At 59.2% G+C, this 57,671-nt stretch carries 44 protein-coding genes and 1 pseudogene (1 of these 45 running past the window's edge); 21 read left to right on the top strand and 24 right to left on the bottom strand.

The features are described from left to right. From AC1DUP_RS04130 to AC1DUP_RS04100, 7 genes are all read right to left on the bottom strand, one after another. Positions 1 to 1,608, bottom strand: the 5' portion of a protein-coding gene (locus tag AC1DUP_RS04130) for a glycerol-3-phosphate dehydrogenase/oxidase (RefSeq protein ID WP_477832147.1). The gene continues 141 nt to the left of window position 1, outside the view; only the first 1,608 of its 1,749 coding nucleotides appear in the window; it begins with the start codon at positions 1,606 to 1,608; the stop codon falls past the left edge of the window. A gap of 12 nt (positions 1,609 to 1,620) precedes the next feature. After that, positions 1,621 to 2,616 (bottom strand): aldo/keto reductase, encoded by a 996-nt coding sequence (locus AC1DUP_RS04125; RefSeq protein ID WP_115037934.1) that lies wholly within the window; start codon positions 2,614 to 2,616, stop codon positions 1,621 to 1,623. Next, positions 2,613 to 3,617, bottom strand: a complete 1,005-nt coding sequence (locus AC1DUP_RS04120) for a sugar-binding transcriptional regulator (protein WP_113297278.1) — start codon at positions 3,615 to 3,617, stop codon at positions 2,613 to 2,615. Before AC1DUP_RS04120 ends, AC1DUP_RS04125 begins: the two co-directional genes overlap by 4 nt. 1 nt (position 3,618) lies before the next feature. Then, positions 3,619 to 4,608, bottom strand: a complete 990-nt coding sequence (locus AC1DUP_RS04115; protein WP_115037938.1) for an ABC transporter permease — start codon at positions 4,606 to 4,608, stop codon at positions 3,619 to 3,621. Positions 4,609 to 4,636: 28 nt separating this feature from the next. After that, a complete protein-coding gene (locus AC1DUP_RS04110; RefSeq protein ID WP_477832146.1) occupies positions 4,637 to 6,181 on the bottom strand; it encodes a sugar ABC transporter ATP-binding protein in 1,545 nt (514 codons plus the stop codon). Positions 6,182 to 6,243: 62 nt separating this feature from the next. Then, positions 6,244 to 7,272: a substrate-binding domain-containing protein gene (locus AC1DUP_RS04105; RefSeq protein WP_113312105.1), complete on the bottom strand. Its 1,029-nt coding sequence runs from the start codon at positions 7,270 to 7,272 to the stop codon at positions 6,244 to 6,246. Positions 7,273 to 7,638: 366 nt separating this feature from the next. Beyond that, positions 7,639 to 9,645: a putative bifunctional diguanylate cyclase/phosphodiesterase gene (locus AC1DUP_RS04100; protein WP_477832145.1), complete on the bottom strand. Its 2,007-nt coding sequence runs from the start codon at positions 9,643 to 9,645 to the stop codon at positions 7,639 to 7,641. Positions 9,646 to 9,902: 257 nt separating this feature from the next. Here AC1DUP_RS04100 and AC1DUP_RS04095 point away from each other — a divergent pair, with 257 nt between their 5' ends. Continuing rightward, on the top strand, positions 9,903 to 10,946 hold the full coding sequence (locus AC1DUP_RS04095) for a class I SAM-dependent methyltransferase (RefSeq protein ID WP_115037942.1): 1,044 nt from the start codon (positions 9,903 to 9,905) through the stop codon (positions 10,944 to 10,946). A 548-nt stretch (positions 10,947 to 11,494) separates the two neighbouring features. Continuing rightward, positions 11,495 to 12,127 (top strand): hypothetical protein, encoded by a 633-nt coding sequence (locus tag AC1DUP_RS04090; RefSeq protein WP_115037943.1) that lies wholly within the window; start codon positions 11,495 to 11,497, stop codon positions 12,125 to 12,127. Between the two features lie 212 nt (positions 12,128 to 12,339). On the opposite strand, the gene AC1DUP_RS04085 is transcribed toward AC1DUP_RS04090, so the two are convergent. From AC1DUP_RS04085 to AC1DUP_RS04070, 4 genes are all read right to left on the bottom strand, one after another. Next, positions 12,340 to 13,662 (bottom strand): HlyD family type I secretion periplasmic adaptor subunit, encoded by a 1,323-nt coding sequence (locus AC1DUP_RS04085; RefSeq protein ID WP_477832144.1) that lies wholly within the window; start codon positions 13,660 to 13,662, stop codon positions 12,340 to 12,342. Positions 13,663 to 13,680: 18 nt separating this feature from the next. After that, complete coding sequence (locus tag AC1DUP_RS04080; RefSeq protein WP_115037947.1) at positions 13,681 to 16,209, bottom strand: cadherin-like domain-containing protein; 2,529 nt, start codon at positions 16,207 to 16,209, stop codon at positions 13,681 to 13,683. Next, positions 16,206 to 17,969 (bottom strand): type I secretion system permease/ATPase, encoded by a 1,764-nt coding sequence (locus AC1DUP_RS04075; protein ID WP_113312127.1) that lies wholly within the window; start codon positions 17,967 to 17,969, stop codon positions 16,206 to 16,208. The genes AC1DUP_RS04080 and AC1DUP_RS04075 overlap by 4 nt, the downstream gene beginning before the upstream one ends. Before the next feature lie 72 nt (positions 17,970 to 18,041). Continuing rightward, the gene (locus AC1DUP_RS04070; RefSeq protein WP_113312100.1) at positions 18,042 to 26,120 is read right to left on the bottom strand and encodes a peroxidase family protein; all 8,079 of its coding nucleotides are present in this window, start codon (positions 26,118 to 26,120) and stop codon (positions 18,042 to 18,044) included. Positions 26,121 to 26,591: 471 nt separating this feature from the next. Between AC1DUP_RS04070 and AC1DUP_RS04065 the strand changes: the two genes are divergently transcribed. Continuing rightward, on the top strand, positions 26,592 to 27,842 hold the full coding sequence (locus AC1DUP_RS04065; RefSeq protein ID WP_162805111.1) for an ATP-binding protein: 1,251 nt from the start codon (positions 26,592 to 26,594) through the stop codon (positions 27,840 to 27,842). On the opposite strand, the gene AC1DUP_RS04060 is transcribed toward AC1DUP_RS04065, so the two are convergent. Then, a complete protein-coding gene (locus AC1DUP_RS04060; RefSeq protein ID WP_113297288.1) occupies positions 27,839 to 28,498 on the bottom strand; it encodes a response regulator transcription factor in 660 nt (219 codons plus the stop codon). The genes AC1DUP_RS04065 and AC1DUP_RS04060 overlap by 4 nt on opposite strands. Before the next feature lie 370 nt (positions 28,499 to 28,868). Next, positions 28,869 to 29,780 carry a LysR family transcriptional regulator gene (locus tag AC1DUP_RS04055; protein ID WP_113297289.1) on the bottom strand — a complete coding sequence of 304 codons (912 nt, stop codon included), beginning with the start codon at positions 29,778 to 29,780 and terminating at the stop codon, positions 28,869 to 28,871. Positions 29,781 to 29,916: 136 nt separating this feature from the next. Between AC1DUP_RS04055 and AC1DUP_RS04050 the strand changes: the two genes are divergently transcribed. The 5 genes from AC1DUP_RS04050 to AC1DUP_RS04030 all read left to right on the top strand — a co-directional run bounded on the left by AC1DUP_RS04050 (position 29,917) and on the right by AC1DUP_RS04030 (position 34,546). Further along, positions 29,917 to 30,588: a glutathione S-transferase family protein gene (locus tag AC1DUP_RS04050; RefSeq protein WP_113312098.1), complete on the top strand. Its 672-nt coding sequence runs from the start codon at positions 29,917 to 29,919 to the stop codon at positions 30,586 to 30,588. Between the two features lie 135 nt (positions 30,589 to 30,723). After that, positions 30,724 to 31,170 (top strand): hypothetical protein, encoded by a 447-nt coding sequence (locus AC1DUP_RS04045; RefSeq protein WP_113312097.1) that lies wholly within the window; start codon positions 30,724 to 30,726, stop codon positions 31,168 to 31,170. A gap of 183 nt (positions 31,171 to 31,353) precedes the next feature. Then, positions 31,354 to 31,533, top strand: a complete 180-nt coding sequence (locus AC1DUP_RS04040; RefSeq protein ID WP_113297292.1) for a hypothetical protein — start codon at positions 31,354 to 31,356, stop codon at positions 31,531 to 31,533. A 1,015-nt stretch (positions 31,534 to 32,548) separates the two neighbouring features. Further along, complete coding sequence (locus tag AC1DUP_RS04035; RefSeq protein WP_113312096.1) at positions 32,549 to 33,154, top strand: L,D-transpeptidase; 606 nt, start codon at positions 32,549 to 32,551, stop codon at positions 33,152 to 33,154. Between the two features lie 600 nt (positions 33,155 to 33,754). Next, complete coding sequence (locus tag AC1DUP_RS04030) at positions 33,755 to 34,546, top strand: SDR family oxidoreductase (RefSeq protein WP_113312095.1); 792 nt, start codon at positions 33,755 to 33,757, stop codon at positions 34,544 to 34,546. Positions 34,547 to 34,808: 262 nt separating this feature from the next. Here AC1DUP_RS04030 and AC1DUP_RS04025 read toward each other — a convergent pair whose 3' ends face one another. The 3 genes and pseudogenes from AC1DUP_RS04025 to AC1DUP_RS04015 form a co-directional block, all read right to left on the bottom strand. Further along, positions 34,809 to 35,141: a hypothetical protein gene (locus AC1DUP_RS04025; RefSeq protein WP_113312094.1), complete on the bottom strand. Its 333-nt coding sequence runs from the start codon at positions 35,139 to 35,141 to the stop codon at positions 34,809 to 34,811. Between the two features lie 230 nt (positions 35,142 to 35,371). Next, positions 35,372 to 35,576 (bottom strand): annotated as a pseudogene (locus tag AC1DUP_RS04020) (LysR family transcriptional regulator); the annotation flags it as partial. Positions 35,577 to 35,846: 270 nt separating this feature from the next. Further along, the gene (locus AC1DUP_RS04015) at positions 35,847 to 36,308 is read right to left on the bottom strand and encodes a nuclear transport factor 2 family protein (protein WP_113312093.1); all 462 of its coding nucleotides are present in this window, start codon (positions 36,306 to 36,308) and stop codon (positions 35,847 to 35,849) included. 496 nt (positions 36,309 to 36,804) lie between these two features. On the opposite strand from AC1DUP_RS04015, the gene AC1DUP_RS04010 reads away from it, so the two are divergent. The 5 genes from AC1DUP_RS04010 to AC1DUP_RS03990 all read left to right on the top strand — a co-directional run bounded on the left by AC1DUP_RS04010 (position 36,805) and on the right by AC1DUP_RS03990 (position 40,379). Continuing rightward, the gene (locus AC1DUP_RS04010; protein WP_113312091.1) at positions 36,805 to 37,530 is read left to right on the top strand and encodes an SDR family oxidoreductase; all 726 of its coding nucleotides are present in this window, start codon (positions 36,805 to 36,807) and stop codon (positions 37,528 to 37,530) included. Beyond that, a complete protein-coding gene (locus tag AC1DUP_RS04005; RefSeq protein ID WP_113312090.1) occupies positions 37,524 to 37,994 on the top strand; it encodes a RidA family protein in 471 nt (156 codons plus the stop codon). Before AC1DUP_RS04010 ends, AC1DUP_RS04005 begins: the two co-directional genes overlap by 7 nt. Before the next feature lie 48 nt (positions 37,995 to 38,042). Beyond that, on the top strand, positions 38,043 to 39,035 hold the full coding sequence (locus tag AC1DUP_RS04000) for an enoyl-CoA hydratase/isomerase family protein (RefSeq protein ID WP_162748651.1): 993 nt from the start codon (positions 38,043 to 38,045) through the stop codon (positions 39,033 to 39,035). 142 nt (positions 39,036 to 39,177) lie between these two features. Next, on the top strand, positions 39,178 to 39,726 hold the full coding sequence (locus tag AC1DUP_RS03995) for a hypothetical protein (protein ID WP_113297301.1): 549 nt from the start codon (positions 39,178 to 39,180) through the stop codon (positions 39,724 to 39,726). 17 nt (positions 39,727 to 39,743) lie between these two features. Continuing rightward, positions 39,744 to 40,379, top strand: coding sequence for a cysteine hydrolase family protein (locus AC1DUP_RS03990; protein ID WP_113297302.1), 636 nt, complete (start codon positions 39,744 to 39,746; stop codon positions 40,377 to 40,379). Between the two features lie 485 nt (positions 40,380 to 40,864). Here the strand turns inward: AC1DUP_RS03990 and AC1DUP_RS03985 are convergent, their stop codons facing one another. From AC1DUP_RS03985 to AC1DUP_RS03975, 3 genes are read right to left on the bottom strand one after another with little or no spacing between them, the layout of a single operon-like run. Then, on the bottom strand, positions 40,865 to 41,458 hold the full coding sequence (locus AC1DUP_RS03985) for an NADPH-dependent FMN reductase (RefSeq protein ID WP_113312088.1): 594 nt from the start codon (positions 41,456 to 41,458) through the stop codon (positions 40,865 to 40,867). 50 nt (positions 41,459 to 41,508) lie between these two features. Next, positions 41,509 to 42,537: a D-cysteine desulfhydrase family protein gene (locus AC1DUP_RS03980; RefSeq protein WP_113312087.1), complete on the bottom strand. Its 1,029-nt coding sequence runs from the start codon at positions 42,535 to 42,537 to the stop codon at positions 41,509 to 41,511. A gap of 60 nt (positions 42,538 to 42,597) precedes the next feature. Further along, a complete protein-coding gene (locus AC1DUP_RS03975) occupies positions 42,598 to 43,398 on the bottom strand; it encodes an SDR family NAD(P)-dependent oxidoreductase (protein WP_113312086.1) in 801 nt (266 codons plus the stop codon). A gap of 442 nt (positions 43,399 to 43,840) precedes the next feature. Here AC1DUP_RS03975 and AC1DUP_RS03970 point away from each other — a divergent pair, with 442 nt between their 5' ends. Both AC1DUP_RS03970 and AC1DUP_RS03965 read left to right on the top strand, forming a co-directional pair. Beyond that, positions 43,841 to 44,509 (top strand): VOC family protein, encoded by a 669-nt coding sequence (locus AC1DUP_RS03970; protein WP_113312085.1) that lies wholly within the window; start codon positions 43,841 to 43,843, stop codon positions 44,507 to 44,509. Between the two features lie 500 nt (positions 44,510 to 45,009). Continuing rightward, the gene (locus tag AC1DUP_RS03965; RefSeq protein ID WP_113297308.1) at positions 45,010 to 46,308 is read left to right on the top strand and encodes an epoxide hydrolase family protein; all 1,299 of its coding nucleotides are present in this window, start codon (positions 45,010 to 45,012) and stop codon (positions 46,306 to 46,308) included. A 218-nt stretch (positions 46,309 to 46,526) separates the two neighbouring features. Here AC1DUP_RS03965 and AC1DUP_RS03960 read toward each other — a convergent pair whose 3' ends face one another. Beyond that, positions 46,527 to 47,204: a GNAT family N-acetyltransferase gene (locus AC1DUP_RS03960; RefSeq protein ID WP_113312084.1), complete on the bottom strand. Its 678-nt coding sequence runs from the start codon at positions 47,202 to 47,204 to the stop codon at positions 46,527 to 46,529. A 178-nt stretch (positions 47,205 to 47,382) separates the two neighbouring features. Continuing rightward, positions 47,383 to 50,223 carry a helix-turn-helix transcriptional regulator gene (locus tag AC1DUP_RS03955; protein WP_113312083.1) on the bottom strand — a complete coding sequence of 947 codons (2,841 nt, stop codon included), beginning with the start codon at positions 50,221 to 50,223 and terminating at the stop codon, positions 47,383 to 47,385. A 234-nt stretch (positions 50,224 to 50,457) separates the two neighbouring features. On the opposite strand from AC1DUP_RS03955, the gene AC1DUP_RS03950 reads away from it, so the two are divergent. Next, positions 50,458 to 51,126: a LuxR C-terminal-related transcriptional regulator gene (locus tag AC1DUP_RS03950; RefSeq protein WP_113312082.1), complete on the top strand. Its 669-nt coding sequence runs from the start codon at positions 50,458 to 50,460 to the stop codon at positions 51,124 to 51,126. Positions 51,127 to 51,345: 219 nt separating this feature from the next. Here AC1DUP_RS03950 and AC1DUP_RS03945 read toward each other — a convergent pair whose 3' ends face one another. Continuing rightward, the gene (locus AC1DUP_RS03945; protein ID WP_113312081.1) at positions 51,346 to 51,546 is read right to left on the bottom strand and encodes a hypothetical protein; all 201 of its coding nucleotides are present in this window, start codon (positions 51,544 to 51,546) and stop codon (positions 51,346 to 51,348) included. Between the two features lie 234 nt (positions 51,547 to 51,780). Between AC1DUP_RS03945 and AC1DUP_RS03940 the strand changes: the two genes are divergently transcribed. Next, a complete protein-coding gene (locus AC1DUP_RS03940; protein WP_113312126.1) occupies positions 51,781 to 53,289 on the top strand; it encodes a phospholipase D-like domain-containing protein in 1,509 nt (502 codons plus the stop codon). On the opposite strand, the gene AC1DUP_RS03935 is transcribed toward AC1DUP_RS03940, so the two are convergent. Further along, positions 53,227 to 54,198 (bottom strand): lysylphosphatidylglycerol synthase domain-containing protein, encoded by a 972-nt coding sequence (locus AC1DUP_RS03935; RefSeq protein ID WP_113312080.1) that lies wholly within the window; start codon positions 54,196 to 54,198, stop codon positions 53,227 to 53,229. The two genes, AC1DUP_RS03940 and AC1DUP_RS03935, sit on opposite strands and share 63 nt — an antisense overlap. Before the next feature lie 98 nt (positions 54,199 to 54,296). Between AC1DUP_RS03935 and AC1DUP_RS03930 the strand changes: the two genes are divergently transcribed. The 3 genes from AC1DUP_RS03930 to AC1DUP_RS03920 all read left to right on the top strand — a co-directional run bounded on the left by AC1DUP_RS03930 (position 54,297) and on the right by AC1DUP_RS03920 (position 56,672). After that, the gene (locus tag AC1DUP_RS03930) at positions 54,297 to 55,025 is read left to right on the top strand and encodes an endonuclease/exonuclease/phosphatase family protein (RefSeq protein WP_477832143.1); all 729 of its coding nucleotides are present in this window, start codon (positions 54,297 to 54,299) and stop codon (positions 55,023 to 55,025) included. A 459-nt stretch (positions 55,026 to 55,484) separates the two neighbouring features. After that, complete coding sequence (locus AC1DUP_RS03925; protein WP_113297315.1) at positions 55,485 to 55,985, top strand: YciE/YciF ferroxidase family protein; 501 nt, start codon at positions 55,485 to 55,487, stop codon at positions 55,983 to 55,985. 366 nt (positions 55,986 to 56,351) lie between these two features. Then, positions 56,352 to 56,672, top strand: coding sequence for a hypothetical protein (locus AC1DUP_RS03920; RefSeq protein WP_113312079.1), 321 nt, complete (start codon positions 56,352 to 56,354; stop codon positions 56,670 to 56,672). Positions 56,673 to 56,914: 242 nt separating this feature from the next. On the opposite strand, the gene AC1DUP_RS03915 is transcribed toward AC1DUP_RS03920, so the two are convergent. Beyond that, entirely contained in the window at positions 56,915 to 57,163 is a 249-nt protein-coding gene (locus AC1DUP_RS03915) for a hypothetical protein (protein ID WP_113312078.1), read from the bottom strand. Positions 57,164 to 57,414: 251 nt separating this feature from the next. Between AC1DUP_RS03915 and AC1DUP_RS03910 the strand changes: the two genes are divergently transcribed. Beyond that, entirely contained in the window at positions 57,415 to 57,618 is a 204-nt protein-coding gene (locus AC1DUP_RS03910; protein ID WP_113310792.1) for a cold-shock protein, read from the top strand. The last annotated feature ends 53 nt before the right edge of the window (positions 57,619 to 57,671 follow it).

Genomic DNA, 57,671 nt, shown 5'->3' with positions numbered 1-57,671 from the left:
GGCCTTTTCCGTCGCAAGAAGATCGAGAACCGCATCCATCATGTGCAGCGAGAGATTGCCGGTTATGGCCAGTGTCGTGCGGCGCAGGAGCACGTCGTCCAGTCGCTCGACCGCTTCGTTGCGGATGAGGAAAAGCAGTTCACGCGCCGAATAGTCGGGGTGCGGCATGGCCATGTCCGGCGCGGCGACGATGAAATCGGCGATCGCCTCCGCCTCCGTGCCGTAACGGGCAAAGAGCGCAGCCATTCGGATGGCTGGAATTGATTTTTTCGCGGCCATTTCGGCAATCCAGACCGCACGATCGAGCGGAAACCGGCGTCCGCCTCCGATCGCCCGGTCCGTGGTCGAAACTTTTCTCTCTTTGTCGAGCCGCTCGAGCGCGAGATCGGCAGCGAGTTCGCCGAACGAACGGAAGGTCGTCCATTTGCCGCCGATCATGCACAGCACCGCCGGCCCGCCGTCTCCGGCGTCCACGATCGTGCAAAAATGGTCGCGCGGGATACGACCGGTAAAACTGTCGGTGCTGGCCGGCAAAGGCCGCACGCCGGAGAACTGGAAGCCAATGTCTTCCGGTCGGATTTCGATATCAGGCAGAACGAACGACAGCGATTGCAGTATGTAATCGCGCTCGTCGGTTTCGCAGCGTACTGTTTCCGGGTTTTCGACGCGGATATCGGTGGAGCCGACGAGGACTTTCCCCAGATAGGGAAACAGGATGCAGATACGGCCATCCTCGTTTTCGTAGTAGATCATGTGACCGGCTAACGCATCGTAGAGTTTCGCATTGTCGATGATGAGATGCGAGCCCTTGGTTCCGCCCATTAGGGGTGCCGGTCGTGCCTCCGGCGTAAACAGCGTTTTGTTCGTAATGTCGATCCATCCGCCGGTTGCGTTGATGATCAGCGTCGGTTCCATCGCTATCGAACTGCCCCCGATCGTGTCGCGGACCACGTATCGACCGTTCTCGTCGGCAGCGATTTCGGCATAATTCAGCGCCAGCGCCTGTGGTCCGGACGACAGGGCGTCGCCGATGAGTTCGATGCCGAGACGTTCGGGGTGACTGACCCAGGCGTCGTAGTAGGTTGCCGAACTCTTGATGTCGGGGTTGAGCGCTGGCCAGTTGGCGAGCGTCTTACGCCGTCCGCGGAACTGGTGATGCGGCATTATTGCCCGACTGCGTGTCAGAAAATCGTAGATGCTGAGTCCGGCCTTGATCGCAATGGCGCCGCGCCGGCTTGGACGGCGCGTCAGTCCGAGGAAGCGGATGACACCATTGCCGAGCCCCGAGACGATATCGAAGACGGGAACGGTCGTCGGCAGCGGCGCAACGTAGTGGGGGGCGTTGCGCAACAACCTGTCTCGCTCGGCCAGAGATTCCTGGACGAGCTTGAACTCGCCATTTTCAAGATAACGAAGCCCGCCGTGTACCATGCGCGACAATGCCGCGCTCGCTCCGGAGCAATAATCGTGTTTCTCGACGAGGAGCACACGCACGCCCTGAAGCGCCAGCTCCCGGAAGACGCTGATGCCGTTGATACCGCCGCCGATGACACACACGTCTACCTTCGGGCTCCGGCGAAGCCCGTCCAACATCTCTTCACGATTCATGATGGCGATCCGTTACCTGTCCATGTCAGTCATTATCGCTGAAATGGCTGTATCGATGGCTGTCTGGTCGTCCGCATCCAGCCGAATGGTTCCGGCTCGAGCATTGTCAAGCGCCTGCGCGGCATTTCGCGCACCGCAAAGCGCGAAAGTGACCCCGGGTTGAGCAAGGGTCCAGGCGATGACGGTCTGCGCGATGCTCGCGCTGTGCCTGTCGGCCACCGGCCGGATGGCGTCCGCAAAGGCCAGCGTCTTCTCGCGATTGGCGGCTGAAAAGCGCGGATTGTCCCGCCGCTGGTCGTCACCTGAAAAGACCCGGCCGGGGCCGATTGCACCAGACAGAAGGCCGAGTGCCAGGGAGGAATAACTCAACGTCGCGATGCCGTTTGCCCGGGTCAAGGGCAGCAGATCGGCCTCGATATCCCGGTCGATCATGCTGAAGCGCTCCTGAATGGCATCCAGACCGCCGACCGAAATGTAATCCCGAAGTTCATCAGTCCCCACATTGCTGGCGCCGATCGCCCGGATCTTGCCCGAAGTCTTCAGATCTTCCAGTGCCCGCATCGTCTCCCCGATGGGGGTCGTGGGATCCTGCCAATGGGTGATGTAGAGATCGATATAATCGGTGCGCAGACGCCGCAGGCTTTCTTCGATTTCGTGGAAGATCGCATCACGGCCCAGATAGCGGTGAACCGGCTTTCCGTCCTGGTCGAAGAAATGCCTGCCCTTGTTCGTATGCCAGACAAGGCCGCATTTGGTGGCGATGACAGCCTTGTCGCGCCGGCCCGCAAGCGCCTTGCCGACGATCTCCTCCGATCGGCCAAGGCCATAGGCAGGTGCCGTGTCGATCAACGTGACGCCGGCGTCGAGCGAGGCGTGGATCGCGGAGATCGATTCCGCTTCGTCCGTGCCGCCCCACATCCAGCCGCCGATTGCCCAGGTGCCCAGGCCAACCGCCGAAGCGGCGACGCCGGACCCGCCAATGTCACGCATCAATTGCTGCCCGCTCATATACGCTCTCCCTTGCCATTCGCCAAAGCAAGAACCCGGGCACCGGTCGCCTCGTCGGTCACGAGCGTATCGAGGTGATTGCCGCGCATGACGCTGAGGATCGGACCTGCCTTGTTCGGCCCGCTTGCCACGCCGATCTTCGTCGGGATGGAGGCGAACTCGGAAAGGGTCAGGGAGACCAGCGATCGGTTGAGGCTGTAGTCGCAGACGTTGCCCCGATCATCGAGCAGATGCGCGAGCAGTTCGCACGAGGCGCCGGAGCGCTCGATCGCCGCTCGGTCGGTGCTGGAGGACGGATGCAGGTCGTAATAGCTGGAATCATCAGAGAGGATCGAGCCGATGCCGACGATCGCCACCTTCGCCTCTCGTGCCCGTTTGAAGACGTCGGCGACCGAACGCATGTTGATGAGCATTCCGCGCTCGGTGGCGCTGTCTGCAAAGAGCGGCGCATGGATCTGGAACGAGCGTCCGCCCAACCGGTCCGCCATCATTGTCGAAACGTGGTTGACGTCGGTGTAGTGCTTGCCCTGGACACAGCCCGTTGCCGGAATGACCTCGACATCCAAGCGGTGCTGTGGCTGGAGGCCTGCAACCACCGCGCTGACGCCCTTGCCGCCCGTGATGCAGATCGTATCCCCATCGGCAATTTCCTCGAGCAGTAGGCGAGCGGCCGCCTCGCCGACTGCCTGGAGGGCTGTCTGCGGATTGTCGGAGACGGTCGGCACTACTACGGCACGGCCGATGCCGCCGAGCGCCAATAACTGTTCTTCCATATCGACGAGTGGCTCGACGGGCGACTTGATCTTGATCTCGACAAGGCCCAGCTGGCGGCCGCGCTTGATCAGCCGGTTGACGGTTGCATGTGAAATGCCGAGCCGGTCGGCGATCTGCGCCTGGGTCAGTCCTTCCAGGAAGTGCAGGACGAGGGCCTGATGCATCTGCCGGGCAATGACGATTTCTTCGCGTGGGGCAGAGACGGCTTTCGGTTTTGCAATCGGCATGTCAGACGGCCTTCCGCTTGTGCAGGAAATGGTCGATGGAAACGGCAGCGAGAAGGATACAGCCCTTGATCATGTCCTGCCAGTAGACGGAGATGTCGAGCAGGATCAGCGAGCTTGTCACCACCGACAGAAGGGCAATGCCGAGAATGGCGCCGAGGATCGTACCAGAGCCTCCGCTCAAGGACGCACCGCCGATGACGGCGGCTGCGATGATGTTGAGCTCCATTCCGACGCCGAAGGTCGGGGTCGCTGCGCCGAAGCGCGACATGTAGATGACACCGGCGACACCCGACAGCGTTGCGCAGAGGACGGTCACCCAGAATTTGACCTGGTTGGTCTTGATCCCGGAATAGAGCGCCGCCTTCTCATTGCTGCCGGTATAGAAGACCTTGCGGAAGGCCGTCGCGCGGCGCAACAGGAAATCGAAGACCGCAACGATCGCGACGAAGATCAGGATCACGTAAGGGACGCCATGGAACGTGCCCTGCCCGACGGCCTTGAACGACGGCGGCAGCGTGAACAGCGAAAGCGGCGTCCCCTTTGTGATGATCAGACACACACCGCGCACGATGACCATCGCTGCAAGTGATGTGATGAAATGATTGAGCCCGATCACCGTGACGAAGAAACCCATGGCGCAGCCGATCAGCGCGCTGGCGAGAATGCCGACGAGCGACGCGCTCCACGGATCCAGTCCCATCAGAAAAAGCGATCCGGACAGAACCATCGAGAAGCAGACGACCGACCCGACCGAGAGATCGATACCGCCGACGATCAGAAGGATGGTCATTCCGACGACGACGATGCCCTCAACGGAAAACGACATCAGCATGGCCCGGAAATTACCAAGCGTCAAAAAATGCGGAGAGGCAAAACTCATGAGGACGCAGAGGGCGAGAATGATCGCGATAAGCCCTGCTTCCCGCATCGTCGCGAGCCGTCTCCATGAGGAGGGACGCTCCCTCGTCACTGCCAATGCGTGATCTGTCATTGAAAGGTCTCCCGTCCCCGATTCTTCTTCAGATGGCATGTTCTGATGCCTTCGATGGATTGTGTTGAGGCGCAGCGACCCCGGATGCGAGCCGCATGATCGCTTCTTCGGTCATCGCCTCGCTTTCGAGTTCGCCGGCCACCGTACCGTCGCGAATGACGATGGCCCGGTCGCAGAGGCCGAGCAGTTCGGGCAGTTCCGATGTGATGACCAGGATGCCGATGCCGGAGCGCGCAAGCTCGCGCAGCAGGCGATGAATCTCGGATTTTGCACCGACATCGATGCCGCGCGTCGGTTCGTCCATCAGGATGACCTTCGGATCGACCGCCAGTTGCTTGGCGATGGCGACCTTCTGCTGATTGCCTCCAGACAGCGACGAGACCGGCATGCCGATGCCGCCCATGCGAATACCAAGGCGCCGTGCAAGGTTTTGTGCCAGCTCCGCCTCGGTTTTCGTGTTCAACAGCCCGAACCGTCCGGTCAGTGCCTTCAGATCGAGGGCGGCAACGTTCTGCGCGATTGACAGATCGAGGAACACGCCGGACCCCTTGCGATCCTCCGACAGGTAGACGACCCCTGCCCGCACTGCATCTGCATAGGAAGCCATACGAAGCGGGCTGCCCGCGAGGACAACCTCGCCTTGCGTTGCGTGACGCAACCCACAGATACCCTCCGCGATTTCGGTGCGGCCGGAGCCGATCAAACCGCCGATGCCGAGGATCTCTCCCTTGCGCAATTCGAAGCTGACGTTACGAAAACGCCTGCCGTCGCCAAGATTTCGGACCGCAAGAATGGCCTCGCGGGTTCGCTCTGCCACGGGCTGCTTTTCCGGATAGAGCTGCGTGATCTCGCGCCCGACCATGCTGCGAACCACGCCCTCCGCTGTTATGTCGGATGTCTTTTCGGTCGAGACATAGCGTCCGTCGCGGAAGACGGTGACGCGATCACAAAGGCTGAAGATCTCCGCCATGCGATGGCTGATGTAAATGATCGATATGCCATGCGCCTTCAAATCCCTGATGATGCCGAAGAGCACCTGCGCTTCGGCTTCGGTCAGCGCGGCAGTCGGCTCGTCGAAGATGAGGACGCGGCAGTCGAGCGTCAGCGCCTTGGCGATCTCGACCAGCTGCTGGCTCGAGATCGGCAGCTCGCCGACCTTCCGGCGGACATCGATGAGAGCAAGACGGTTCATCACCGCCTGCGCCTCCCCCTCGAGCCTCGCGAAATTCATCAAGGGCGAACGACGCCGGTTCGTCGCCGCCATGAACATGTTCTCGGCAACCGTGGCATCCGGGCAAAGTGCAATTTCCTGGTGGACGAGGCCTATTCCCAGGGATTGGGCAGAGGCCGGAGACGCAATCTCCACGCGTGCGCCATCAACGAGGATTTCCCCTTCGTTCGGCTGCAGCACGCCAGCGATGATATTCATGAGCGTCGACTTGCCCGCGCCGTTTTCGCCACAGAGCGCGTGCACCTCGCCCTTCTCGAGGCTGAAGGTCACATCCGTCAGCGCCTTGATCGCACCGAAGCGTTTGCTGACATTGCGTATCTCCAAAACCGGCGCCGGCATCATCGCATCCTCCCCTTGCATCGGCTGTCCGCGATTTCCCGATCCCGGACAGCCGTTTTGCAGCCCTATTCCTCGATACCCTTCGTACCGCGACGCTTCAGATACTTGTCCCAGTAGAAATCGTCGGCATTGGCGGCCGTGACGATGGACAAGCCGTTGTCGACGAAGGGAATGCTCATCGGATTGAAACCCGAGCGCTTGGCATCGTTCATCGGGTCGATCAGCTCCGGATGCTTGGCAAGCCACAGCATCATGAAACCCATGTAGCCCTGCATGCCCTGGTTCGGATTGATCGAGCCGAACACTTCTCCGGCCTTGATCATGTCGAGGATATTGGCATTAACGTCGGCGCACATGACGAGAATCTTGCCGCCGCTTTCCTTGTTGGCCTGTGCAGCCCCGATCGCCGAGTTTGCCTCCGGCATGAACACGGCGTTGAGGTTTGGATGCGCCTGCACCAGGCTCATGAGACCCTGATAGGCCTTGTTCGGATCCTGGTTCGACGCCGCGCGCCCGACGAGCTTCATGTCGGGATATTTTTCCTCCATGCGAGCGATGAAGGCCGCGATGCGCTTGTCGTGGTTATCCTGCCCCGGATTTTCCAGAACCGCGTATTCGCCCTTGCCACCGAGCTTTTCGGCAATCGCGTCGGCCGCATAGGTACCTTCGCGCGTATTATCCGACGTGATGAAGGATATGCGCTTGGAGAGCGGCGAGTCCGCGGCAAAGGTGACGACCGCCGTGCCCTGGTCGATCGCTCGGTTGATCGGCTCGATGAAGGGATCCGAATTCATCGGATGTACGAGAATGCCGGCCGGGTTCTGGGCAAGCGCCTGGTCGAAGGTCGCGATCTGCTTGTTGACGTCATATTCCGGCGTACCGGTATAAGCGGTCTCGCAGCCGAGCTGCTGACCTGCCTGCTTGAACATTTCATAGACCGGGAACCAGTATTCTACACCCGAAACCATGACGTTCATCACGTATTTTTCACCCGGCTTGCAGCGGAACGGATTTTCCGTTTCCGCGCTGGCTGCACCGGCCAAAAGTGTTGATGCAAGGACCGCCATCGCGGTCGTGCTTAAAAAATTGCGCAAGATTCCTCCTCGAGGCCGAAGCCCCTCCCGATATCCGTTGGCGCCGTTAGCGGGCGACCTGTGATCCCATGAAGTCCGGAATTCCTCCTCGAATTCCGGTGAGTGGAGATAATCGTAACGCCAGATGCATGTCAATATAATTCATGATGTGAAATATATTTCACACCACCGCTGCGGCTCTCAATGCGGCCATGTCAATCGCATGCCGCTCGTTCGGTCGTCGGTGTCTGCGACGTCGGGTTGATTTTCAACCGGCAGTCGGAGCCATAGTCCTGTTTACGCTCCAAGACTAAGCCCGATCGCACTGCGGGAATGAAACCACCCAGCCGCTATCGCGCAATCGACGCTCTTAAAAGAGACCTGAACCTATGGCCCATTCCGAAACAGACGTTTGGAATCGAGGTTCCTGACCATGCTGAACGGCAGCACGTTATCAGCTTCAAGCTGAGCTGCCGGCGCGGGTCGCCCAATGAAATATCCCTGGATCTGGTTGATTCCGTACTGCTGCATCAGCCTCTGATGTTCGATGGTCTCGACCCCTTCAATGAGGATCCTCACGCCGCGATTGCGTAACAGGCCGATGATGTCGAGCAACATCCGCTTGCCTCTCTCCGTGTTGCAGTCATGGAGGAAGGATCGATCGATCTTGACGGTGTCGAATTCTATGAGGCGAAGCCACGAGAGCCCCGCGAAGCCCGTGCCGAAGTCGTCGAGCCAGACTTGAGCACCCAGTTCTCTCAGGTCGCTAATGCAGCGAACCACATCCTGGTCGATTTCAAGCTCCATGCCTTCGGTAATTTCGAAAGCAAGCCGAGCGCCCGTCACGCCGAATTCTGCGAGTGTTGCTGCCACATAGGTAGCGAAACCCGGCATCTTAAGTTCAATCGGCGAAACGTTGACACTAGCAACCTGTATGAGGTCGGTTGCCAAAAGGTCTCGGCAAACAGTGCGAATTGCCCACCGGCCGAGTTCAATGATCGAACCTGTCCTTTCCGCAACCGGGATAAATTTGACAGGCGATACGGGCGTTCCGTCCAACATGTTCAAACGCATCAAAGCTTCAACAGCGTCCGTCTTGCCGGTCTGAACGTTGCGGATCGGTTGATAGACGAGGGAGACAAGGCCGTGTTCAAGCGCGATCTTCAGGGTCGCGGCAATATCCTCACTGTCATCGCTACTCTGCGGGTCTTCAGGATCGAAGACGACGAGGGTGTTGCGACCCGTTGCTTTGGCGGCGTAAAGCGCCCGATCAGCTTCATGAATGACCTTGTCGACCTGCTTGGTCTGGCCCCTCGTATGAGATACGCCGACACTCACGGTGATAATAGTGGTTCCGTCTCGCCTGTGCTCGTGTGGCCAAGCCAACGCCCGCACGGCAGCGCACATTGCTTCTGCGAGTTCGGTCGCTTTTTCCGAATACGACATTGGTGTGATGACGATGAATTCCTCACCCCCGTATCGCCCGATGATCGAGTCCCAGGACGAGGCCACGCTTTGGAGAAGCTCGGATACAGCGATAAGGCACCGGTCACCTTCTTGATGGCCGTAGCAGTCGTTATAGCGTTTGAAATAATCCACATCGATAAGCAGGACGGCAAAGGGCACCCTGTTGCCCTGCCAGCGTTGCCAATGATCACGCAGACGTTGATCGATTGCCCGTCGATTTTCCAGGCCGGTCAACGAGTCCGTGTTTGAGAGGTGCAAGAGAGCCTTGCCCCTTTCGTCGGCAGCAGCTTGCTGCAAACTAGCTTCGAGAGCATTTAGGAAGACTTTGTAGCGCTCTCTGTTGAGCTGAAGATTCACGTAAGACGTAAAAATAAAGCAAGAAATGCAGAACGCAGCGAGGATCAGCTTGTGGAGAAGCAACATTGGCGCGAACAGATAGAGGGCGCCGATGAAGATGAGCACGTTTGTCGCGGAGGCCGCAAGAGCAACCGGAAACCGGAAACTGAAGAACAAGTTGACGCTCATCATGAAGATCGCGCCAAAAACCATATAATATGAGAACGCGTCCCTGACCGTGGTCATCTGTGCGGTGAGAAGCCAGACAAAATAAGCTGCTAGCACGGACACCGCCGCGGCTATGTCGACTGTATCGGCTCTTGCTTTGCGGTAGAGCAAGAATTCCAGCATGCATAGCGCACTCACGCTAACCGCCAACCGGCCAGCGATCGTGTACTGGACTACATCGCCAATAAAAAGATAGTCCGTGAAAGAATACGCAAGGTAAACAGCGACCGCTATCCAGAGGCCGTTGCGGGTAGCGCTCTTTCGGACGCTCTCGCTCTTCTGCTTATAAAGGCAACGCAACTGTTCTGGCGACAGCGTCGGCTGCACGGTAGCGGCTGCGGTCTCGGCAAACACGTGCATCATGCCCCTGCCACCAAACTTCTTGCAGCAGGTGCCCTCCGCAGACTGCTAGCTGACGCTGGATAGCCCTACGCAGACTCCACATCAACCGATAACGCTCGAACAATCCCCAAGCCGGCGGAGTATCTCTCGGGTTCACTAATAATTTCTAAAGCCAAGACGTGCATTTGCCCGCTGGCGCCAACCTTAACGCTTGACCTTCGTCAGACTGTTGAGGATTTTACACGATGTTTTAAATCTTTATTCACCAGTGAGGTTCCGTGGCTCAGCCCCTTTTCTCCCTTGATGGCCAAAGCTTGATCACACCGCAGTCCGTCAGCAATAACTTCCCTTCACCTAACCAGGATAATGAACCAGACCTCCTGAGAACTGCGGAGGCTGAGTTTGCGATTGTCGTCAGCATTGCAATGCAGCGGCTTGCCGCGGGCAAAAACCTGTTTGATGCAGTCAGGTGGTTGATTGGTCAGCTCCATGACGTCCGTCAAAAATTCGGCGCTGCAGTGTGGCAGAGGCTCATCCCGATTATTCAGGCCCATCCCTCGGCAGAGATTCTGCAGCAGTGCCCGTTCACTCGCTGGTCTTTTGAAAAACCTCGCGGCTATTCCGGTGATGCCAGTCTTATAGACTTTATTTATGGGCATCCGGCGGTGGCCGAAGAAGTGGCCAGGTCCACCCCTCTTGGTCTGGATATCTTCGAATACACGATAAACGCTCCCGGCCCGGTAGCCGTGAGGGAACGTCGCGACATCCTGACCCGCTATGTTGATGAGACCGCTGCGCGAACGGGTTCGGATACCGAAGTCCTGGCCGTCGCCGCCGGTCACCTTCGCGAAGCGGAGGCATCAAACGCACTTGCAGAAGGCCGCCTTAAACGCTGGGTTGCTCTTGATCAGGACCCTGAAAGTATCGACTCGATCTCGCGCCAATTCCATGGGACTTCCGTCGAGCCTATCAATGGATCCGTACGCGCCTTGCTCGCGCGAAAGCATCAGATTGGCACCTTCGATCTAATCTACGCAGCAGGATTGTATGATTACCTCACCGATAAAGTAGCAATCCGACTAACGCAGATTTGCATGGAAATGCTGAAACCGGGTGGCGTCTTCCTATTTGCCAACTTCTCCGATGAGATGGCCGATGACGGATACATGGAATCCTATATGAACTGGGAACTCCTCCAGCGGTCCGAGGCCGACATGTGGCGTATTGCCAATGGCAGTGCGCCGGAAAACACCGTTGAGAAGACGGTCTGGTTCGGTGCCAACCGCAACATCATTTACAGCACCATCAGGAAGCTGTCGTAAGCCTCGACGGGTCGGGCGCTTCACCAAATCCGATGCGCCCCGTCCGGCGATGTCGCAGCTTGCGTGTTGGACGTCGATCTTGATGAAAGAAATCGCCATGAACGACCTGACGATGAGCGAAGCTTAGAAGGACCCGCTGATCCGTCTGCTCCAGCGTGCGGACAAGGTGAGCATGGGCGAATTCGCACGGATCCTCAAAACCCGGCACGCAGCAATCGCGATATCGCGAATGTCTCTCCTGCAAACCGGCAGCAGGTGGCCGCCTAGCCCGCAATAACTTCACGCCGTGGACTTGAATCGAACACGATCAAGGGCCATATGGGGCATATCGGTATCGCTGGTGAGTGCTCCACAGGAGCGTTCGCGATAGCCGAAGTCGCTAATCTGCTTTTGACCACGGATGTACTGGCACTGGTGTGAAGAGCGATGTTGAGAAGGTCGGTGCGATTTCGCCCCGGCCTTTTTTATTGCTCGGAGTTCGCGGGGATAGAGAACGATGACCTTCCCTCGTTGTTGACGCTGAACAACGCGAAACCCATCTAGACGAGATGCCGAAACAGAAAATCACTGACACACCCGCACTTACCGAAACGTGGACGCTCTCGCCTGCGGCCACGTTCGGATCGGCCGTTCGCGCCAAGGGCGTCCTTCTGGAAATTCGAGCGGGCCTGCCTTTAGCAGTGCGGAAATCGCTCGATGTGAATGGAATGGCACTGATTTTGGGAATGGCAGAAGACTGCGAAGATGAGTTCTCTTCGACAGCAGCGACCATAACCAAGGCGCTGGAGGGCATCGAAAGCCTGCCGGTCATTCCGCGCGAAATCCAGGACATCCTGGCTATTTCTGCGAGTGAGAGGCATCGCTGGCTGAAGGACGGCCGTCTACCGAGCGCAGGAACGCGCACGGTGAGGCTGAGTGGCCGCGCCAGGCAGATTACTTTCCACGTCTTCGATCCGCGTGTCGTGGAGGACCTGCTGGACCGCGCCGTCGTCGATGAATGGCGCGAAAAAGACGCGACCGCGGCTGCGGAGAACCGGCGACAGGCTGCCTACAAGGCGAAGCTGACCCGGTCACTGAAGAAGGCGGCCAAGGCGTCTAGGGCGTCCAAAGAAAACTCTGACGATCCCGCCGCGAAGCTTCGCGGCTGGGACGAGTTCGATATCGACGGGCTCCTCCGGTGAGGTCTTCGCCGTCCGGTCTCAGCTCCGGGTGTGCCGAAGTTCAGGGCATCCGTTTGCGGAACGCTTTAGTGGGTTGGCCAAGTGAGCCTTCCCGCCAACACACCACTCAGATGACTTCTCATCAACTGGAATTGCCGCTCACTTTCGGCGGCAATCAACCGGAAAAATCTAGACACTACTCGGGCAAATTCAGCTCGAAGATCATAGCAAAATTACTCTTCGCGGAAAGCACGGTTGAATTGATCCGAGAGCGGCTTGGCGAAAAACGATATCGCGGTCCGCTCTTGCGTCGAAACGAAGACTTCGACAGGCATGCCCGGAAGAAGTCTGTTGTTGCCGAGTTTGGCAAGCTCGCTCGCAGGCACGGCGACGTCCGCAAGATAGAAGATCTGGCCCGTCGCCGGGTCGGTGCTTGTCGCCGCGGAGACATAGGCGATGCTACCGTCAAGCTCGGGTGTTGCGCGCTGGTTGAAGGCGGTGAAACGCATCCTTGCATCCTGACCGATGAATACCTGGTCGATATCGGTGGGAGACAGTCTGGCCTCTATCTTCAATGCGGCATCGGCCGGCACGAGCGTCACCAGTTTCTCCGCAGGCGTAATGACTCCGCCGAGCGTATGGACGAAAAGCTCGTTCACTGTTCCCGATAGTGGCGCCCGGATATCGGTTCGCGCCAGCCGATCCTCGACAGCGATGCGCCGTTCACGCAATTCAGACAATTTCGGCTCGACAATGCTGAGTTCACGCTGAGCCTCGGTGCGGGCGGCTTCATCGATGGCGATGATCTGAACCCGGATTTCGCTCATCCGGGCTCTCGACCGTGCAATATTGGCCTGGATCTCCCCACTTTCACCCGTCAGCTTCGCGAGTTCGCGGTCGATGAAGTATTTGCGGGACGTATCGATGAGCTTCTTGTCTGCAAGGCCTTTGATCTTGCCATGTTCGGTTCGCACCAGTTCGAGTTCGTCGTCCTTTGCATCATACTGGGCGATCAGGCCTTTCAGTTCCTCTTCGAGCTGAGATATTCCGTATTGGAGCTGTTGTTTCTGGTTTTGCCTGTTGCGGCGGTTCCCATCGAACAGGCGGCGCTCGCCAGTTGAGATCAATGGAAACTCGGCGACGAAGGCCGGCGCTAAGTCGACTTCGTCCTGATTGTCTCGCTCGGCGATCAGCCGCGCCTGGCGTCCCGTCAATTCGACGAGTTGCGTCTTGACGATCGAGAGTTCGGCGCGCGTCTGGGCGTCGTCGAGGCGCAGCATGATCTGCCCTTTGGTGACGATGTCACCCTCCTTGACGGCGATTTCGCTGACGATGCCGCCATCCCGATGCTGGATCGACTTCAGATTTCGATCGACTTTGATGATACCCGATGCGATGACCGCGCCGCGCAACTGTGTCGTCGCCGCCCATCCGCCGGCGCCTGCGAAGAGTAGGAAGCCAAGCGCTACGCCGGCAAGAACACGCGTTGTGACAGGGAACATGTTGTTCGTCTCGGGCGAGTGCCGAGGCTGGGTGTTTGGCTGTTTTTGAAGCATGTCTCTTCTCCCCGCCCATCAGGTGTTTTCGACGATAACGAGGAGATGGTGCCCCGTCAGATTGATCGTCATTTCGTAATGTTGATCCTTGTCCATATCGACTTCGATGAAGGTTCGGCTCATATCGTCCGTTCCCTCATGACGAACGCGGATCGGCAAAGGTTCGGCATCGGCCTTGTCGCCGTAGATTTCCTCGAAGCGGTCCTCCAGACCGTCCATGACCTCGTCGAAGATCTTGTACTTGGACACGTCGATGCGGTCGCCCACCATGAAATCCAGAATCTGGTGGACGACAGCGGCGCTGTTCTCGCCGGCAGGAATGCAGAACTCGAACGTGTCCTCGCCCGCACCGCCTTCGACGACAGCGGCCATCGGACCAGCGCGGATAATGTCGTCGCCGGCACCACCGACGGCCTTTTCAAAGCCCTCGATCGCATCATGACCCACATCGAAGCCGGTGGCCGTGCCCGTGTTCAAGTCGATGAGCACAGCATGGGCGGCCTGCGAGTAGTCGATCGCGTCGAAGCCATCGCCCCCGCGGAAATCGTCATCCGACGCATCGGCCGCCGCGACGACGATATCATCGCCGCCTCCGGCCGAGAGGCATTCGGCGGAATCTCCGTCGCGCAGCACATCGTCACCATCGCCAGTCTTGATGATTTCGAAGTTGCTGATCCCGTCAACGCCGATCTCCTGACCGGTTGCATTCGCAGCATTGAGATCGACGACAACGGACATGACAGCGGCAGAATAATCGAGCGTGTCTATGCCGCTTCCGCCGTCATAGCTGTCTGCGGCACAATCGAGGTCGCCTGTAACGACGTCGTCACCATCACCGGCGTTCACAAGGTCCGCTCCCTCACCACCGCGGAGACAATCATCCCCGGCGTTGCCATGCATTTCCTCGGCTTCTGCACTGCCGGTCACCGAGTCATCGCTCGCACCGGCGCGAACGATTTCGAAATTGGAGATCGTGTCGTTGCCGATCTCGATGCCGGACGCACTGCCATCAGCCAGATTGATCGCCACCGCCTCGGCAAGTGCCGAATAATCGAGTGTGTCAGTCCCGGTTCCTCCGTCATAGCTGTCGTCAACACCATCAGCATCACCGGCAACGGTGTCGTCGCCGTCATCTCCCTTGACGGTGTCCTGGTCGCTGCCCCCGCTGAGGAAGTCGTTCCCCGTGCCGCCATTGAGGGTGTCGATGCCTGTTTGACCGAGAAGGATATCGTCACCATCGCCGCCGAACAGGCTGTCGTTGCCCCCTTCACCCTGCAGAACGTCGTTCCCAGCGTCCCCGTTCAGGGTGTCATTGCCGTCGCCACCATGAAGGATGTCGCTATCGCCGCCGCCACTCAGCAGATCGTCGCCGGCGTCCCCGAAGATGCTGTCGCGGCCCTCTTCGCCGTACAGGCGGTCGTTGCCGGCACCTCCAAAGATGTGGTCGTCGCCCAGGCCGCCGAGAACGATGTCATTGCCGTCGCCCGCAAAGACCGTGTCATTGCCACTGCCCGCGACAATGTTGTCATTTCCATCGCCGGCGTTGACAGTATCGTTGCCGTCTTTGGCGTCGATATTGTCATTGCCGGCCAGTCCGTCGATGTCGTCGCCGCAACTGGTGCCGACCAACAGGTCGTCGCCAGTCGTGCCGGTAACGGGCGCGGGCTTGACGACGGAGAAACTGGCGGTTTGCACGATGGAGGCCATGCCGTCGGTAATCTGATAATTGATGGTCACTGGGCCGAGGGCCTCGGCCTGATATGTCCATCCGCCCGCGGTCTGTACGAGTTTGCCGGAAGAGACAGTAATATCCTTGACGGACAGCACGTCACCATCAGGATCGAGGGTCCCTCGCAGGAGATCGGCAAGACCGATCAACGCGATTGCGCAACCCGAGACATCGGCGAGCGTGACGGGACTGCCGGTACGCGGCGCGCGATTGGGCGCTTTTTCCTGCTGGACAGGCGCGGGCGGAGGCTTGACGTCGTCTGGTTCAGGGGATGCCTCTGAGGCCTGGTTGGGGGCTGTCCAAGCATTGTCTTTGGAAATGCGGAAGGGAGCTGTCGATATCGGCCTCGAAGCCGTCCAGGCATTGTCGTTTGATGCGTGGAAGGACACCGAAACTCCACCCGATGTTTTCAGGAGGCTTAGACTTGGCAGGTTGAGCCTGTTGAATTCGATAGGCGGAGAGTCGTCCAGCGGATGACTTATGGCATTCCTGTAATTGGAGAGTTGCACGCCACCCTTCTTTCCAGTTGGCGCCTTTTCTTGCTCTTCGACGTCTCCCGGCGCGACAGCGCCAGTGGAGATGGGATCGATCGGCAGCAGCCCCTCATGAGGATCCGGGGCCGGTCTCGGTCCCGTCTCTCCCGGCGGAAGGCCCTCCGGCTGGTTTGACAGTGCACTCTTCAAATAGAGCGCGAATCCGGTCAGAAAGAGCGTCATGAACATCGGCACTTTCGAGAGCTTGTCCTCATTCTTGAAGACATAGCGATCGTGCGGATCGTCCTGCTCCTTGGCGGTTTTTGTTCCCTTTACCTCGATCATTCCGACATCCTCGCCATGATGCGCGAGCCGACCTGTGTTGCGGCCGCAGGTTTGCTGCCAGTGTCCGCTACCGATGGTTTGAGGATGTCGTCCTTGGGTCCGAACGCTACCATCTTTCCATTTTGGATAACGGCAACCATGTCGACGGCCGCGAGTGCGCTCGGCCGGTGAGCGATGACGATCGCGATGCCGCCTCTGGCCCGAACCGCTTTGATCGTCTGGGTGAGCGCCATTTCGCCCTCGCCATCGAGGTTCGAATTGGGCTCATCCATGACCACGATGAAGGGATTGCGATAGAGCGCTCTCGCAAGGCCGATGCGCTGCCGCTGCCCGGCCGAAAGCGAGATGCCTTGAGGTCCGAGTGCGGTGCGATAGCCGTCGGTCATACGCACGACCATTTCATGAATGCCCGTCGTCTGAGCGGCTTCGACGATCGCGCGGGGATCGACCTGCGGCTCAAGGCGCGAGATGTTTTCTTCGATCGTCGCATCCAGGAGCGCCACATCCTGTGGCAAGTAGCCGACATGCTGGCCAAGATCGGTGTCCGACCATTGCGTGAGTTCGGCATCGTCAAGCCTGACGCTGCCACGAAGGGTCGGCCAGACGCCCGTCAGGGCGCGTGCGAGCGTCGTCTTGCCGCCGCCGCTCGGACCGATGATGCCAAGCGCCTGTCCCGCTGCGATCTCGAAACTGACTTCGCTGAGCAGAACCCGTCCGGAGCCGGGTGCCGCGACGGTTATCTTTTCGACCTTCAGCGAGTGTCTGGGCGCTGGCAATTGCATTGGCGGGACGGTGCCCGAGAGGGCAATCACCGTCTCCTTCAATCTGTTGAAGGCTGTTCGGGCGGCGACAAAGCCCTTCCAGTTTCCGATTGCCAGATCGACAGGTGCGAGAGCACGTGCCGAGGCAACAGACGCAGCAATAATTGCACCTGCCGATAGCTCGCCCTGCATCGTCAGCCACGCGCCGAGGCCGAGGACAGCCGACTGCAGGATCATGCGAAGCACACGGGATATCGCGCCGAACGTGCCACTGATGTCGTTCGTGCGTGTCTGCAGCTCGAGATGGTCTTGATTGGCGCGGTTGAAACGATCGACCGCACGCTCCGCAAATCCCATCGCTTTGAGGATGTCGGCGTTGCGGGCATTGGAATCGGCGATCGCGTTGCGTTCTATCCCCGACTTGTGGGTAGCGCTTGCCAGCCGGCGGGTCATCAGTTCCGTCATGATCGTCAGCATCGAGAGGATGAAGGCGCCGGCGAAGGTGAGCGCACCGAGATAGGGGTGGAGCATGTAGACGAAGACCAGGTAGAGGGGCACCCAGGGCAGGTCGAACAGGGCGACCGGTCCCTGGCTGCCGAGGAACGAGCGCACCGTATCGACATCGCGCCCGCGCTCGAGCGCTTCGGCTGTCGAGAAGCCGAAGCGGGGCATGTCGATTGCGACCTGATGCGCCATGGGTGCGATCCGGCTATCGAGCCTTGCACCCATGCGCACCAGAATTTGCGACCGGATGATGTCGAAAAAACCCTGGAACAGGTAGAGGCCGATCGCCAGTGCCGATAGCCCAAGCAGGGTCGGAACGCTGCCACTGGTCAGGGCGCGGTCATAAATCTGCAGCATGTAGAAGGAGCCGGTCAGCGCGAGAACGTTGATCACCCCGGACGTGATGAAGAGGAATACAAAAATTCCTCTCAGTCCGTGGGTGAGTTTCTCGATCTGTTTGCGCTTGGTTCCGGTCAACGGAGTTTTAGGGCGCATGTCATTCACCACTTCTTGCTAATATTGGACTATGCGGCGTGCCGGAGAGGCCGGCACGCCGCATTTCGCGCTTTACAGGTTGAAGTCCGTAGTGGTGAGGTTGTGGTTCCCCTTGATGCTGAGGCGAAGTTCGGCGCTGCTGTCACCGTCGACGCTTCCCTGCACCACGGTGTAGTCGCCGTCGTCACGCGTCTCGTGCGTGACGATCAGTTGGGCAGCACCGCTGAGCGTGGAGCCCGCTATCAGCGTGAAGGCCTGATTGCCGGAGACGCCGTTGTTTGCGTCCGAGCCACTCAGGTCGATCTTGTCCCCCGGTTGGAAGCCGAGGATCGTATCGCCGTCGGCATCCTTTTCGGAGAGGAACACGAACTTGTCGTTTCCGGCCCCGCCGTCGATGACATTGACTGACGCATTGGCAGTGATTGTGTCGTTTCCGGAGCCCGTGACGACATTCTCGATGTTCCAGAGTGTATCGTTGCCCGATTGACTGCTGGATGCACTTCCTCTGCCCATGAAGCCGCTTCCGAGGTCGACCGTCAGGTTGGCGGTGATCGCCGCCATATCCAGCGTGTCGCTGCCGGCATCGCCATAGTAGACATCATCGCCGTCGCTGGCTTCGGCGATGAACATATCATTGCCGCTGCCACCATGGGCGGTGTCGTTGCCGGCACCAGTCTGGATCATGTCGTCGCCGGCATCGCCGAAGACTCGGTCTGCTCCAGCGTCGCCATAGAGCATGTCATTGCCGTCGCCGCCAAACAGGTCGTCATTTCCGGCACCCCCGAAGACCATGTCGTTTCCGGCTTCCCCGCTGAGGAGATCGTCACCGTCATCTCCGCGCATGATGTCGCTGCCGGCACCGCCGGTGGCCACGTCATTGCCGGCGAATGCGACGATCATTTCTCCGCTTGCCGTACCAAGAAGCACATCGGCGGCAGCAGTACCGACAATAGTGGTTCCCGTTGCTGTTTCGGGAGTCGGGGGTGCTGGCGGCGGCGTATCAACATCGTCATCGGCAGGGTCGTTGAATTGCGGCAGGCCGCCCTCACTCGTGAAGCGAATGCTGTGCTGGCTGCCTGTCATCGTCGTCACGCCGTTTGCATCGGTCGTGATCTCGTAATCATCGGCGGTCGTGCCCGCTGGCAGTTCGATAACATCCTGCGGCCGCAAGGTGCCGACAATCGTATCATTGCCGCCGTTCGAGCGGAACACGATGCGATGGGCCGAAGTCAGAGCCGAAATATCGATGGTATCATCACCGGCGTTGCCGTCGATGGTGATGGTGTTCAGCCGCAAACTCGTCCCGGCGAAGTTGCCGATCACCTCGAATGTGTCGCCGCCGGAAGAACCAGGTCCGGACGGATCGACCCCGTTGATCCGGATCTCCTCGATTTCGCGTAGCTCGGCGATGACCGAGGTGGCGAAATCGGTATTGGCTCCCCGCGTAATAACGATCTCGGTTGCGGCATTGAGGCTTGCGCCGTTATTGCCGGCGAGAGCATCCCATGCGGCGCGGGTATAGATACGGTAGGTCTCCGCAACGGCGCCATTGCCGGTTATCACGAACGTGTCTCCAGCCTGACCCTCCGTGCCGCCATTGACGATGTCACGGCCATCGGAATTGGCCAGTGATGCTGCCGTCGCATTGTTGGCATTCCAGTTGAAGGTGTCGTCACCGGCGTCGCCATTAACGACGTCGTTGCCAGTGCCACCGTTGACGATGTCGTTGCCTGCCCCGGCATTGACTGTATCGTTACCGCCGAGGGCGTTGATGGTGTCGGCACCGGCAGTGCCGTTATGTGTCTGGCCGGCTGCGCCGCCATTGATCACATTGCCGGCAGTCGCGAGCGTGAAGTCGGAGACATCGATGCCGGCATTGTTGACACCGTTGATCTGGATCGTGCCCTGGATCGCCGAGGCCGGTCCGTTCTCGCGGATGGTGATGATCGTATTGCCGCCGCTCGCGGATTCGAACACCCGGTTGGCAAAGTTCGCCGCCGTTACGCCCAATCCGCTGAGGTCGATGCGATCCTGGGTTGCCGGCGTACCGCCGGTGGCGTCGAAGCTGTTGACGATGTCGGCCCCGAAGCCGGTCGAATTGTAGATGATGGTGTTGACGCCGCCGCCTACGTCGATCGTGTCGTTGCCGGCACCACCGATGATGGTGTCGTTGTCGTCACCGCCATTGAGCGTGTCGTTGCCGTCGCCGCCGTCGAGCAGGTCACTGCCGGCGGCACCATTGAGCGTATCGTTGTTACCGCCACCGAAGAGCTGGTTGGCGGCACCATTGCCGTTGATCGTATTGGCGAGCGTGTTGCCGCGGCCAGTGACCGCCGCGCCAATGAGATTGAGGTATTCCACCTCCGCCCCCAGCGTGTAGTCGACGCTTGCGTCGACACGGTCCGTACCGCCGGCCGCCAGTTCCGTTACCACGTCGCCGACATCGTCGACGGCATAGATGTCGTCCCCGACACCGCCCAGCATGGTGTCAGCGCCGAGACCGCCGTTCAGTGTGTCATTCCCGCCAAGCCCCGTCAGCGTATCGGCGAGATCGCCGCCGGTAATGACGTTGTTGCCGTCGTTGCCGGTACCGACGAATTGGTCGGCGTCGACACCCGTGTAGGTCAGGTTTTCGACATTGGCGAAGGCCGCCATTGTATAAAGCGCTGCCGTCGTCGCGATCGTATCGGTTCCGCCGCCGGCGGCCTCAATGATCAGATCCTCGCCGGTATCGTCGATATAGGTGTCGTTGCCGGCGCCGCCGACCAACGTGTCGATATCGTCGCCGCCGTCGAGCGTGTCGTTGCCGATGCCACCGACCAGCAGATCCTCACCGAGCCCGCCATTGAGCGTATCATTGCCGTCATGGCCGAACAGCAGGTCGAAGCCGGTATTGCCGGTCAGGGTATCGTTAGCCGTCGTGCCTGCGAGCGCCGTGTTGACGCCGACCGCCGCTGTGCGCTCGCCGTTATCATCCGTGCTCAAGGCATAGTCGCCGGTGAGAACATAGCCTTCGAACGTGCTGCCGTTGAAGTTGATGAACTCCACCGCTTCGCCGGCTGTGTCGAAGTGATCGGTAACAGTAGCCTGCTGGCCGTTGAACTGGATCACCAGGTCGTCGTTGCCGCCCCCGGCGGTCACTTCGAACATGTTGAGCCCGGTCAGCGAGGCCGGCAGAGCCGGCGGCACGGTTCCTCCAACCGTGATGCGGTCGGTGCCGGCGGTTTCGTTGATGACGTCGATCCCGTCGCCGAGATTGATGACATAGGTGTCATTGCCGGCGCCGCCGTTCAGAGTCTCGGTGGCACTGGAGAAGGCGATCGACAGGTTTTCGATACCGACGAAGTCGCCGCTATTGTTCGTGCCGGCCACCACGAACCTGATTGCCGAATTGGCACCGAACGGTCCGTTCAAGGGCAAGTTGTTGATCGGTCCTGCGTTGGTCGCGCCGGTTATGGTCTGAATCGTCTGTGTGAAGTTGACGCCGTCGGCGGCAAAGAGAACCGTGACCGTTTCTCCCGCGTCGAAGCCGCTCTCATTATAGTCATAGCTGATGGTGGCGCTCGATGCACCCGACAGACTGAAGGATCGCGTGATCATCGCGGTGCCGTTGCCTGGATCATTGTCATCATCGCGCAGGCGCAACTCATTGGTGCCGTCGTCAATGCGGATCTGGCCTGCCGAAGCGCTATTCGTATTGCCGTTGTCTCCAGTCTCAACCCACGGCGTGGCCCATGCCGCAGTTCCGCTCGACCCATTCAGGACGGTGTTGTTGAAATTATCGGCATACGTGCCCGAGGTGCCGGCCGTGCTGGGGCCGCCGACGAGGATGTCGTTGCCATCGCCGCCGTTCAGGACGTCGTTGCCGCCGAGGCCCAGCATCAGGTCGTCACCGGTGGTGCCGTTGAGAACGTCGTTCCCTTCGGTGCCGACGATGATGCCGACGGTGCCATCGGTGAACTGCAAACGCTCGACGTTTCGCAGCCGGTCGGAGCCATCGAGGTTGAGCTCGGTAACGTCGGTGACGGTCACCTGCCCATCAGCAGTCGCACCAAACGTATAATCGGCCCGCGCGCCCTGGAACGCTGCAGTGTCGACATCACCGGCCGTCGTGTCGGTCCGGATGGTTCGCACGATCGCCAGCTGGCCAGGATTGATCGAGCCGTTGAACATCGCGGCTGCCAATGTCGTCATGCTATTGTGTAGCGCGATCGGCTCGCCCGTATGTTCCGTGTCGGCTGGCGCGAAGACACCGATCTGCACGTCGAGCCACTTGTCGCCATCGATGATGTCGTCGCCGGCAAGGCCCTTCATGGTGTCGCTGCCATCACCGCCGAGAATGATGTCGCCGGCACTGAATGCCGTGACGCCGGCGCCCAGAATATCCTGCAGGCCTCTGATAAGGGCGATGCCTTCAGCGTCGAGGGCGCTACCCTGATAGCCTTCGGTACCGCCCTGAAGAGCGGGGAGCCGCTCAGCCGCAAGAGTGTTCGTGCCGGTCAGGACGTCGCCGAACCTTGTCCCCGACAGACCCTCGACCGACTCGTACTCATCGAGTGCGGCATTCTGCGGCAGTGTCGGGGCCTCGTCGAAGACGATCGGGATCGATAGATCGGCGTTCACGAAGTTCGGGTTGTCCTTGTAGGTCGCCCAGTCAAAGCCGGACATGCCCACCATCTTGCCGCGGCCGGCGCTGCCGACGAAGATATCGTCGCCGCCTTCACCGATGAACTCGTCGAAGCCGCCATCACCTAGGAACACGTCATGGCCGTCGATCTCGTCATGCGAGAAGATTTCGTCGAAATTGTCGCCAGGCGCACCGTCGAACGTGCCTGTTTCGATCCAGTCATTGCCCTCGTTGCCGAGGATGCGTTCGGCATTCTTGTTACCGTAAATGAAGTCGTTGCCGGTACCGGCGAAGACTTCCGAGCCCATGTCCGTACCCAGGAAGATGAAGTCCTGGCCGTCATTACCCATCACCAGGTCGAGACCAGGCCCGGCGTGAACCACGTCGTTGCCCTTGCCGGCCTTGATATTGTCGTCGCCGCCGCTGTCGACGATGATGTCGTCGCCGTCGCCACCGTTGATGATGTCGTTGCCGAACCCGCCTTCCAGCCGGTCGTTGCCGCCGTCGCCGAACAGCGTGTCGTCACCGATACCCGCGATTATGGTGTCATTGGCTTCGGTGCCGCCCATGACCACATGGTCGCCGCCGGTATAACGCAGGTAGTTGGTGTCCGGGCCGACGGTCGCCGGATTGTTGCGGATGACAAGCTGCGTGAGGATGCCGTCGCCGAGCGGATCAGTGCTCTCCAGAGTACCGTCGCCATCGAGATCGTTGAACTGCCGGGCCTGGTTGACCTCGAGAATGAGACCGGGGGTCGAGAACACGTCAGACGGCAGATGGGTGGCATCGGTATTGCGCATGATCATGGCGGCGAAGGAGTTGTTCTCCATCTCACCGAACAGGTGCAGGCCATCGAGGCGCTGCAGATAGTAGAAGCGGTCACCGTTCTGCAGCTTTTCCATCTGCATTTCGAAGACGAAGTTGAAGGTCGAGCCGAGCATGCCGCCGAAGGGCATGATCGCTTCCGCCAAGCCGCCGATCCAGAGATCGACATTGTTGAGACCGCCAAGTGTGCCGCCGGCATAGGCTCCGGTCGCGTTGAGGAAATCGAGGCGATCTAGCGGGACTTCAAGTCCGCCGACCGACACGCCGGTTATGATGGTGAGCGCCGCGTTACGCTTGCCTTCAAGTGTCGTCTGGCCGTCAATCAGTGAATGTGTGCCGTAGGCCGCGACGAAGTTGATGATCGAGGCCTCATGCTTCAGATGGCCGGCGAAATCGACCCAGCTCTCGTAGGGCTTGAGCAAGACGTCCTGGTTGGTGGCGTTGTAGAACTGCGTGCGGGCCACGTTCAGTGATGGCACGCCGGTATCACGGCCACGCGCCAGGTTGATGGTCGCAAGATCGAGCGGCAGGCCGAGCAGGTTGTTGCGCAGCGCACTGGTGACAAACTCGTCGATCTCGTTACCGGGTTGGCGTGTCATGCCTCGGACGATGGCGCCGGCTGCGACATTGGCATCGGCGGTCGTTGTGCCGCCATTGTTTTCGAACTGCAGCGGATTGAGGAAGCCTTCGATCAGACCGATGTGGTCAGGGTTGAAGTTCGGATCGAAGCGATCGATCGATTCCGTCAGCATCGAGTGCCCGAAGCGGTAGACCACATGGGCGAACTCGGCGACGATCGAGGGATCGATCGTAACGTCGAACCCGTCCGGAACCAGGAATACGTTGATATTCGGCTGGATCTTACGGGCGAACTCTTCGAAAACGAGGTGCTGATACTGCATCTCGGTACCGAACTTGGCGGCCTGGAAGAGCCGCTCGCCGTCCCAGACAAGGCCTGCTCCGGTAGCGGGAACCGCAGCGACATCATCGATCAGCCATTCGTTCAGGAAGGCCACAGCCTCAGCCTGCGAAGAGCCGTCAGCCAGCATCGCAATGGCGTCCGCAAGCACCACCTCCTGGGTATGCTCGACCAGCCGGTTGTGTTCCGAATGGAACACATGGTGCACCGCCGTCAGGCCGATATTTTCGTTGGCACGGCCGTCGCCGGCGACATAATGCGCATCGAGCAACTCGTTGTCGTAGACACCAGGCTCGTTGCCGGGGTTTTCAAGACCGATCTCGATGTCGCCATCGGCCAGTCCGCCCGGCACGGCATTATGCGCGATGTCGGCCAGGAAGGCATGGCCTGTAAGGATAGCATTCGCCGGAACGAGGACGCCCAATCCACCATTGGCATTCGGGTCGCCTTCGACGAGGCCCGTAGCTGTTACCATCTGAGGATAGCCATTGGCGCCTCGGATGAATTCGCCATAGGGGTCGGTGGCCAGCAATGGAATATTACCGACATTGGCATCGAGAAGCTGGATGCCCAAGAAATCAGCAGCCTGCGCCTTGAGATCAGCCCAGGTCGCCATGCCGCCATTGCCGCCCTCGATGAGCTTGCCCGTCGAGACCGGCTCGCCGGCAGCGTTGAGCGTGTAGGCGCGGAGGAAGACCTGATGAGATGGATGAGACGTATAGGTCTGGTTCTGGTCGACGAACGAGGTCGTCGTGTTTACGGGACGATCGGTATTGTCGGCGGCTTCGTTAACTGCCGTTAGAGGGTCATCATTCATGATGCCGTCGGCGCCCGGGCCGGCAAGGGTAGCGCGGGTCAGCACCATGAAGTTGGTGTTGCTGCCCGGAACAAAAAGCGGATCGTCTTCCATCAGCGGAATGAATACGGTGCCGTTGCCGCCCTTGGCGACGAGGTCGAGACCGTGGTCGAAGAACTGGCCGAACAGGGTGAACCAGGAATTGAACGGTGCCGAGAGGCCTTCATCCGGCGCGGCATTGGTGATGACGACATTGACGCCATCGAGCTCGACGCCGTTGGCATCCAGCAACGCGACCAAAGCATCATCCTGGGCATCGAGAGCCGCCTGCGCGTCAGCGAGGTCCGCAGCAGTTGCTGCCGCGGCATCCTGTAGAGCTTGATTATTGGGGCTGGCAGATGCTGCTGCCTGGGCCTCGGCGTTCAGCCGCTCGGCTGTGCCGACAGCGTTGAACAATGGCTTGAGCGGCTCATAAGCGGCTGAGATCTGAGCGGTGACTGTCATCTGCTGCGCTGCGGGAACGATGCCGGCGCGCTGCAGAGCCGTCAGGATCGCGGAGGGATTTCCGAGCGTCTGATCAACGATCAGGTTTGAGATGGTGCGGACTGTGGGGTCGAAGACGTCGCCCGCGACGGACGGGCCGGGGCCATCGTTGTCGGCCGTCGGGTTGTATGAGACGGGCACCAAAGCGCCACCGGCCCCGGCGGGCACCATGATCGTCTTGAACTGAGTGCCAAGGGGTTCCGGGAACTCATTGTCGGCAGCACCCCATTCCGGATGCAGCGGATTATTGTAGGTACCGTCGACGGTGCGCAGGCCCCAGGAAAGGTTGTAGGTCGGGATAGACCCGCCGGGGCCGAACAACGGCTTTGCGACGTTGTTCGGATCGCCGGTCGATATGCCTTGCCGGAAGGCGGCGTCCGCTTCCGCGATTTTGATCTGTTTCAGGATGAAATCGAGATCCGATCGAATATAGGTGACCATTTTATTCCCCCCTTGGATTGTCCAGAAAACGGTATCGTTCCGGCAATGCTTTTCCCGTCCCTGCATTCGCAGGCATCGTCTGCTCTGCGGCAGATTTTCTACTGGGGTTCCGGAGATGAGATTGCGAAAGCCAATAGAAAATCTTCAGCATTGTCTGCGACGATCAGATAATGTCTTCAGGCAAGGCCAGGGGATAGTTCCAAAGGTCCGCTGACATTCACGGACTTTGGTCTTCGGGAGGTCGGGACTTTAGACCCGGAAATAAATGTGACTTACGTCCCTTTCAGGAAGAGCCCCGGCGGCGAGAAATCCGGCATACTAGGATACTGGCAAGGCATTGATTTAACGAAGCAATTCCTGATTGTGGCGGGGTTGATCATCTGTAGTTCGATGGCCATCCTTGGTGAGTGGCTGACAAGCCAGATTGCCGCAAATCAGCTGAGGAGCCGGGCCGAATCCGGAGCCCTCTACATGGAGGGTTTTCTGGCCCGTCACGTCGAGGGATCGGCAAGCAACCTCCAGGTCGCGGAATCCCGTCGCAAGGAATTGGACGATCTTTTGATCGGGACTGATCTTGCGCGACGAGTAGAAGGCTTCAGGATCTGGCGCAATGATGGGATGGTGATCTACAGCACCGATAAATCTCTTATCGGAAAAGCCTTCCCGTCGGCCGATATCAAGCGGGCTTTCACAGGTCGGGTTGTTGCGCAGCTCGAGACTGGTCACAATGACGGAGAAGGCGAGGAAGAGCCGACGACCGACCGTCCGCTCATTGAAATCTATGCACCCATCTATCGCTCGGGCACGCGCGAAATCATCGCTGTCGGAGAGCTTTATGAGGACGCAGCCGAATTCCTCGTTCAGCGAGGCCGGGTCCAACGTCAGACATGGGCAATCGTCGGCGCAACGACTTTGGCCATCATGGCCCTGCTGTTCCTCATTGTCCGGCGGGCGAGCAATATCATCGCCAATCAGAGGATGACGCTGAAGGCGCAGCTGACGGAGGCTCAGGCGCTCGCGGATCAGAATACCGAGCTTCGCAAGGTTGCCGACAGGGCGCGCATGGATGCGACGAAATCGAACGAGCAACTCCTGAACCGGATCGGTGCCGATCTGCACGACGGTCCCGTCCAACTGCTCAGCCTGTTGATCCTTAAACTGGGGAGGCCTTCAGATGCGCCCGTGCCGGCAAGGACGACCTTCGACAGCGCGGCCGACGTCACGGAGGCTGATCTTGCTCCCTCTCACATCGCGAGCCAGGTCCTGGCAGAGCTGCGAGAGCTTTCGACTGGGCTGGTCATGCCGGAGATCGAAAATATGCCGCTCGAAGCGGCTCTGCGCATGGCAGTCGATCAGCACGAATATGCGACGGGATCGAAAGTGACAGTGGCGTATGACCGCCTGCCCGAGCGTGTTGCCCACCCCTTGAAGATCTGTCTTTACCGTGTCGTGCAGGAGGGGCTCAACAATGCGTTCCGCCATGGCGGCGGCCGTGACCAGCGCGTTTCGGCGTCAGCAGATCAGCAAGCCATTACTGTCGTCATTGCCGACGATGGTCCTGGCCTCGGGGTGAACAATTCCCAAGCCCGTCACAGGCCGCTCGGGCTGCAGGGCATTCGAAACCGGGTTGAGGCTTTTGGCGGCAGCGTTGACATCCGCCGGGGTCCGCGCTCCGGAACGGAGCTTCAGGTCGTGGTGCCGATGGAGGGGAATGGTATCTAGTGGCGTTGGATCGGATCTGTGCCGCCCTCAAGCTTCTGAGCGGCGAGTAATACTTCCAGGCGGTTTCGTGCATTCAACTTCTGCATGAGGATAGTCATGTAGTTTTTGACGGTCTTCTCGCCGATCTGCAGGTCGGCTGCAATCTGCCGATTGGTGAAGCCCCGCAGCAGCATTCTGATGATCTGGCCCTCGCGGATGCTGAGCTTTACTTCCGTGCCGGTCATCTTTTTGAGGGAGGCTATCTTAAGCTCTTCGATGACCTTGCAGGCGAATGCAGGGGTGATGAACATGTCGCCGCGGTGGACGGTCGCGATGGCTTGAAGGAGTTCCTGTGCGCTGCTTCCTTTGAGGACATACCCGCTTGCGCCCGCGTTGAGGGCGCGCACGGCATAATCGCTGCCCGTCATTGCCGTGAAGACCAGGATCTTCGTTCGGATTTTTTCGACAAGCTTCGCGATCACGTCGAAAATGTTTCCCGGCATCATCAGGTCGACGACAAAGACGTCAGGTGCCAACCTCAGGCCAATGTCCAATATATCGTCCGCGCTCGATCCAGTTGCCGCAACAGAAAATGTGGGTTGCTTTCTAAGGATTTCAGTTAGGCCAGCGAGCATCAGCGGGTGGTCGTCAACTAGCGCTACCGAGATTGGACTCATGTTATACACCCTGCATAAAGTAAACGTATAATTGATATTCCGAAATTAATTTCATGTCCATCTAGCCATTTCTAAGTATTTCTGTCGATGCTGAGGTAAACCCAGAGGATGATCTCGGAAGAGCTACGACAAACTGGTCACGCGGCTGATTGAACTCTGAATTGAGGTTCAAACCGTATCACCGCGCTTATAGGCGGTAGGAGCCGGCGAGCCATCCATACTGACTGTAACCACAAGTACTGCCATGCGAGCCCTACCTTGTCGTTGCGCGCAGCGGAATGGTTACCAATGGCCGACTGGACGGACGACAAGGGCCTGTTCAGCGTCCTCCTGTGCAGGGGCAATCCAGAACCGTCCGCACTATGACGGGCTAGCCGTCGCCGACCTTTAATTCCGGCTCCTCGGCGCAAATCGCAGCGAGGAAATCGATGAATTGCCGCACTCGCGAGGGCATTCGCCGTCCGGCAGCGGTAACTGCGTTTATCGGAAAGGGCGGCGGCGCATGCTGGTCCAGAATTTGTACAACCTCGCCGGAGGCCAGCACATCCGTGAACAACCAGCTTGCGTGGTGGGCGATGCCGAGGCCCGCGAGGACCGCGCCGCGGATATGCTCGGCGTCGTTTGTGCGGAACGCTCCCCCACCGTCGACCGTGACCGGCCGGCCGTCTACGTGGAAACCCCACCCGATGATATCGCCCTGGTGGACATAGCTGATACGTTGGTGGGTGCGCAGTTCGACTAGCGTTTGCGGTGTGCCGTGTTGGGCAAGATAGCCGGCGGAGGCTAGGGTTATCATCCGCATGTCGCCGATGCGTCGCGCGACGAGTGCTGAATCCGAAAGCCGACCGATGCGGATCGCGACGTCTATTCCCTCCTCGATAAGGTCAACGTGCCGCCCGGAGACTTCCATCTCGATCGCGACGTCAGGGAAACTCGTCCTAAAATCCGCTAGTCGGGGAATAACGAACATCCTCCCGAATGCTGGCGAGAGGGTCACGCGGACCAGCCCCGAGGGGCGCGACTGCCCTTCAAGGACTCTCTCTTCGACGGAGTCGAGATCCTGAAGAATACGGACGGTGGCCTCATAATAGTCCTGTCCTGCAGGCGTCACGGCAAGGGCACGCGAACTTCTCGCGAGGAGTTGCGTCCCGAGCCGCGCTTCGAGCGCAGCGAGCTGCTTGCTGACCGTCGGTTGGCTGACGTTCAGATCTCGCGCTGCCTGCGAAAAGCTTCCGCTTTCGACGACGCGCACGAACATCCGCATCGCATCTAGCTTATCCATCACCTTTACTCCAAACAATTAAAGAATTCCAATTGGGAATAGATGGCATTCATAAAGCATGGATGCCATTCGTAAAAAGAATATGGGAATTAACGTTCGGCCGCCCTTTCACGGGCCGGAGCCGAAAGGAACAGTTATGACAATCAAGATCTATGGTGATGCGGGCTCGGGCAGCTTGCGTCGCGTGAACACCGCTGCGAAGATCATGGGCATTGAACTCGAACGCGTTACCGTTGACCTCTTCAAAGGCGAGAGCCAGACCGACGAGTTCAAATCCCGTCTCAATCCCCACGGTTTGACGCCGGTTCTGGAGGATGGAGACACCATTCTCTGGGAATCTTCTGCAATCAACTTGTATCTCGCCAACAAGGTGAATTCGCCGCTGGTCGGAACCACGCAGGAGGAGCGCTTTCAGGTCCTTCAGTGGATGTTCTGGTCGGGCGAGCAGTGGCGCACCTTCACCACCACGATCTTCGATGAGCGCGTGGGGAAGACGGTCATGGGTGTCGCGAAGGACGAGTCCCTCATCAAATTTGCTGAGGGTAAGATCCGCGCTGCAGCGAAAGTACTCAACCAGCATCTTGAAGGCCGTAAGTTCATGGTTGGCAATGCGTTGACCTTTGCCGATATCGATATCGCAGCTCCCTTCTCCCAGGCCGATCGTGCAAAGTTTCCGTTCAAGGAATATCCAAACCTCATCGCTTGGCACGACAATCTTCTCCAGTCGTTCCCAGCGTGGGCTGAGACGAAGGCTGAGGTTGACAACCGTATGGAAATCTTCCTGGCGAGCGTTGGCGTGAAACTATAATTTCTGACCCTCCTGTCTGGCCAGCGCGTATGAAGATGGTGCGCGCTGGCCGGAATCGCGACGATCTTTTCAATGGCGCGGTGGGCCGTCGCCAGGTTAGCCTAGGCTTCACGAAAGCAGGTGAATGGGTTTCACATGAAGTCGCGCAAGCCAAAGCGCCATACAGCGTTCGTTTCCAATAATGCGTTCACGCCGGACGCGATCGCGTCGGATGCTTCCTGGCTACCCGATATGGCTGATTGTGATGAACGGCCGGCTTCTGCAGAAGACTTTGTGCAGGCCTACCTCGCTGATCCCGGGGCATGGCATTGGTCGACGGATTTGCTTAATAACTCGAAGGAGGAGACCTTGAAGCGGGCTCTTGCCGTCATCGCCCGAGCCCGACTCCCAGATCATCAACAGGCGCTTGGCCAGCTCGGCGCCGGGCCGATCGAAGACATGATGTCCGAGATGCTTCTTGATAATCTGCGTGCCTGGATGCCATTTAGCGAACCGATGCGCTACGCGCTCCATTGCGTACGAATGAACGTCGAACCGCCCGCCCTGCAGCAGCGTTTAAGAGCGATGCTTGCCGTATGGTGATCGTGACTTTGTTGGGGTCGCTTACCGACCTAGCACTACCATGGATCTAACCAGCCGTACCCGAACCGAGCCTCCGCCCCATGACCTGGAGGAACTTTATCTCCCGGCCGGCGTCGAAATGCCTGAGAATGCCGCCGAACACTTCCTGCAGACAAGATCTAGGGCGGAGGATATCTGGGCGAAGTGGGCAGAGACGAACTTTATTTTCGCGACAAGGAGGCTGTCGCTAATACAGTGGATCATTATAAGAAGCTTACAATCGCCGCCGCCATCGGCCGCGTGCCCAGCGAAATAGTTTATTCCTTTGCCACCGAAGTCAGGGGCGTACAGCAGATCATCGAACAAACTGTTTCGGTAAGTTGATCGTCCAATACCCCGCCAGGGCCGAGCAGTTGACTATCGCTGCGCCGCCAAGCGCCCAGCGGGTGTTGGAGAATTGTTGGGAAGATCTCGTTATTTCATTGCCAGCTAATGTTCGCTTCGCTAGCCTGCGAAGTGGGAGGACTAAAATGCAGCACATCGATTCGATTTCAGCCGAGCCTGTCGTGGTGAAGAAGGTTTGGTGCATCTCCGACTTTTGCTTGAAGCACAGGCTGGACGAGAGGGAGCAAGCCAAGCTGACCGCGCTTTTTGGCGAGTTCGCGACGACAAGTGAGCTTGCGCACAATGTGACACGTAGGTCCAAATCTCGGTAGATAAGCTATTCATCTCCATTGTGCGTTCGGCACTACGAACGCGCACTTCGCCGCTCGCAGAATGCGAATAACAAAATGCTGGATATTCCCTTGCCCACGCTGTGAGGTGGCCGCGCTTTGACGGGAATCGAAGGGCTGCGCCGTATCCGGCGTTATTCGGAATCCCATTCGGCGGTCACATCTGCGCACTATGCCAAATTCGCAGAGTGCTTATCCGGTCAGCTATGATGACATAAACCGCAATGTAAGGCGTGCCTGCGGCGCTCTCGAAATCGTGCTCCCGGGCCATCGTCATCGATATCAGGGCGCGYATCCTCAAGCGCCTTCAAAACCTTTTCCCGAAATCAGGCGTCGTATGCCGCGCCCTCGTTGCTGTTTGCATTAAAAGAATTCGCACAGCATCCGACACTATCAAACCGATGCTCTCGAGAGCCGCTGCGGCGTATTCTTTAACATCTCTATTCGTGTCTGGACGAGTGCATTTGAAGCCATGGTCAATCTCCTTCGCAATTAACGCAATGCATCTGCATGACAAAATCCACGGCTAGCCGACTTTCATTCGGGGCTGACACTTTTTTACCTCGAAAACTCGGGAAGAACCGCGTTCGAGATGGAAAGGCGCGGACATAGTCCCGCCACAGAACTCGTCCTAATAACGCTTGTTTAACAAGCGGATGACGACCATGAGGCTATTTGCTATCCTGGCTGCGGCCCTCTTTCTGACCGCCGTCCAGTCTCATGCCCAGGTCTATGGGCCCTATGATGGTTACGACGAGTATGATGGCTACGGCTACGACAATCCGTATACCCCTTATCCACCAGAGCCCGAATACCAGCCGCTTCCCCGCTATCGCGACCCGCCGCCCAACCGAGCACCAATAACGAGATCAAGCGGAACTATAGTGATCGTGACGAGCGAGCACACCCTCTATTACTCGGCACCGTGGGGAGAGCAGTATGTCTACCCGATCGCCGTTGGTCGTGAAGGCAAACAATGGTTCGGTTCGACGCGAGTGGTCTCGAAGAAAGAACATCCGGAATGGCGCCCAACCGCGAGCATGCGTCAGAAGAACCCGAAGCTTCCAGCCGTAATGAGGCCCGGTCCCAACAACCCGCTCGGAACGCGAGCGATCTATCTGGCCGACGGCTTGCTGCGCATTCACGGTACCAATGACCCGTCTTCGATCGGAACAAATGCATCAAGCGGATGCTTTCGCATGTATCGTCAGGACGTGGAGGAGCTTTACGATATGGTAAAGCCGGGAACGAGGGTCATTGTTCATCGCTGATAGAACTCTGGCAGAACCGATCCACGATCACCAGATTCTGTAGGGAAGATCAGCAGAATGGATCGTACATGCGAGATGCCAAACCTAAGTCGTTGTCCAAAGCAAAGCTTGAAGCGCTGAAAGCTATTGCAAGTTATCGCCGACAGCGACGCGTTGGCAGAGGCTGGATCGTTGGCGATAAGCGCCTTTCGACGCCGCTGGTCGCGAGCCTGGAAGCCGACACCTTGGTGAGAGAGATTACCGTATCCGGCACTCCTGTTCTCGTGGTGACAGAGAGCGGAAGGCATCAGCTGACTTGAAGCACCCTATGTCGCCGACGCACCCACCCCCCTGCATCTCCACCGGTAATCGGCAGGACCTGGATCGTCCCAAAGTCGTCGATCCCAGAACTTGAGCGTCAGCGGTGGTGTGAGGCTCAAGTCGACAACTGAAGCGAAGTGGCTCGCACGGCAGAGGGATAACTGCCTTGAATAAAATCGAACCACAATGGCGATGTTGTGAACCGTGGCGTAGTTAAACGACCGGCGTCTGGTAACCGAGGTGTTGCGACATTGATCGGCAGTTCATACGTTCGGAGATCCAACCCAACAGGAGCACGCAATGCAGATCGATCTCACAGGCAGGACTGCGCTGATTACCGGATCTACAGAAGGCATTGGCTACGCGATAGCCCGCCAGCTCGCAAGCGCAGGCGCGGACGTGGTGCTCAATGGCCGGTCCGATGAGAAAACAGCGAAGGCCGCCGAACGCCTGAAGGGTGAAGGTGTCAAGGGCAGCGTCGACGCCGTCGCGGCCGATCTCGCGACCGCTGCAGGGTGTGGCGCTCTCGTCGCGAGGATTCCGCATGTGGACATCCTGATCAACAATGCGGGCATCTTCCAGCCGATCGACTTCTTCGAGGCTGACGACGAAGTTTGGGATCGCCACTGGCAGGTCAATGTGATGTCTGCCGTCAGGCTCTCCCGTGCCTATCTTCCGGGCATGCAAAAATCGAATTGGGGACGGGTTATCTTCATCGCCTCGGAGTCTGGCTTCAACATTCCTGTCGAGATGATCCACTATGGCGTCAGCAAGACGGCCGACATTGCAGTTGCCCGTGGCCTTGCCAAGCGGATGGCGGGCACGGGCGTCACGGTGAATTCCGTTCTGCCTGGCCCCACGCTGTCCGAGGGCGTGGAGGCTATGCTCGCCGAGGAACGTGCAAAGACCGGGAAGCCGATCGAGGAAATCGCCGCTGCGTTCGTCAAGCAGCATCGCGGCAGCTCGATCATTCAGCGAGCTGCGAGCGTCGAGGAGATCGCAAACCTCGTAACCTATCTGGCATCGCCTTTCGCGTCTGCCACCACTGGGGCTTCCGTTCGCGTCGACGGTGGCGTGATCGACACGCTCTGACGACAGCCCCGGTAATCCGCCTCTGCGCACGAGTTTCGGGAACCGGGACAAGCAGCGGACGCGCGCAGGCGACGCAGCCTGGTGGTTGCGTGGCCTGCGAACTTGAAGCGCGCCGATCAGCCCGCGTTCCGGCGCGGAGAATTTCGGCTGCTTCGACGTCCCGCCGGGTGGGCTTGACCAGACCGTGCGCTGGGACGGAGCCTGAGACATCTTGTATGCCGCCGCTTCCCATGTTGCGAAGAACTGTAGCTGTCGGGTTGCGCTATCTTTGCCCAATTGGGAATAACAACAGCACCATTGCGATCAAACCCAGTCCCGCGCCGACCATCTGTGAGGGAGCGAGCCGCTCGTCAAAAACAAAATATGCAATCACGTTGATGAGCAGCAGCTGAGAAACGGCGGAAACCGATATCGCAAGCCCCATTCCACCCTCTCTCATCAGCCGCACCATGATGAGATTACCCACACAATAAAGCGCGAGTGACAGGACCAGCACAAAAATGCTGTTGGTCGCAATATAGGTACGTGAAGCGGTCGCTGCGCCCAGGAATGTTGCCATTGCACCGGCGAGCCAAAGCAGAAATTCTATTCTCATAAGTGACCTTCGTTCGTCTTTCCGCAAGCTGCATACAGCTGTCGGCCAAGGATCGCCAGCAAGTAGGTTGCCGGCGTTGGGACCGCAGGGGGCGGGTGCCATGGTGCTGGGCGTCCGATGATAGAGAGCATCCGGATCATTTGTAGAGGAATGGCAGGCCGCACGGCCGTCGCAGCCGTGTCTGAAGGCATCATCGATCGCGAAGCGGCACCGCACGACTGCGCCGCGCTTCCGATCATGGCCGGATAAACGGTGCCGATCGCAATCTTCCGTTCCGTCTTACCGGCCACCGACCTGGTGATCTCTCGAGAGATCGACCTCGCTGGGGATTCTGACTGTTCGCTCGTAGAAGGACACCCCTGCCCGCGTCAGCTCCACCCGCCTGGTCGAGCGGATGAAGATCTGCAGCACGAGCTCATGCTCCAAAGCAAGCACCCGCCGCCGACACAGCCGCAGCTCGACCACCTGTGCGGTCCGAATGGCGCGTTCCTGACTGGCAACCCGCACACGGTTGCGGCAACGATTTTGCATGGCTTCAGGACGTTGGGCCGGTGTTCTCGCCTCACCCTCCAGATAAGCACCGCCGCTTTGCAGACAGAGGCGATGCGCCGTTCGATCGAGGCGCTTGCACCGGTCGCTCCTCTCGTTCGCGGAGTTCATCTTGACCAGAGCAGTCGAGGGTGCCGACATCGAGCGGCTAGGCACTTATCCGAAGATCAGTCTCTGATAATCGGCCAGCATCTTCGGATCCTCGATTGACCCGTGGTGGTGAAGCTGTCGCCAGGCCCGGTTCCTGCGCACGAACCACCGGGTCGTCCGAAAGGCGACGTCGAGCGTATCACGCTCCGTCCTGCACGTCCCACGTTCGCGGCCGACGAAGAGATGCCAGTCGTCGCCACCCTGACTCGTGAAGTCGTGGAAGGTCACGTGGACTTTTGCCTGCCCTTCGAAAAGCTTCGAGTAACCTTCGGCGATCTCGTCCCACCCGCGGCGGATGCCACCGATGGGGTTGTCCATGCTGGGCTCCGAACCTCCGAGCCAAGCGGCCTCCAGCCCCGCGAGATCGCCCGCGTTAAAGGCCCGGTAGAATTCGATCAACGCATCAAGGGCGGTTCCGTCACCCCGCTCGATCTCGTCACCGTCGATCTCCATGAGATGCCAATTCATCGGATACTCCTCTGGTACTCAAAGTAGCGCAAGATGCGCGAAGAAGTTCAGGTTGATGGGCGCCTTCCGTCGCGGCTCGGACGTCCCCGAAGCCTTGCTGAGCCCTTCGACCTTCAACAGAGCACTTGGCAGCTCCGGCCATAGACGCCCGGATGATGGGAAGCTCGATTCCAAAAAGGTCGATGATGCGGCGATCCGGCCAGCGGGTCATGTGAACTCCATTCATTCGTGGTGCAGCGACTATTAGCTCCGGCGATCGCCCATTCTATTGGACTTTGGTGTGCTGACGAAGGGACCCGATCCGAAGGTATCAGAGACACCTTGGTACAATATCCTGGCTCGATTTTCGGCGCGATGGTCTTGGCAGAGCGAAGGACGGCGCGACCGTCCGGCAAGCTCCCGGCTCATCGCCGGATCAACGCATCACTCGAAAACCAAGCGACCGCCCTCCACGTGGCGGGCGAAGGTTTTCCGCGTCGCCAGAACGGAGGCAGGCATGAGCGTGCACAAGACTGTGGTGATTACTGGGGCTTCGCAGGGCATCGGAGCCGGCCTGGTCAAGACATTTCTGGACAAGGGCTGGAACGTCGTCGGCACGTCCCGAAACATCAGCGAGACGACCCTGTTCGACCGCGCCGGCCGACTGGAATTGATCAGCGGCGACGTCGCGGATCCCGAAACCGCCGAGCGGGTTGCGAATGCGGCGGTCGAGCAATTCGGCTCCATCGACGCACTCGTCAACAATGCCGGGGTGTTCTTCACAAAGCCGTTTCTCGAATACACCATCGAAGACTTCCGCCGCTTGTCGGCCACGAACGTCGAGGGGTTCATTCACTTCACGCAGCGCGCCATCAGGCAGATGCTGCGCCAGAGGTCCGGCGGAAGCGTCGTCACCCTCACGTCGTCGCTGACCGACCACCCGATCGCCGGCGTGACTGCGTCCCTGCCGATGATCACCAAGGGCGGCCTCAACGCCATCACCAAAAGCCTGGCGCTTGAATTCGCCAAGGACAATATCCGCGTGAACGCAATTTCGCCGGGCGTCGTCGACACGCCCTTGCACGCGAAAAACCCCAGGGACTTTCTCGAGTCCCTGTCGCCGATGGGCACAATCACCGCTGTCCAGGAGATCGTCGATGGCGTCGTCTATCTCACGGAATCCGCCAACATCACCGGGGAGGTGCTGCACGTCGACAATGGCGCACATCTCGGCAAATGGTAGTCGCGAGCGCGGAAGCGCGCGTAAGGGAACTCGCTCTGGTCATCCCGGCTGCGCCCACCCCGTTCGGCGCCTACGTCGAGGCGGTGCGGGTCGGGTCGTTGCTCTTCCTGAGCGGCATGCTTCCAGTGGTCGGGCACGTCCCTCTCTACACAGGGTTGGTAGGCAAGGACCTCTCGGTCGCACAGGGCTATGAGGCCGCCAGAACCGCCTGTCTGAGCGGTCTTGCCGCTGCGCGGTCTCATCTGGGCTCGCTGGACAGGATCCGGTCAATTGCCAAGCTCGGCGTCTACATCGCCTGCCCGTCCGATTTCCACGAGCATCCCAAGGTTGCCGACGGGGCGTCGGAGCTGCTGCTCGATATATTCGGCGCCGCCAGGCTCCCACCACGCATCGTGCTTGGCGTTTCCAGCATACCGCTTGGAATGCCCGTCGAGATCGAACTCGTCTGCGAGATCGAATCCTGATGCTTCGTAACGAAGCGTCTTCGCTCCCAACCCAAAATGGAGGCAGTCATGAAAGTCAGACCACCAACCGCAACAAGCACCCTCGCTTTGTCATCGACGTTTCTCACCGCTGCGGCCCTGCTGCTGCTTCCGGTGCTCGCCCTTTCCGGTCAGACAAAGGTCGCCGAGAATGTCGATCATGCGTCGGACGTCAAGGCCGAGCCCGGCCAGGAGCAGGCGCAACAGATAAAGGTCGAGAAGCGGACGCCCGCCTATTGGCGCGTCACATTCGACAACCCGCCCTTCAACATCTTCGGACCGGAAACGATCCCGCAGATGGAAAAAGTAGTCTCTCAAATCGAAACCGATCCCGATCTCAGGGTCGTCGTCTTTGACAGCGCGGTTCCAGGCTTCTTCCTAACCCACTACAATTTTACGCCTCCGCTGGCCGATTCCACCAGCCTCCCCTCGGGACCTACCGGGCTTCATCCCCTCCCCGATATGCTGGTGCGCATCAGCAAATCCCCCGTGGTGTCGATCGCGCTGATCCGCGGGCGTGCGACAGGGGTCGGCAGCGAACTTGCTCTTGCCAGCGACATGCGATTTGCCAGCCGTCAGAAAGCGATCCTATCGCAATGGGAGGTCGGCGCAGGGCTCGTCCCAGGCGGCGGCCCGATGGCGCGGCTTCCGCGGCTGATGGGACGCGGCCGCGCCCTCGAAGTGCTTCTCGGCTCCGACGACATCAACGGCGATCTTGCGGAGGAATACGGCTACGTCAACCGGTCGTTCGACGACGACAAGCTCGATCCGTTCGTCGACGCCCTGGCAACCCGAATCTCCGGTTTCGACCGCCAGGCGATCGCCGATACGAAACGGCTGGTCGACTTCGCAAGCCTTCCGAGCAATCCTGAGATTGGGGCCGGCTGGGATGCTTTCATTACGTCTGTCCAGCGCCCGGTGGCCCAGAAAAAGATCGGAAGGCTGATGGAGATGGGCCTGCAGAAGGATTCTGACATCGAAACCCGTCTTGGGCATTACACGCAGTCCCTGGCCGAGAACTAGGTCGGAGCGGTGCCCGCGCAGTGACACGGCAGGTCGCGCGGGCGCCAACGTTGAGCCGCCCGCGCAGAGGCCCCGTATCGTTCACTGTTCGGAATCCCGGTAAACTCGCCTTCAGCTACCAGATCAATCATGGAGACGTCATATGCACAGCATCGAAAACCAGATCGTCGACTCTTCCTTTTCGGCGATCATCAACGCACCTATCGAGATGGTCGACATTCCGGAATGGTGCTTCACCCTGTCGGAAAAGGAATACCAGGGCTGCTCGCCCGCACACATCGCCGCTGGCTTCACGACCGCGCCAGACGGTACCCGGATGTCGATCAACGTCGAGACGATCGGCGGAAGCCTGATGGTCCAGCACTACGTGGAGACTTTGGGCGAAAAAGATCATCTGATTTTAGACTCCGACTCCGATGTCTTCACGCCGAACGGCCGGGTGACCATCCATGTCACCTGGGAGCTGAGCGTGAAGAAGATCGACGCTGCCCGCTGCGAATTCACGAACCGCGTAAGATCGTACGCGACGGAGGAAATGATGGCTTTCCTCGACCGCCAGGGCATCCCTTTCGAACTCTTTCGCACGCAGCGACAGCCGATGTCCATCGCCCACAACAAGGGCGAGACCCCGCTATTTGCTGCGAGCATCGAGCGCGCGGCACTGCATAACACATCCACAAAGGTCGCTTGACCGTCGAGGAGACTTCCATGACACAACTGTCCTTCGACCGCAGCAACACGGGATTGCTTGTGGTCGACCCCTACAATGATTTCATCTCCGAGGGCGGCAAGATCTGGCCCCGGATCAAGGAGGTCGCGGAGGCGAACAATTGCGTTCCGCACATGCTGGAGGTGCTGACCGCTGCACGGGACGCCAAGCTACGGGTCTTCTTTGCGATGCATCACCGCTATCGGGAGGGCGACTACGAAAACTGGAAGTTCGTGGCCCCTATTCAGCGTGCGGCCTGGCACCGCAAGAGTTTCGAATTCGGGACCTGGGGCGGTGAATTTCGCGCCGAATTCGTCCCCCTGGCGGGTGAGGTCGTCGCCTCCGAGCACTGGTGCTCCAGCGGTTTCGCCAACACCGATCTCGATCTCCAACTGAAGCGGCACGGCATCCAGCGGGTCATCGTGATCGGGCTTGTCGCACACACCTGCATTGAGGCCACAGTCCGCTACGCGGCGGAGCTTGGCTACGATGTAACGGTCGTGAAGGACGCGGTTGCGGACTACTCGCCGGAAATGATGCATGCCGCGCTGGAGATCAATCTCCCGAGCTATGCCAGCGCTATCGTCGACGCCAAGGAGACGATCGCAGCGATCGCCCTCACCCACGCGCCATAAGTCGCGTCGAACCCGTCAGCCAAATCCGGCGCGCTCTTATGAGGTCGCCGGATTTTGCGCGAGCGGAGATCTATTGATTTTCGAGCGCCGGGGTTGGCCTGCCCTCAGGGGCCGCTGCGCCTTTGGAAACGGCCAAGGCGTTTGAACGCCTCGCTTCGTACCGGCGGCAGACGTTAGGTCCGCAACACAAAAGAGCGTCTATTGTTGGAACGTCAGCGACCATCGCCGTGCATGTCGATGCCGACGACATTCCCGCCGCCTCAGATCTCCCGGGCAGTTCGAATGTACCGCCCGGCCTTCTTCGGACGCGTTCGCAACCTGGGTCGAGGCGTCGCGGCGGTGGAACGGCAGGCTATCATGCCACGTCGCTCCGTGATCGACCTCTTGCCCCGAGCCGCTCAAAAGCATGAGTATCTGTGGCCCCGGCAACGAAAGACGTCGCGGAGGCGATCATCGCTTCCACGACGCACATCCATCAGCAGCAATCAGATTTCGGCAGCCTTGGCGGCCATCGTGGCTTTTGCCCACCAGACGAGTTCGTCGAGCGCAGTCTTTGCCGACGGCAGAAGATTCGCTTCGATCTCCTCGATCGGTTTGTTGCCGCCCATCGAAAATACGGCGAAGAAATCGCTGCCGCCAATGTGGACGGCCGCATGGGTCGAGACCATCTGCAGCTCTACGCCGATCCCGCGCAGATGTTCGAGCGCGCGCGATCCGCCGGCGCTCCCGTAGGCGATGGCGGTGAACGGCTTACGGCTCCATTCCGTGTGGGACTGGTCGAGGGCGTTCTTCAGCACCCCGGTGATCGAGCGATTGTATTCCGCGACGACGAAGATGTAGCCGTCGTAGCGGCCGACCGTCTTTTGCCAACGAACCGCTTCCGCGTTCTGGCTCGGCGCATATGCGTTCGACGCCACTTCGTCGAAGAAAGGCAGGGGATGGTCGCGCAGATCGACCACCTCGACGTCCATATCACCGCGCGCCTGCACCTGTTTCAGTATCCACTGCGCCGGCTTGTCAGCGAAACGAGTGGGCCGCGTGGAGCCGATGATAACCGCGATTTTTGGTTTTAAAGCCATAATATTCCTCACTTTTGTTGAGTTGATTTCGATGATCTCAGAAATGGCGATCAGTTGCCGTTCAGGGCATCCGCGTATGCAAAGAGCCCTGGGGAACCTCCAGTCATCACGAACAGGACGTTCGATCCCGGCGCGATAACGCCGTCTTCGATGTCGCAAAGCAGACCGGCGAACGCCTTGCCCCCGTAGACAGGATCGAGAAGCAGACCCTCCGACCTGCCGACGATCCTGACCGCCTCGACCATGGCGGCGGTCGGAATGCCGTAGCCGCCACCAAGCTGCATGCCGCTTATGTGCAGATCTTCCGGCTTGATGCGGTCTTTCTTCGAGAGAAGCTCGAGGACGGCGTTGACCTTGTCGGCTGTTGCAATGACGCAGGCGTCTTCCGCCGATAGGACAGTGTGCGCCCTTATCCGGGAAGGATCTCGACCGGCCACCACCGCTCCAGCCACGAGGCCGGCATGCATGCCGCCGCTGCCATTTGGAATAACGATCTGGTCGAAGGCGATGCCCATTTCAGCCGATTGCGCCGCGATCTCGAAGGCGCAGTCGATGTATCCCATGGCGCCCACCGGCGTCGAACCGCCGAGTGTGGCGACGAAGGCCTTTCTCCCCGATGCGGCGATCTCGGACGCCCGGCGGGCGACGAACCCACCGGCATCGTCTCCCGCTTCCAAGATATGAACGCGCGCACCGAACAGTCGGTCCAGCACAACGTTGCCATTGGCCCGGTAGATCTCGCTATGCCGCGGTACCATCTGAGAAAGAACGACTTCGCATGCCAGCCCGGTTCTGGCGCAGGCGGCGGCGGCCAATCGAGCGAAATTCGACTGCACTCCGCCGGTCACGACCACGGTGTCGCAACCTTCCGCTGTCGCCTGCCCCAGAAGAAACTCAAGCTTTCGGAGCTTGTTGCCCCCGCCTCCTAGTTCCATGAGATCGTCTCTCTTCGCCCAGATAGAGACGCCTTTTTGCTGAGCAGGCAGCACCTGCTCCAGTCGGGCCAGCCGCTGGATCGGGGTTGCCCCCTCAATGAGGCGCACGCGGGGGAATTGGCTTAGTAGAGCGGGATCGAGCATTTTGGCTCCATACGAGTCGTCGTTTTCGTGACGTAGGCATCCACCTGCGTTGTCACCATTTCAGCGCCGGGTCTGATATCGCGCAGCCGGAACATCGCGTGAGAGGTTGGGCATCAGCTTCTGGCGAGCAGCTTCATAGGCGTTCCAGTCCCCAATGTCGGGCATCGATGGAAGGGTGATCAGCTCGCCCATGTCGAGACCGGCAAGCGCTGCATCGACGGCGTCTTCTGCCTTCATGACGATCTGGTCGGGTAGCCTGTCCAACGAGCCCCCGGAAGCCTCCCAGAACGGGGTGTCGACGGCGCCTGGAAGGACTGCCTGGATCCGGATGTTCTTTTCGGCCAGTTCCTTCTGCAAAGAGAAGGTCAGGGCGATGACGAAGGCCTTCGTCGCTCCGTAGACCCCGTTGAGGATTTCGGGCGCGATGCCCAAAGCGGAGGCCATGTTGACGATTGTCCCGTGCTCGCGCGCGACGAAGGACGGCGCGACCGCATAGACCAGTCGGGTAAGTGCGGTCACATTGAGCCTGATCATTCGCTCCATGTCCTCCACGTCAGACATGAGCAATGGCGCGACGGCGCCGACCCCAGCGTTGTTGACCAGCATCGTGATCGACGGGTCGCTCCGAAGGATTGCTTCGATCTTCAGAAGGTCGTCCCGCTCACCGAGATCCGCACGGACTGTGGTCACCGTCCGGCCCGTTGCCTGCACGATGTCCTCTCTAATCCTTGCGAGCGCGTCCTGACCTCGCGCCACGAGTATGAGGTCGTAACCGCGTCGCGCCAGCCTGTCGGCATAGAGCGCCCCGATGCCCGACGACGCGCCCGTGATAAGCGCAGTGCCTCTTGGAAAATTCGTCATCGTGCTTCTCCTTGCTTGAGGTGTGTCCGGGCAGGCGTCAGCGTAACGTCCTGAAAGCTGCACGCAGTTCGGAGAACTCGGCGGCGAAGCTCGTCGAGTTCTTTCTGCTGGATCGAGCACCTGAACGGCCGGATGGCATCACTGCCGGACGCTGGAAAAGCGGGTCTTTGGAGAATGCCAAGTGCAGCCGCCGCGGCCCCGGTTTCGACCTCTGCTGACACGACGCCCTCCCTTGGATCGATATGGTTGGAATGCGTCATAGAAATCGTCCGATAAGGGCGCCGATGATATTGTGCGAAGGTATCGGCGATACCTAAGGATCGGTCGACAATCGGTCCGTGACGTCCGACACCTTCGCATAATGGACAGCCACGCAGGGGTCAGCGCATCGTCGCCGCGTAGCGGGAATGCCGCGGACAAAATCCAATCGAGGAAGATCGAAATGGCCATCCATGAACAATACGAACCGAAGTCCACTCGTACTGGCGACGTCGACATGAAGCTCGAGGTCATCGTCATTCCCGTGTCCGACGTCGATCGCGCCAAGTCGTTCTACACCGGCCTCGGCTGGCGGCTCGACGCCGACGTGTCCGGGAAAGACGGCTTCCGGGTTGTCCAGGTCACGCCACCCGGCTCTCCCTGCTCCGTCATCTTCGGCGCGAACGTGACGACCGCCGCGCCAGGTTCTGCGCAAGGGCTGCATCTCATCGTCTCCGACATCGAGATGGCGCACGCGGCGCTCGCCGCACGCGGTGCCGAAATGAGCGGCGTCTTCCACGATGCCGGCGGCGTGTTCCACCACAAGGGCGCCGACCAGCGCCTGCCCGGTCCACATCCTTCGCGTTCGAGCTATGGCTCATTCGCGTCCTTTTCCGATCCCGACGGGAACGGCTGGCTGTTCCAGGAGGTCACGTCCAGACTTCCTGGTCGGATAGATGCACAAAGGGCGGCGTTCACCTCTGCCAGCGATCTTGCGAGCGCCCTGCGAAGGGCCGCGGACGCCCATGGCGAGCATGAGAAGCGTGAAGGTGGAAAGCATGATGACAACTGGCCCGACTGGTACGCCGACTACCTGTTCAAGGAGCAGGCGGGCGCGAAACTGCCGACTTGAACGTCTTCGAGCGTCGTCCGCTCCGTCACGTTGAATTGGTTTCCTCCACTGCTTTTAATTCCGCACGCGGGGTGGTATTTTGCCCACAGACGACTTCCCCGGCGGACAGTGGTGCAAGAACTAGCCTGTCGGACCGGCCTATCGCTTTGCGTCCGGCTCACCCTCGTTCAATCCAACGTGACATTCAGGTAATCGCCGACCACGAAGCGTGCAGCGTTCCACCCGGCTGAGGCATTCGCCAATCAGGAAAGTCGTCACTTCGATGCCGGCACCCATCCGTTAATGGGTATGGTGAGGCTCTGGGCGGCTATGCGTTCCAGTTCCGAACGCAGATGCGGACCTGCAAAGTCGATGAAGGACCTAACTTTCGGAACCGCAGCACCATTGGAATGGCCGTTTGATACCAAGGTATCGACCATACCTTGGTGCAATAGTTGCAGCCCTTCTTTGGTGTGACCTTCCTTCTCGTAAAAACAAGGCACACACGCAAGGAGGATGCCATGTCCTACATACAGCCAACCGTCACACGCCGAACACTGCTTGCGGTCGCGGCCTCGGCCAGCGCTGCCAGCATGATCCCGGAAGCGTTCGCCGCCACGGGCGCGAGTTCTGACCTCAAACCCTTCAAATTCACTGCGACCGAGGACCAGCTAAAGGACCTGCATCGCCGCGTCGTCGCCACCCGCTGGCCGGATCGCGAGACGGTCTCAGACGATACGCAGGGTGTCAGGCTCGACACCATCCAGAAGGTCGCCAAATACTGGCGCGCCCATGACTGGCGCAAGGCCGAAGCCCGGCTCAATTCCTTCCCGCAGTTCACGACGGAGATCGACGGGCTGGACATCCATTTCATCCATGTGAAGTCCAAGCATGAAAACGCGCTGCCCATCATCATCACCCATGGCTGGCCGGGCTCGATCATCGAGCAGCTGAAAATCATCAGGCCGCTGACCGATCCGACCGCCTTTGGCGGCACCGAGGCCGATGCCTTCCATGTCGTCATCCCCTCGCTGCCGGGTTACGGCTTTTCCGGCAAGCCGAAGGAGGCAGGCTGGAACCCGCCGCGCATCGCCAAGGCCTGGGCCGTGCTGATGCAGCGTCTCGGCTATCAGAAATATGTCGCCCAGGGCGGCGACTGGGGCAATGCCGTGACCGAATTGATGGCAGTGCAGGAGCCCGCGGGCCTCATCGGCATCCACACCAATATGGCCGCTACCGTGCCCGCCGATATCGCCAAGCTGCTGTCGGCAGGCGCCCCGGCTCCATCAGATCTCTCGGCCGACGAGAAGCGTGCTTACGAGCAGCTCGACGATTTCTACAAGAACGGCCTCGGCTATGCGATCGAGATGAACAACCGGCCGCAGACGCTCTATGGCATCGTCGATTCACCCGTCGGCCTCGCCTCCTGGATGCTCGACCACGACATCCGCAGCTACCGAATGATCGCCCGGTCCTTCAATGGCGAGAAAGAGGGTCTGACGCCCGAAGACATCCTCGACAATGTCACGCTCTACTGGCTGACCAATACGGCGATCTCGTCAGCGCGCCTCTACTGGGACAATGCGCATTTCCCCTCCGGCGGCTTCTTCGATCCGCGCGGCATCAAGATCCCCGTCGCCGTCAGCGCCTTCCCGGATGAGATCTACCAGGCACCGCAGAGCTGGGCGGAGAAGGCCTATCCGAAGCTTATCCACTACGGGCGGCCGGCAAAGGGCGGCCATTTCGCTGCCTGGGAACAGCCGGAACTATTCACGGCGGAGCTGCGCGCTTCCTTCAAGTCGCTGCGCGATCAGATCTGACGCAGGCCTGGCGCGGTGATCCTGCGCCAGCCCTCAACTCCTATTCAGTCATTTGCGGAAGCATGACCGGGCGGGACAGCAGTCGACGACCCCTACCACCGGCGAGAAGTCGCCGATCCACAGCACCTGCCGTGGTCAATTGAATCACGAACCGGGCGCCAGACAGAATGTGGCAGCGGCAACTGCCTGTCAGCAGCGTTCCGAGTATATAGCAGCTGTTATTTGCCTAGGTGCGCTCGGATATCCGCTAGCCGGCGGAGCTGCTTCCCCTCCGCATCGAAATTGCCGGGCGCGAGCCAGGCCTCAAAAGTATCGTTGAGCAACGGCCATTCGCCATCGATCATCGAGAACCAGGCCGTGTCGCGATCGCGGCGTTTGGCGATCATATGCTGGCGAAAGACGCCTTCGAAGGTGAAGCCATAGCGCGCAGCCGTCGTCTTGCTCGGCTGGTTTTTGTTGTCGCACTTCCACTCGTAACGGCGGTAGCCTAGATCTTCGAACACGTGCTTGGCCATCAGATAGTGCACTTCCGTCGAAATTGGAGAGCGCTTCATATCAGCACCATGCGCAACACCGCCGATTTCGACGACGCCGTTGGCCGGATCGGCACGCATGAAACTGGCCATGCCGACGACTTTACCAGTCGCATTGTTGCGGAAGATATGCGTCAGCCAGCCGCTATTCTTGACGTCGTCGAGCCATGTACCGAAATCGTCGATGCCGCCAAAATCGTCCTGCGCGAAATAAAGAAGCAGAGGATTGACACCCATGCCGCCCAGCCCATCCCACAGCTCCTGCAGATGCCTTGCACGAACGAACGGTTCAACCGACGCATAGCGGCCCTTCAGCGTCACATAGCCTGGGGCGGCAACCTTGTAGTTGGAAAGATCGCGCATCGTCACTCCTCTGGTCAAAGAGTGGATAGGCCAGCCGTCTTTGAAAGGCAATCGCCCGCGTTACTGGGACAAGGTCACTTTGGCGGAGGAACGGTCGCTTCCATATGAGGTATGGCGCTTGGACCGGCCGCGGAGGATGTGTCAGGAGGGCCGGCTAGCGCGAAGTCCGAGGAAGCTTTCATGCATCCGTGCCTATCAGCATCTTCGCCCGCAGAAGTCGAGGGGTCGAAAGACCTTCTGTGAACCGCTCGTACACTGGAAGGAGGATTTTTCGGGTCGATGGCTGTTCGCCGCGGCTGGCAAGATATTCAACCAGACTGATGCTCGCGGTGAGCTCCCAATAAAGACCGCCTTGAGCGGATGCTCTATGGGCCGCCTCGTGAAACAGGTTCACCGGCAATCTTTCATTGACATCTCTCGTCGCGATTATCTCGCCTTTTCTTCTCAGCAGTTCCGGTACCATCCACTGGTAGCCCTTGTCGGCTGAGAACCTCAATGCCTCCTGGATTTGCCCAAGGCCTTCGTCCAAACGTCCAGCCATCTGCAACGCGGTTGCGAGTTCACACATGAAAAAGGGATAGAACAGCAAATATGAGGTCTCATGCATTTCACGAAGCCCGGCTCGAAGGGCGTCTATGCCCTCTGCGGGGGAGCCTGATCGTGAAGCCAAACTGCCACGCACGCACAGGCCCACCGCGTAGAAAGGTTTCAGACCGTGCTGCAATGCATGTTCAATCAGTTCTTCGCCCCACTCTCGGGCTCGAAGGTCGTTCTCCAGGCTCAGGGATACGAAGGCCGACGCCCAGGCCAAAGCGACACAAAATACAAACGGTTGCTTGGTCGCGCGCGCTTCGAGAATTGAATCTTCCGCTGTCCGCGAAGCTGCATCCAATCGACCCAGTGATATCAAATTGACCGTGTTGTGAGCCATGGAGGACGTCCGAATATCCGCTCCCAGCCTCAGCATATCTCTGCGGCGATTGGTGAGGGGCGAATTCCTCGCGGCCCAATCAAGCCTGTCTTGCGCTTCCAAGTGCTCAGCTTGATAGGCCTGCGGGATCCCAATCATCCACGCTGCTGTTGCCCGCGACTGCACGTCTCGGTCATCGGAACCCTTCTCGTATTCGCGGGCATAGGCAAGCGCGTCCTTCAATTCCATTGAACGGGCGGAGAAAAGCCAAAGCGCACAAGTCACTCGTTGCTGATAATCAGCATCACCCAAAGCTTTCGCCAGTGAAAGAGCACGAATAAGCACGTCCCTTCCCCGTTTGCTCATGCCCTGGGTATAGATCAGTGCAAATCCGAGGGCGCATTGCAGTACCATTTCAGTGCGGCTGCCCGCCTCGTCTTCAAGCTGAAACAGGGCTTTTTGAGCCCATTCCCCGGATTCGGACACGAGCGATATCGCGATCCAAAAATCGGAGGCGACGGCGGCCAGTCTCGCTCCCAGCTTTCCATCGCCATCAGACGATAAGGCCCAAGTCAAAGCGGCGCGTAGATTATCGATCTCCCGGCGATAGGGACCGAGACGTTCGATCGCCACCTGAAGTGAATTTGCATTCGAAAATGGCTGGAAGAACGATCGAAAGAACTCCGCACTTCTCTGCATCGTCAGACGATAGTCAGCACCCGCCCCAAGTTTTTCGAGAGAATAGACCCGCACGGTCTCCAGAAGACGCCAGCGAGGAGCCGCGTCTGTTCCTTCAAATGTCACGAGCGATTTTGAGACGAGATTTGAAAGCCCTGAAGCGGTTTGCTCCTCGTCCTCCCCGCTTGCTGCAGTGGCCGCCTCTAAAGTGAAACCTGCGGGAAAGACGGCCAGATTACGAAGCAGGCGACGCTCGCCTTCCGGCAACAACTCGTAGCTCCAATCAAGAGCGGCCCGGAGCGTTCGGTGTCGAGGCAGAGCAGTTCGGCGTCCGCCGGTGAGGAGGACGAATCGATCATCCAGACGGCCAGCGATCTGTTGAAGACCCAAGGTGGCCGCGCGAGCGGCGGCGAACTCTATGGCCAGGGGAATTCCGTCGAGATGACGGCAGATACCCGCGATAACCGAGACCCTGTCCTTGCTCATGGTAAAGTCAGACTGTAGCGCCAGCGTTCGAGCGACAAATAACTGAACCGCACTGTGTTGAAGCGCATCGACCTTTTCTTCTTTCGCAGGTACTTCGAGCGGCGGCACGCGGTAGGTGAATTCGCCTTCTATGCGAAGAAGCTCCCGGCTCGTGGCAAGGACGGACACGTTCTGGCAGGCACGCAGGATCGCCTCGACCATCTCCGCAGCAGCATCGACAACATGTTCGCAATTGTCGATTACCAGCAACATTTTTCGGTTGCCGATGGCTCGTGCCACGAGATCGGCGGAGATGTCGTCACCTTGAAGGCGCAAGTCGAGAGTCTGGGCAAGCGTTGTCGGAACGAGGTTCGGATCTGGGAGCGACACCAGCTCTACAAAGAACGCATCTCCATCAATGGATGGCTGCAGACGTCGGGCGACTTCCGATGCGAGTACCGTCTTTCCGATCCCGCCCGGTCCTGTGAGGGTTACAACGCGATAGGCCGACATAAGCGTTATAATCTGCGAAATCGAAGACTGACGTCCGATGAGCTCGGACGCGGCCGAAGGAATGTTCGTGACGAAAGCCCCTCGTTCGCTTGGCTCCACGCGGATCGCTGGTGTTGACCCAAGGAATCGCGCCTCGGGTTCCGTCCATTCGCCGAGCAGTCGATACCCCCGGCCGGACACGGTCCGGAGCAAGTCGCGATCCTTTCCTAGTGCCCGCCGTATCGCTGAGATATGTACTTGAAGAGTGTTATCCTCGACGACGAGTCCGGGCCAGACTCGCTTCATCAGCTCGTCCTTCGTTACGATCCCGCCCGAAGAGAGGGCGAGGGTCTCCAGGATTTCGAACGCACGGCTGCCGAGCGGGACCGGTGCCCCCATGGCACGTAGCTCTCGCTTTTCGAGATCTAACTCCCATCCGGAGTACTCGAAAAGTCCAATCTCAATCTGTCCCAAAGCGATCCGTTCTATCTGATGAAGTCATAACGATAAGAACATATAAGAGACAGATTGCGGAACAGTCCTTTAACAACCCGTAGCAGAATACTTCAGCTTTTTTCAGGTTCTGTCACGCCACTTAAGTCGCATGATCAGGCGCGCTCGTTTAACACTCACACCAACGAGCATGACACATCAATCATACAATCCAGCCACGGCATAGCTAGCGCACAATCAATGAAGGGGAATGGCATGTACATCACCAAACACCTTACCGCTCCTTTGAAAGTTGACGTCAGACCGTCCAGCCAACCGGACGTGGCAGTTCTGAGCACCGACGCCCATATCGGCACGGCCCTTCATGAACATGTCTCTCGCATGGGATGGCATCCTGAGACTTATGATTCGGCGGCAAGCTTTCTATGCGCAACGCAGGCCGGCGGCTTCGGTTGCATCGTCGTTGATGCTGGCATGGCCGATCTGACGGTCTCAGATCTCACGCACCTCATTTGTCTCCATGCCCTGCATTGCCCCATCATCGTTCTGACCGCAAAGCCCCGCGCCGCGATGACAGCCACGACCAGCAAATTCCGCGTAACATTCATGCCCAAACCTGACGAACCAAGCTTTCTGGTGGAGGAGGTGAACGCCGCAATCCGTGCGGTCAGTGACGCGGACCGCCTGGAAGCTTATTTTCTCACGCTAACCCCGCGAGAAAGACAGGTCATGACGTTTGTAGCGGAGGGGCTATTAAACAAGCAGGTGGCTTATAGACTGAATATTAGCGAAATAACCGTAAAGGCTCATCGAGGACAGGTGATGAGAAAGATGAAAGCCAGGACTCTCCCTGATCTGGTCAACATGGTCGCGAAACTTGGACGAACTTGCGGATCCAGTCCCAGCTTCCAATCAGCGCTGTGATATCCTCAAAGCGGTCGAGTTGAGAGAAGAGACCGCAGTCCGTTGGAAGCCCTGACACAACCGGTCGGCAACAGTTTCCTTCTACCTATCTCGGGTTTCATGGAGTTCGCCGCCATGCGAAACTCCTTACCGACAGCGCTTGGATCGCTTCAACTCTCGTGCGGCAGGACGACCGCCTGCCGATCAGTTTCGGCAAGCCCGCTTTCGATCAGGACGACTTCAATCACCCTTCTGCTTCAAGCCGTCGGTCACCTTCTCGACGACCGGATCGCTACTGCTCTCTCCATTGGCGTCTCTGGCTTTGTCGGGATTGTCCTTGGCGCGCATATAACCGCGGGGCGTATTTCCCTGCGGACCCTCCCAACGTGGCGATTGATCAGTGGTACCGGGTGCACCATCCTTCGGCGATGTCGTTCCCATGGCATTCCTCCTTTGAGGATGAGTAACCTGAGTAGTCGAAGAAGGTTCCATTGGTATCGGCTCCTGTGATCGCCAATCTTTCGGCATCCATACCTCCACCACGGACTGGCGCGGCTGCGCATTGACATTGCTCTCGCATCGACCGTTCGGCCGCGATCCCGCACGAGTGCGGCCCCACGAGGGAACCTCGGAAAATTCTGAGCGTTTGTGATCAGTTCAGAGCCTGAGGCAGCCATGACCATAGCCGAAAATATCTTCAATCATCCGGGATTACCTGAAGCAAAAGAACAACGGTCGAGCGGCGGCGAAAGACGGAGGGCAGGAGCTTTTCCATTGGGAGATACGGCGGCGTACATAGGCTTCCTCATCAACGGCAACACTTATTTCGCCGAACTGGCGCGTACGCTGCGAATGGCCAGGCGCACGATCTGGATTGTCGGATGGGACTTCAATCCCGATATCCTGATGGAGCCGGACAAATCCGACGAGACATTGGGCGACATGCTGCATGCACTGAGCGCGGCAAATCCGGCGCTCAAAATACGCATCCTCATCTGGGCGTTCGGCCCGATCTATTCGGAAAAATCCCTGAAACTATTGCGAAAGAGGACCTTCCCGAAGAGCCCGGGGATCGATCTGCGCTTCGATATCCAGCACGCGATACGCGGCAGCCATCATCAAAAACTCGTCTGCGTCGATGACGCGGTTTCTTTCATCGGTGGAATGGACCTGACGTCACGGCGGTGGGATACGCGGCGTCATCGCGCAGAAGACAAACTACGGCGCGCGCCCGAAGGCGTTTCCTACGATCCGCTGCACGACGTTCAGGCCATGGTCACCGGCGGTGCCGCACGGCTCATCGGTGAAATTGCAAGACGGCGGTGGGAAAAAGCCACCGGTGAAACCCACGCGTCCCTTGCCGAGGGGATTGATTTCACCTGGCCGGACGATCGTTCCATTTTGCTGGTCAACTGCCCAGTCAGCTTCGCGCTGACGGAGCCTTCGACGGCCTTTCAGTCCGGCGTTGGCGAGGGCATCACCATGACGCTTGACGTCATCGCCAGGGCCAGGCGGCAGCTTTATATCGAGACGCAATATCTTTCCTCCTTCCGCATCGCCGACGCCATCGCGGCGCGCCTGCAGGAGGAAGACGGGCCGGAAGTGATCGTCATCTGCACGCGCAGTTCCCACGGGCTGATCGAAAAAATCGTCATGGGTAACAATCGCGATCGTGTCATCCGGCGCCTGAAACGGGCCGACCGCAATAACCGTCTGCGCGTTTTTTACCCCGTCGTACCAGGGAAGGTCGATGGTGAACTGGAAGTGCTTGTCCATTCCAAACTGATCATCGCTGATGACGAGCTCGTTCGCATTGGCTCTTCCAATCTCAACAATCGCTCGGAAGGGCTGGATTCAGAATGCGACATGCTTCTCCAGGCCGGAAATGCAGACCACCGCCATGCGATCGCTGATCTGCGCAACAGGCTGCTGGCAGAGTTCCTCGGTACCACCGCGGAGAGTTTTGCCGGGGCCATCACCCGCACCGGCTCGACGATCGCAGCGGTCGCAGATTTCAACACCGGACCGCGCGGTCTGCGAGAATACGCCGTCAAGCCGGACGGCAGCACCGTTCCCATTCCCGGCACAGCTATCTTCGACCCCGCTCGACCCTTTGCACCGTTACGCCGATTGGGCCTTCGCTCGCTCATCCGCCGGGTTCGTCTCATCACCCGCCTCGCGTGAATGCCGCCGCAAGACCACCTCGCTGATGAACAGCAAGGTGGTGCCGAGCACTAGCGGGATGAAGAAATAGACGCAGCGAAACGCAATGAGCGCGCCGATCGACGCCTCCTTCGGCACGACATAGGCAACGGTTGCCTCGAGCACGCCGAGACCGCCCGGGACATGCGTCGCAAGGATTGCCGAATTGGCGAGCACGAAAGCCGTCACCGAACGGAAAAAGGCGACGGAGCCGAAGGCCGAGAGCATCTGGTGCAGGCAGGCGGAAACGAAGATGAAGTTGATCGTCCCGATCGCGACCTGCCCAACTGCGATCGAAAACCGCGGCAGCTGAAACGACCAGCGCCAGAGCTGCAATTGGCCGCGCACAAAAAATGCCAGCGCTGCATAGGCGACCGGCAGGACAAGGGCGAGCAAGCCGAACAGTCGGGTCGTTGCCGTCCCGATTTGCAGAAGACGCCCGGCATCCACGGGATTGATGATCATTGCAAGGCCGCCCAACGTCACCAGTCCGAGCCCGACCGTGACGCCGCAAAAGAGGATGATCTTTGCCACATCCTCAGCTGTCAGTCCCCAGCGCGAGTAATAGCGGTAGCGGAAGGCCCCGCTGCTCAGCCCCGCAAAGCCGATATTGTGCCCGAGCGAAAGGCTGACGAAGGAAGCCAGTGCGACCTTTGGATAAGGCAACGACTTGCCGAGAGAACGGATTGCCAGCAAATCGAAGCAACTCAGGCACAGATAGGATGCAGCTGCACAGAGAAGTGCCAGGCACAATCTCCAAAACGGTATGCTACGCACCGACTGGACGACTTGATCATAACTGTATTGCTCGAAAATCCGGTAGAGAAGAAAGAATGCCAGGCAAAGGGCGGCAACAAACAGTCCATTCCAGATTATGCTTTTCAATGTCATCGATCGTCCATAATGCAAGGTGCGAGCGCTGCTGCTCGATCTGCGGGAACGAATGACCGGGTTTTGTGTTCCTAGCAGCAGCAACCTTTCAGCGGGCCATGCCGGATAAACCGATCAGACTTCTGACCTACAACGTGCATAGCTGCATCGGTACCGACCGCAAGCTTGACCCCGGCCGCATCGCCAATGTCATCGCCGAGGCCGAGGCCGATATCGTCGCTCTCCAGGAAGTCGATGTCGGACGGCGAAGGACAGGCGGTGTCGACCAGGCGCACATGATCGCATCACTCCTGAAGATGCAGGCGCATTTCCATCCGGCGCTGTCGGTCGCGGAGGAGCAATACGGCGACGCAATCATCACCGCGCTACCGACCGGTGCGGTCAAGGCCGGCCCGCTACCGTCCATCGGCGAAACGCGCGGTGCTCTTTCCGTCGAGATAATGGTTGGTGAAAGGAAACTGCTCGTCGTCAACACGCATCTCGGCCTTCGCGGACGCGAGCGCATCCAACAGATGACCACGCTGCTGAATTCCGGCTGGCTGCGCGGTACGGCAGACGAGACCGTTCCGAGCATTCTGTGTGGCGATTTCAATGCCCTTCCGGCATCGGCGACCTATCGTCTTGCGACGCGGTCACTGAAGGATGCCCAACTTGCCGGCGCCGCACCGCCAAGACCGACCTTTCCTTCCCGCTACCCGCTGATGCGTCTCGACCACATCTTCGTAAYCGACGATCTAGTCGTAAGGAAAGCCGCAGTCCTTGAGACGAGACTGGCAAGGATTGCCTCGGACCACCTCCCCCTTCTGGCGGAAATCGACTTCGGTTGAACCGTACCCTCGCTGTCATCCTGCTGGCTTCAGCGTCATGGCATCCGTCGCCCCAGATATGGGAATCCGGCGCGCTCTCGCATCGGAATGTCGTGGTTGCCATGCAATTTGAGAGCTTTCACGGCAGCCACCGGAGTGTGGTACGACACCAACGGTCCCGAGAACCAATTGATCCAGACGGCAGCGTGTAGAAGCTTGCTGCGGGTGGCGGCGCGGGCGCGCCGTACTGCCAGACGCCAACCTAGCCGTGATCTGAGTGCGCTTGCGGTCATTGTCTCCCCTAATCTTTGGAATGGACCGCCGAACGGACGTCTTGGAACTGCCAGGGGATCAACTCCTTCCCCTACGGTTGAGGACTGGAACAATCATGCGGCGCAAACATTGGGAACAGGTCGTCTAACCCCGGCAAACCGGAGGACAGACCGATACAATCAGCACTTCGCCACAGGAGGATCCACCATGGCAACTAGCAAGACGTTGAACGACCTGTTCCTCGACACTCTCAAGGACATTTATTTCGCGGAAAAACAGATCCTGAAGGCTCTGCCAAAAATGGCGCGCGCCGCCCAGTCTGAGGAAGGTAGGGCCGGCTTCCTCAAGCATCGCGACGAAACCCAGGGCCAGATCGAACGACTCGAACAGGTCTTCGAACTTCTCGGCAAACCGGCTCGCGGCAAGACCTGCGAGGCCATCCAGGGCATCATTGCCGAAGGCGAAGAAATCATGGAAGAGTATAAGGGCACGGCTGCCCTTGATGCCGGTCTGATCTCGGCAGCGCAGGCCGTCGAGCACTATGAAATCGCTCGCTACGGCACGCTGATCACCTGGGCCAAGCAGATCGGCCTCAACGACGCTGTCGCCCTTCTTCAGGCAAACCTCGCCGAAGAAGAGGCCACAGACAAGAAGCTGACTGAGCTCGCACTCGCCTCGGCCAACGCCAAGGGGCAGAAAGCCGCCTGAACCGACATAGATCCCGCGAGAAGGCCGCCCACCAGGACGGCCTTTCTTCAATCGGCAATTCACACATGTCGGAACGGATGGAGACAATGGCCAAGAAAACGTCGATGCCCACCAGAACAACACAGCGACGATCCTCGACCAGAAACTCCATCGCGGCGAAGGTGGCGAGCTTCATCAATTCGCCGAAGATGGACATCCGGTTCTGACGAGGCTAATCGCGTCATACCACCGAGTTTGAGAGCAGCAGCCCTCGCATCCCCTCTTCCACGTCTGTAGTCTTCCATGAACCTAACATGAAGCCTGTTTTCAGAGCGAGTTCATGCCGGCGGGGCCACGCTTACCCATGATCTACCATGGAGAAGCCCTATGAAAATCGCCCATTTTATCGTTGCGGCCGCTCTCTCGCTCGCTTCGGCCTTCGTTGCGGCGGAGCCGGCTTCGGCAATGCCGCGATCTGCAGCACCGGTTGCAGCCGTCGAAAAGAGCGACGTCGTTCAGGTCCGGCACCGCCACTACCGGCATCATCATCGCGATTATTACCGGCATGGCTGGCGTCACCACCGTCACCACCGCTATGATCGGGATTGGCGCTCGGAGCGGCGCTGGCGGGAAAATCGTTACTGGCGAGACAATGACCGCTATTACCGCCCGCATCGCAGCGGCGTCTATTTCCGCTTGGATCTCTAGGCAAAAAGCCCGGGAGACCGGTGCTTTTTTTGAAGATTGCCGACGCCGCCTTGGCGATATCGTCTCCTAGGCAGCGCGCCTGGCATAGCGATGTTGCCCCGCGTATCCATTGGTTCATGCTTGATCGGGCGTTATACGCTTTTCCAAAGAAGGTATAACGCCCGACCGTGCGAGACCGATCGACACTCAAGAACCGAAAAGTGCCGATGGCGAGCGCTTGCTCCATCCCGACCGGCGTCACCTCAGTTGGGTTCGCCCGTCAGGGAAAGCAGGTCGCGCCACCGCTTCACATAGCCCGCAATGATAAGATGGTGCATGCCGGCGGAAAGCAGCCGCTCTGACAGGACGTCGAGATCGAAAGTATCGATGGGCGTGTCCTTGGCATAATGCCGGACCGTATATGTGAACATTTCCTCCCAACTGCGGCGGACCGCCACGGATTCATCGGCCAGATACGGCCGGTACTGATCAATCAATTCTGCCAGGGTCATTGAATGTCCTCCACATCTGTCGGGGGATCTATGTAGCCATCCCGAGGCGTGAGTGCGCTGACAACGCGCCCGTGCAGGCGATCATACGCGGCTCCCTTTTCCAGGCCTGACCCAGCCCTCGCTGAGCCGCTAACGTCGGCGGACGACGCCTATTCGGCCCCCTGCGTTACTGCGACCCGCAGGGCGGGTTGATCCCGCGGCAACTGATCGTTAGGTTGCCGACGCGTTCAACACTAGAAACGAGGGTTCTCATGCCAACTGGCAAGGTCAAGTTTTTCAACAACGACAAAGGCTTCGGCTTCATCACACCGGACGACGGCGGTGCCGACGTTTTCGTGCACGTCTCGGCGCTGCAGTATGGTGACGGGCTGAAGGAAGGGCAAAGCGTGTCCTTCGACGTTGGCCAGGATCGGAAGACCGGCAAGTCGAAGGCCGAGAACGTCAGATCGCTCTGAACCGAGCGGGATCTCCTTCTCGACAAGCCCAATGCATCGCGGGGCGCCATTGA

Source organism: Rhizobium sp. 01L419 (assembly GCF_056400025.1).
Note: the sequence above shows the minus strand (reverse complement) of the source record. Positions and strands in the feature narration are given on the sequence as shown.

Bases quoted from the DNA above. Each gene is read 5' to 3' on its own strand.
- AC1DUP_RS04075 (WP_113312127.1), bottom strand. From the start codon at position 17,969: ATGCGCCCTAAAACTCCGTTGACCGGAACCAAGCGCAAACAGATCGAG.
- AC1DUP_RS04005 (WP_113312090.1), top strand. From the start codon at position 37,524: ATGGTAGTCGCGAGCGCGGAAGCGCGCGTAAGGGAACTCGCTCTGGTC.
- AC1DUP_RS04125 (WP_115037934.1), bottom strand. From the start codon at position 2,616: ATGAGCGGGCAGCAATTGATGCGTGACATTGGCGGGTCCGGCGTCGCC.
- AC1DUP_RS04000 (WP_162748651.1), top strand. From the start codon at position 38,043: ATGAAAGTCAGACCACCAACCGCAACAAGCACCCTCGCTTTGTCATCG.
- AC1DUP_RS03925 (WP_113297315.1), top strand. From the start codon at position 55,485: ATGGCAACTAGCAAGACGTTGAACGACCTGTTCCTCGACACTCTCAAG.
- AC1DUP_RS03960 (WP_113312084.1), bottom strand. From the start codon at position 47,204: ATGCGCGATCTTTCCAACTACAAGGTTGCCGCCCCAGGCTATGTGACG.
- AC1DUP_RS04055 (WP_113297289.1), bottom strand. From the start codon at position 29,780: ATGGATAAGCTAGATGCGATGCGGATGTTCGTGCGCGTCGTCGAAAGC.
- AC1DUP_RS04060 (WP_113297288.1), bottom strand. From the start codon at position 28,498: ATGAGTCCAATCTCGGTAGCGCTAGTTGACGACCACCCGCTGATGCTC.
- AC1DUP_RS04100 (WP_477832145.1), bottom strand. From the start codon at position 9,645: ATGATGCACGTGTTTGCCGAGACCGCAGCCGCTACCGTGCAGCCGACG.
- AC1DUP_RS04045 (WP_113312097.1), top strand. From the start codon at position 30,724: ATGAAGTCGCGCAAGCCAAAGCGCCATACAGCGTTCGTTTCCAATAAT.
- AC1DUP_RS04010 (WP_113312091.1), top strand. From the start codon at position 36,805: ATGAGCGTGCACAAGACTGTGGTGATTACTGGGGCTTCGCAGGGCATC.
- AC1DUP_RS03950 (WP_113312082.1), top strand. From the start codon at position 50,458: ATGTACATCACCAAACACCTTACCGCTCCTTTGAAAGTTGACGTCAGA.
- AC1DUP_RS04050 (WP_113312098.1), top strand. From the start codon at position 29,917: ATGACAATCAAGATCTATGGTGATGCGGGCTCGGGCAGCTTGCGTCGC.
- AC1DUP_RS03940 (WP_113312126.1), top strand. From the start codon at position 51,781: ATGACCATAGCCGAAAATATCTTCAATCATCCGGGATTACCTGAAGCA.
- AC1DUP_RS04025 (WP_113312094.1), bottom strand. From the start codon at position 35,141: ATGAGAATAGAATTTCTGCTTTGGCTCGCCGGTGCAATGGCAACATTC.
- AC1DUP_RS03990 (WP_113297302.1), top strand. From the start codon at position 39,744: ATGACACAACTGTCCTTCGACCGCAGCAACACGGGATTGCTTGTGGTC.
- AC1DUP_RS04090 (WP_115037943.1), top strand. From the start codon at position 11,495: ATGCCGAAACAGAAAATCACTGACACACCCGCACTTACCGAAACGTGG.
- AC1DUP_RS04015 (WP_113312093.1), bottom strand. From the start codon at position 36,308: ATGAATTGGCATCTCATGGAGATCGACGGTGACGAGATCGAGCGGGGT.
- AC1DUP_RS04070 (WP_113312100.1), bottom strand. From the start codon at position 26,120: ATGGTCACCTATATTCGATCGGATCTCGATTTCATCCTGAAACAGATC.
- AC1DUP_RS03945 (WP_113312081.1), bottom strand. From the start codon at position 51,546: ATGGGAACGACATCGCCGAAGGATGGTGCACCCGGTACCACTGATCAA.
- AC1DUP_RS04035 (WP_113312096.1), top strand. From the start codon at position 32,549: ATGAGGCTATTTGCTATCCTGGCTGCGGCCCTCTTTCTGACCGCCGTC.
- AC1DUP_RS03970 (WP_113312085.1), top strand. From the start codon at position 43,841: ATGGCCATCCATGAACAATACGAACCGAAGTCCACTCGTACTGGCGAC.
- AC1DUP_RS03980 (WP_113312087.1), bottom strand. From the start codon at position 42,537: ATGCTCGATCCCGCTCTACTAAGCCAATTCCCCCGCGTGCGCCTCATT.
- AC1DUP_RS03965 (WP_113297308.1), top strand. From the start codon at position 45,010: ATGTCCTACATACAGCCAACCGTCACACGCCGAACACTGCTTGCGGTC.
- AC1DUP_RS04115 (WP_115037938.1), bottom strand. From the start codon at position 4,608: ATGACAGATCACGCATTGGCAGTGACGAGGGAGCGTCCCTCCTCATGG.
- AC1DUP_RS03910 (WP_113310792.1), top strand. From the start codon at position 57,415: ATGCCAACTGGCAAGGTCAAGTTTTTCAACAACGACAAAGGCTTCGGC.
- AC1DUP_RS04110 (WP_477832146.1), bottom strand. From the start codon at position 6,181: ATGATGCCGGCGCCGGTTTTGGAGATACGCAATGTCAGCAAACGCTTC.
- AC1DUP_RS03985 (WP_113312088.1), bottom strand. From the start codon at position 41,458: ATGGCTTTAAAACCAAAAATCGCGGTTATCATCGGCTCCACGCGGCCC.
- AC1DUP_RS03975 (WP_113312086.1), bottom strand. From the start codon at position 43,398: ATGACGAATTTTCCAAGAGGCACTGCGCTTATCACGGGCGCGTCGTCG.
- AC1DUP_RS03995 (WP_113297301.1), top strand. From the start codon at position 39,178: ATGCACAGCATCGAAAACCAGATCGTCGACTCTTCCTTTTCGGCGATC.
- AC1DUP_RS03920 (WP_113312079.1), top strand. From the start codon at position 56,352: ATGAAAATCGCCCATTTTATCGTTGCGGCCGCTCTCTCGCTCGCTTCG.
- AC1DUP_RS03915 (WP_113312078.1), bottom strand. From the start codon at position 57,163: ATGACCCTGGCAGAATTGATTGATCAGTACCGGCCGTATCTGGCCGAT.
- AC1DUP_RS04065 (WP_162805111.1), top strand. From the start codon at position 26,592: ATGGAGGGTTTTCTGGCCCGTCACGTCGAGGGATCGGCAAGCAACCTC.
- AC1DUP_RS04030 (WP_113312095.1), top strand. From the start codon at position 33,755: ATGCAGATCGATCTCACAGGCAGGACTGCGCTGATTACCGGATCTACA.
- AC1DUP_RS04085 (WP_477832144.1), bottom strand. From the start codon at position 13,662: ATGCTTCAAAAACAGCCAAACACCCAGCCTCGGCACTCGCCCGAGACG.
- AC1DUP_RS04120 (WP_113297278.1), bottom strand. From the start codon at position 3,617: ATGCCGATTGCAAAACCGAAAGCCGTCTCTGCCCCACGCGAAGAAATC.
- AC1DUP_RS04080 (WP_115037947.1), bottom strand. From the start codon at position 16,209: ATGATCGAGGTAAAGGGAACAAAAACCGCCAAGGAGCAGGACGATCCG.
- AC1DUP_RS03935 (WP_113312080.1), bottom strand. From the start codon at position 54,198: ATGACATTGAAAAGCATAATCTGGAATGGACTGTTTGTTGCCGCCCTT.